This is a genomic window from Stenotrophomonas maltophilia group sp. Smal13 (assembly GCF_030236855.1).
Classification (GTDB): Bacteria; Pseudomonadota; Gammaproteobacteria; order Xanthomonadales; family Xanthomonadaceae; genus Stenotrophomonas; species Stenotrophomonas maltophilia_A.
Window position 1 is genome coordinate 1 of sequence record NZ_JASJSQ010000014.1, and the last position, 56,533, is coordinate 56,533.

General features: G+C 64.1%; 52 protein-coding genes (1 of these 52 cut by a window edge). 20 read left to right on the forward strand and 32 right to left on the reverse strand.

Features of this window, described 5'->3' with window-relative positions; all coding sequences use genetic code 11:
* The first annotated feature begins 125 nt into the window (after positions 1-125).
* On the forward strand, positions 126-521 hold the full coding sequence (locus QRO95_RS07020; protein WP_285302160.1) for a YciI family protein: 396 nt from the start codon (positions 126-128) through the stop codon (positions 519-521).
* Here QRO95_RS07020 and QRO95_RS07025 read toward each other — a convergent pair.
* Positions 499-2,580, reverse strand: coding sequence for a gluconolaconase (locus QRO95_RS07025; protein WP_285302101.1), 2,082 nt, complete (start codon positions 2,578-2,580; stop codon positions 499-501). The two genes, QRO95_RS07020 and QRO95_RS07025, sit on opposite strands and share 23 nt — an antisense overlap.
* A 165-nt stretch (positions 2,581-2,745) precedes the next feature.
* Between QRO95_RS07025 and QRO95_RS07030 the strand changes: the two genes are divergently transcribed.
* Complete coding sequence (locus QRO95_RS07030) at positions 2,746-4,266, forward strand: lipopolysaccharide assembly protein LapB (protein ID WP_285302103.1); 1,521 nt, start codon at positions 2,746-2,748, stop codon at positions 4,264-4,266.
* A 42-nt stretch (positions 4,267-4,308) separates the two neighbouring features.
* Here the strand turns inward: QRO95_RS07030 and QRO95_RS07035 are convergent, their stop codons facing one another.
* Together QRO95_RS07035 and cycA are read right to left on the reverse strand one after the other, a co-directional pair.
* Positions 4,309-5,085: a lytic transglycosylase domain-containing protein gene (locus tag QRO95_RS07035; RefSeq protein ID WP_125892404.1), complete on the reverse strand. Its 777-nt coding sequence runs from the start codon at positions 5,083-5,085 to the stop codon at positions 4,309-4,311.
* A 218-nt stretch (positions 5,086-5,303) separates the two neighbouring features.
* The gene (cycA, locus tag QRO95_RS07040; RefSeq protein ID WP_049399140.1) at positions 5,304-6,677 is read right to left on the reverse strand and encodes a D-serine/D-alanine/glycine transporter; all 1,374 of its coding nucleotides are present in this window, start codon (positions 6,675-6,677) and stop codon (positions 5,304-5,306) included.
* A gap of 228 nt (positions 6,678-6,905) precedes the next feature.
* On the opposite strand from cycA, the gene QRO95_RS07045 reads away from it, so the two are divergent.
* A complete protein-coding gene (locus QRO95_RS07045) occupies positions 6,906-8,522 on the forward strand; it encodes an EAL domain-containing protein (RefSeq protein WP_032130444.1) in 1,617 nt (538 codons plus the stop codon).
* Between the two features lie 324 nt (positions 8,523-8,846).
* Here QRO95_RS07045 and QRO95_RS07050 read toward each other — a convergent pair whose 3' ends face one another.
* Together QRO95_RS07050 and QRO95_RS07055 are read right to left on the reverse strand one after the other, a co-directional pair.
* Entirely contained in the window at positions 8,847-10,031 is a 1,185-nt protein-coding gene (locus QRO95_RS07050) for an MFS transporter (protein ID WP_285302108.1), read from the reverse strand.
* A complete protein-coding gene (locus tag QRO95_RS07055) occupies positions 10,028-11,206 on the reverse strand; it encodes a serine hydrolase (protein ID WP_285302110.1) in 1,179 nt (392 codons plus the stop codon). The genes QRO95_RS07050 and QRO95_RS07055 overlap by 4 nt, the downstream gene beginning before the upstream one ends.
* A 228-nt stretch (positions 11,207-11,434) precedes the next feature.
* Here QRO95_RS07055 and QRO95_RS07060 point away from each other — a divergent pair, with 228 nt between their 5' ends.
* Entirely contained in the window at positions 11,435-12,334 is a 900-nt protein-coding gene (locus QRO95_RS07060) for a LysR family transcriptional regulator (RefSeq protein ID WP_285302111.1), read from the forward strand.
* Between the two features lie 306 nt (positions 12,335-12,640).
* Entirely contained in the window at positions 12,641-14,248 is a 1,608-nt protein-coding gene (locus tag QRO95_RS07065; RefSeq protein ID WP_285302112.1) for an ABC-F family ATP-binding cassette domain-containing protein, read from the forward strand.
* Between the two features lie 72 nt (positions 14,249-14,320).
* On the opposite strand, the gene QRO95_RS07070 is transcribed toward QRO95_RS07065, so the two are convergent.
* Positions 14,321-15,646: a GTP-binding protein gene (locus QRO95_RS07070; RefSeq protein ID WP_100433956.1), complete on the reverse strand. Its 1,326-nt coding sequence runs from the start codon at positions 15,644-15,646 to the stop codon at positions 14,321-14,323.
* Positions 15,647-15,715: 69 nt separating this feature from the next.
* On the opposite strand from QRO95_RS07070, the gene QRO95_RS07075 reads away from it, so the two are divergent.
* Positions 15,716-16,087, forward strand: a complete 372-nt coding sequence (locus tag QRO95_RS07075) for a MerC domain-containing protein (protein ID WP_094000564.1) — start codon at positions 15,716-15,718, stop codon at positions 16,085-16,087.
* Positions 16,088-16,260: 173 nt separating this feature from the next.
* Here QRO95_RS07075 and QRO95_RS07080 read toward each other — a convergent pair whose 3' ends face one another.
* Positions 16,261-16,545, reverse strand: coding sequence for a metal-sensing transcriptional repressor (locus tag QRO95_RS07080; RefSeq protein ID WP_032130410.1), 285 nt, complete (start codon positions 16,543-16,545; stop codon positions 16,261-16,263).
* Positions 16,546-16,593: 48 nt separating this feature from the next.
* On the opposite strand from QRO95_RS07080, the gene dmeF reads away from it, so the two are divergent.
* Positions 16,594-17,565: a CDF family Co(II)/Ni(II) efflux transporter DmeF gene (gene dmeF, locus QRO95_RS07085; protein WP_285302116.1), complete on the forward strand. Its 972-nt coding sequence runs from the start codon at positions 16,594-16,596 to the stop codon at positions 17,563-17,565.
* Positions 17,566-17,684: 119 nt separating this feature from the next.
* Here dmeF and QRO95_RS07090 read toward each other — a convergent pair whose 3' ends face one another.
* Complete coding sequence (locus QRO95_RS07090) at positions 17,685-17,969, reverse strand: hypothetical protein (protein WP_132809020.1); 285 nt, start codon at positions 17,967-17,969, stop codon at positions 17,685-17,687.
* Between the two features lie 90 nt (positions 17,970-18,059).
* On the opposite strand from QRO95_RS07090, the gene QRO95_RS07095 reads away from it, so the two are divergent.
* The 3 genes from QRO95_RS07095 (at position 18,060) to QRO95_RS07105 (ending at position 19,839) form a co-directional block, all read left to right on the forward strand.
* Positions 18,060-18,476: a hypothetical protein gene (locus tag QRO95_RS07095; protein ID WP_285302117.1), complete on the forward strand. Its 417-nt coding sequence runs from the start codon at positions 18,060-18,062 to the stop codon at positions 18,474-18,476.
* Positions 18,477-18,545: 69 nt separating this feature from the next.
* On the forward strand, positions 18,546-18,869 hold the full coding sequence (locus QRO95_RS07100) for a hypothetical protein (protein WP_049399132.1): 324 nt from the start codon (positions 18,546-18,548) through the stop codon (positions 18,867-18,869).
* A 127-nt stretch (positions 18,870-18,996) separates the two neighbouring features.
* Positions 18,997-19,839 (forward strand): MnmC family methyltransferase, encoded by an 843-nt coding sequence (locus tag QRO95_RS07105; protein WP_285302120.1) that lies wholly within the window; start codon positions 18,997-18,999, stop codon positions 19,837-19,839.
* A gap of 3 nt (positions 19,840-19,842) precedes the next feature.
* Here QRO95_RS07105 and QRO95_RS07110 read toward each other — a convergent pair whose 3' ends face one another.
* Together QRO95_RS07110 and QRO95_RS07115 are read right to left on the reverse strand one after the other, a co-directional pair.
* Positions 19,843-20,811 (reverse strand): polysaccharide deacetylase family protein, encoded by a 969-nt coding sequence (locus QRO95_RS07110; RefSeq protein ID WP_100437751.1) that lies wholly within the window; start codon positions 20,809-20,811, stop codon positions 19,843-19,845.
* A gap of 70 nt (positions 20,812-20,881) precedes the next feature.
* Complete coding sequence (locus QRO95_RS07115; RefSeq protein WP_182267155.1) at positions 20,882-21,541, reverse strand: hypothetical protein; 660 nt, start codon at positions 21,539-21,541, stop codon at positions 20,882-20,884.
* Positions 21,542-21,674: 133 nt separating this feature from the next.
* On the opposite strand from QRO95_RS07115, the gene QRO95_RS07120 reads away from it, so the two are divergent.
* Positions 21,675-22,355, forward strand: a complete 681-nt coding sequence (locus tag QRO95_RS07120) for a hypothetical protein (protein ID WP_182267154.1) — start codon at positions 21,675-21,677, stop codon at positions 22,353-22,355.
* A gap of 91 nt (positions 22,356-22,446) precedes the next feature.
* Here the strand turns inward: QRO95_RS07120 and QRO95_RS07125 are convergent, their stop codons facing one another.
* Together QRO95_RS07125 and QRO95_RS07130 are read right to left on the reverse strand one after the other, a co-directional pair.
* Entirely contained in the window at positions 22,447-22,620 is a 174-nt protein-coding gene (locus QRO95_RS07125; protein ID WP_097048477.1) for a hypothetical protein, read from the reverse strand.
* 9 nt (positions 22,621-22,629) lie between these two features.
* On the reverse strand, positions 22,630-23,442 hold the full coding sequence (locus tag QRO95_RS07130) for an alpha/beta fold hydrolase (RefSeq protein WP_132809008.1): 813 nt from the start codon (positions 23,440-23,442) through the stop codon (positions 22,630-22,632).
* Positions 23,443-23,663: 221 nt separating this feature from the next.
* On the opposite strand from QRO95_RS07130, the gene QRO95_RS07135 reads away from it, so the two are divergent.
* Positions 23,664-24,146: a nuclear transport factor 2 family protein gene (locus tag QRO95_RS07135; RefSeq protein WP_285302122.1), complete on the forward strand. Its 483-nt coding sequence runs from the start codon at positions 23,664-23,666 to the stop codon at positions 24,144-24,146.
* A gap of 40 nt (positions 24,147-24,186) precedes the next feature.
* Here the strand turns inward: QRO95_RS07135 and QRO95_RS07140 are convergent, their stop codons facing one another.
* The 4 genes from QRO95_RS07140 to QRO95_RS07155 all read right to left on the reverse strand — a co-directional run bounded on the left by QRO95_RS07140 (position 24,187) and on the right by QRO95_RS07155 (position 28,500).
* Entirely contained in the window at positions 24,187-25,206 is a 1,020-nt protein-coding gene (locus QRO95_RS07140; RefSeq protein ID WP_285302123.1) for a YafY family protein, read from the reverse strand.
* Between the two features lie 70 nt (positions 25,207-25,276).
* Positions 25,277-26,302 carry a hypothetical protein gene (locus tag QRO95_RS07145; protein ID WP_285302125.1) on the reverse strand — a complete coding sequence of 342 codons (1,026 nt, stop codon included), beginning with the start codon at positions 26,300-26,302 and terminating at the stop codon, positions 25,277-25,279.
* 12 nt (positions 26,303-26,314) lie between these two features.
* Positions 26,315-26,869, reverse strand: coding sequence for a hypothetical protein (locus QRO95_RS07150; protein WP_285302126.1), 555 nt, complete (start codon positions 26,867-26,869; stop codon positions 26,315-26,317).
* A gap of 86 nt (positions 26,870-26,955) precedes the next feature.
* A complete protein-coding gene (locus QRO95_RS07155) occupies positions 26,956-28,500 on the reverse strand; it encodes a hypothetical protein (RefSeq protein ID WP_285302128.1) in 1,545 nt (514 codons plus the stop codon).
* A gap of 517 nt (positions 28,501-29,017) precedes the next feature.
* Here QRO95_RS07155 and QRO95_RS07160 point away from each other — a divergent pair.
* Positions 29,018-30,109, forward strand: coding sequence for a hypothetical protein (locus QRO95_RS07160; protein WP_285302129.1), 1,092 nt, complete (start codon positions 29,018-29,020; stop codon positions 30,107-30,109).
* A 56-nt stretch (positions 30,110-30,165) separates the two neighbouring features.
* On the opposite strand, the gene QRO95_RS07165 is transcribed toward QRO95_RS07160, so the two are convergent.
* From QRO95_RS07165 to QRO95_RS07180, 4 genes are all read right to left on the reverse strand, one after another.
* On the reverse strand, positions 30,166-31,311 hold the full coding sequence (locus tag QRO95_RS07165; protein ID WP_285302131.1) for a YncE family protein: 1,146 nt from the start codon (positions 31,309-31,311) through the stop codon (positions 30,166-30,168).
* Between the two features lie 186 nt (positions 31,312-31,497).
* The gene (locus QRO95_RS07170) at positions 31,498-32,511 is read right to left on the reverse strand and encodes an XVIPCD domain-containing protein (protein WP_285302132.1); all 1,014 of its coding nucleotides are present in this window, start codon (positions 32,509-32,511) and stop codon (positions 31,498-31,500) included.
* Between the two features lie 2 nt (positions 32,512-32,513).
* Positions 32,514-33,149, reverse strand: a complete 636-nt coding sequence (locus tag QRO95_RS07175; RefSeq protein ID WP_049399106.1) for a hypothetical protein — start codon at positions 33,147-33,149, stop codon at positions 32,514-32,516.
* A complete protein-coding gene (locus QRO95_RS07180; protein ID WP_099479146.1) occupies positions 33,146-34,072 on the reverse strand; it encodes an XVIPCD domain-containing protein in 927 nt (308 codons plus the stop codon). The genes QRO95_RS07175 and QRO95_RS07180 overlap by 4 nt, the downstream gene beginning before the upstream one ends.
* Positions 34,073-34,499: 427 nt before the next feature.
* Here QRO95_RS07180 and QRO95_RS07185 point away from each other — a divergent pair, with 427 nt between their 5' ends.
* Positions 34,500-34,997 carry a hypothetical protein gene (locus tag QRO95_RS07185; protein WP_285302134.1) on the forward strand — a complete coding sequence of 166 codons (498 nt, stop codon included), beginning with the start codon at positions 34,500-34,502 and terminating at the stop codon, positions 34,995-34,997.
* 183 nt (positions 34,998-35,180) lie between these two features.
* Here the strand turns inward: QRO95_RS07185 and QRO95_RS07190 are convergent, their stop codons facing one another.
* The 3 genes from QRO95_RS07190 to QRO95_RS07200 all read right to left on the reverse strand — a co-directional run bounded on the left by QRO95_RS07190 (position 35,181) and on the right by QRO95_RS07200 (position 39,771).
* Positions 35,181-38,525: an XVIPCD domain-containing protein gene (locus QRO95_RS07190; RefSeq protein WP_285302135.1), complete on the reverse strand. Its 3,345-nt coding sequence runs from the start codon at positions 38,523-38,525 to the stop codon at positions 35,181-35,183.
* Positions 38,526-38,559: 34 nt separating this feature from the next.
* Positions 38,560-39,204 carry a DUF1629 domain-containing protein gene (locus tag QRO95_RS07195; RefSeq protein ID WP_285302161.1) on the reverse strand — a complete coding sequence of 215 codons (645 nt, stop codon included), beginning with the start codon at positions 39,202-39,204 and terminating at the stop codon, positions 38,560-38,562.
* A 189-nt stretch (positions 39,205-39,393) separates the two neighbouring features.
* Positions 39,394-39,771, reverse strand: coding sequence for a hypothetical protein (locus QRO95_RS07200; RefSeq protein WP_285302136.1), 378 nt, complete (start codon positions 39,769-39,771; stop codon positions 39,394-39,396).
* A gap of 167 nt (positions 39,772-39,938) precedes the next feature.
* Between QRO95_RS07200 and QRO95_RS07205 the strand changes: the two genes are divergently transcribed.
* The 3 genes from QRO95_RS07205 to QRO95_RS07215 all read left to right on the forward strand — a co-directional run bounded on the left by QRO95_RS07205 (position 39,939) and on the right by QRO95_RS07215 (position 41,488).
* Positions 39,939-40,148: a hypothetical protein gene (locus tag QRO95_RS07205; RefSeq protein ID WP_285302137.1), complete on the forward strand. Its 210-nt coding sequence runs from the start codon at positions 39,939-39,941 to the stop codon at positions 40,146-40,148.
* Positions 40,149-40,239: 91 nt separating this feature from the next.
* Positions 40,240-40,665, forward strand: coding sequence for an energy transducer TonB (locus tag QRO95_RS07210; protein WP_285302138.1), 426 nt, complete (start codon positions 40,240-40,242; stop codon positions 40,663-40,665).
* 454 nt (positions 40,666-41,119) lie between these two features.
* Positions 41,120-41,488: a hypothetical protein gene (locus QRO95_RS07215; RefSeq protein WP_285302139.1), complete on the forward strand. Its 369-nt coding sequence runs from the start codon at positions 41,120-41,122 to the stop codon at positions 41,486-41,488.
* 30 nt (positions 41,489-41,518) lie between these two features.
* On the opposite strand, the gene QRO95_RS07220 is transcribed toward QRO95_RS07215, so the two are convergent.
* The 6 genes from QRO95_RS07220 to aceE all read right to left on the reverse strand — a co-directional run bounded on the left by QRO95_RS07220 (position 41,519) and on the right by aceE (position 51,499).
* Positions 41,519-42,856: an McrC family protein gene (locus QRO95_RS07220; protein WP_285302140.1), complete on the reverse strand. Its 1,338-nt coding sequence runs from the start codon at positions 42,854-42,856 to the stop codon at positions 41,519-41,521.
* A gap of 3 nt (positions 42,857-42,859) precedes the next feature.
* Positions 42,860-45,529: an AAA family ATPase gene (locus QRO95_RS07225; protein ID WP_285302141.1), complete on the reverse strand. Its 2,670-nt coding sequence runs from the start codon at positions 45,527-45,529 to the stop codon at positions 42,860-42,862.
* Between the two features lie 418 nt (positions 45,530-45,947).
* Positions 45,948-46,589 (reverse strand): hypothetical protein, encoded by a 642-nt coding sequence (locus QRO95_RS07230; protein ID WP_285302142.1) that lies wholly within the window; start codon positions 46,587-46,589, stop codon positions 45,948-45,950.
* Between the two features lie 87 nt (positions 46,590-46,676).
* Positions 46,677-47,735, reverse strand: a complete 1,059-nt coding sequence (locus QRO95_RS07235) for a hypothetical protein (protein WP_285302143.1) — start codon at positions 47,733-47,735, stop codon at positions 46,677-46,679.
* Complete coding sequence (locus QRO95_RS07240) at positions 47,735-48,733, reverse strand: hypothetical protein (protein ID WP_285302144.1); 999 nt, start codon at positions 48,731-48,733, stop codon at positions 47,735-47,737. Before QRO95_RS07240 ends, QRO95_RS07235 begins: the two co-directional genes overlap by 1 nt.
* Positions 48,734-48,811: 78 nt before the next feature.
* Positions 48,812-51,499 (reverse strand): pyruvate dehydrogenase (acetyl-transferring), homodimeric type, encoded by a 2,688-nt coding sequence (gene aceE / locus QRO95_RS07245; RefSeq protein WP_046984452.1) that lies wholly within the window; start codon positions 51,497-51,499, stop codon positions 48,812-48,814.
* Positions 51,500-52,066: 567 nt separating this feature from the next.
* Between aceE and QRO95_RS07250 the strand changes: the two genes are divergently transcribed.
* Entirely contained in the window at positions 52,067-52,627 is a 561-nt protein-coding gene (locus QRO95_RS07250) for a PadR family transcriptional regulator (RefSeq protein WP_100467709.1), read from the forward strand.
* Positions 52,628-52,686: 59 nt separating this feature from the next.
* Positions 52,687-53,484, forward strand: coding sequence for a siderophore-interacting protein (locus tag QRO95_RS07255; protein WP_285302147.1), 798 nt, complete (start codon positions 52,687-52,689; stop codon positions 53,482-53,484).
* Positions 53,485-53,578: 94 nt separating this feature from the next.
* On the opposite strand, the gene QRO95_RS07260 is transcribed toward QRO95_RS07255, so the two are convergent.
* Positions 53,579-54,412: a hypothetical protein gene (locus QRO95_RS07260; protein WP_285302148.1), complete on the reverse strand. Its 834-nt coding sequence runs from the start codon at positions 54,410-54,412 to the stop codon at positions 53,579-53,581.
* A gap of 210 nt (positions 54,413-54,622) precedes the next feature.
* On the opposite strand from QRO95_RS07260, the gene QRO95_RS07265 reads away from it, so the two are divergent.
* On the forward strand, positions 54,623-55,024 hold the full coding sequence (locus QRO95_RS07265) for a hypothetical protein (RefSeq protein ID WP_049462943.1): 402 nt from the start codon (positions 54,623-54,625) through the stop codon (positions 55,022-55,024).
* 220 nt (positions 55,025-55,244) lie between these two features.
* On the opposite strand, the gene QRO95_RS07270 is transcribed toward QRO95_RS07265, so the two are convergent.
* Positions 55,245-55,952: a YceI family protein gene (locus QRO95_RS07270; protein WP_080291836.1), complete on the reverse strand. Its 708-nt coding sequence runs from the start codon at positions 55,950-55,952 to the stop codon at positions 55,245-55,247.
* Positions 55,953-56,038: 86 nt separating this feature from the next.
* A protein-coding gene (locus QRO95_RS07275; RefSeq protein WP_279914024.1) for a malonic semialdehyde reductase crosses the window boundary here: on the reverse strand, positions 56,039-56,533 show its 3' portion. Its footprint extends 96 nt past the window's final position; the window shows 495 of its 591 coding nt (coding positions 97-591); the start codon falls outside the window, past its right edge; the stop codon is at positions 56,039-56,041.

Here is a 56,533-nt window from a genome sequence, read left to right on the forward strand (position 1 = left end):
GCTCCGCCGTTCGCCGATCGCCCGCCGCAGGCGGCCTTTCGCGCTGCAGCATGCCGGCAGGCAAACCTGCGCCATCATGGACACCCCGCCCCCGCCCCCGCCAGGACCGTGCCAGGCAGCAGGACCTGCTTCTGATCTACATCGAGCCTGCCCTGCTGCAGGCCCTGCCCACCGAAGAATTCAACACGCTGATGCGCGACTGCCTCGCCCACGCCGACAAACTGCAGGCGGAAGGCACGCTGCTGGCCGCGCAGAAGCTGCAGCCGGTCGACACCGCGCAGACCCTGCGCGTGCGTGATGGCCACAGCCGTGTATTGGATGGCCCGTTCGCGGAAACCCGCGAACTGCTGGCCGGCTTCAACCTGATCGTCGCCCGCGACCGCGACGAAGCCATGCGCATCGCCCGCGATTTCCCGTGGGCACGCTTCGGCAGCATCGAGGTGCGGCCGCTGGAAGACATGGACGCCGAGCGCGAACGCTGCGGCGCCCCGGCTGCGGCTATGGCAGCAACCGTACCTTGATCTCGCGCGGGCCCACGCCTTCGTTGCCGCTGTAGTCGCGCACGCTGGCGCGCACGGTGTACTCGCCCGGAGGCAATGCCGCCGGCTGCCAGCGCCCGGTTTCCATCAGGCCGTCACGCACGGTGTTGGTGGCGAGGTAGCGGAAGCGGGTCACCGCACTGCCATGCACGGTGATGCCGCTGTCCGGTGCATAGGCCACGCGCACCGCTTCGGTCTGCGGCGGCATGCGGTTGAACACGATGTTCCAGCGCGGCTGCTCATAGCCCTGCAGCGGCTGCCCGGCAGCATCGAGGATCTGGTAGCCCACCTGGTACATGCCCAGCCGGCGCCGCGGCAGGTTGTTATCAACCTGGTCCCAGGCCTCGACCACGATCTGCACGCCACGTCCCTGCCGCGCCAGCATCACCACGCCGTCGCTGCCCGCCGCCAGTGGCTGGTCGTTGTCGTCCAGCAGCGCCACATCGGTGATGCGCGGTGCGAAGTGGTCGGCGTAGTTATGGAAACCCAGCGCCACGGCGTTGGTTTCGAAGCCGCCGGTGCCCACCGCCAGGTGCACGTGCGCCTGGTTGTTGATGCTGCCCAGGCGATCGCCGACGTGGATGCGCGTGCCGCGACGCACCCGCATCCGCTCCAGCTTGCCCTGTTCGTCGTACAGCGCCTGCCAGCGCGCATCGAACGGCTGGTCGCGCGGTGTGCGGCCGACCCGCATGTGGATGTACTTGAGGCGGTCCACGGCCAGGCCCTCGGCCTGCCCACCCAGGCTCCACGCCGCTACCGGGCTGCTGATCTTGCCATCGGCGATCGCCAGCACGGTCTGGCCGACATCGCCGCGCACATCGAAACCGCCGTGCAGGTGGTGGCGGCTCTCGCCCTTGAAGTTGCCGCGCACCTCGCCCAGCGTGCCGACCACTTCATGCCAGCCATCCTGGGGTGCCAATGGCCAGCGCCCACCGGTGTCCGGCAATGCTGCATCGGCAGCGGGCCCGACCAGCGCCGGTGCCGGCAGGTCACCCACCGGCAGCGGGCGCAGGCGGTGCAGGCGATAGCTGGCGGAATCGGCGACCAGCACGCTGCCATCGGTATCCATCGCCAACCCACTGGGGCGGGCCAGGCGTGGCAGGCGGCCGTTGCCCACCAGCGCGATCTGGTGGCCCTGCGGTGTTACCTGCACGATGCGTCCATCAAGGTCACCCACGTACAGCACGCCGTCGTGCGTGGTGGCCAGCGACAGCGGCCCATTGATCACGCCGCCATCGCCCAGCAGCGTGCTGACCATGCCGTCGGCACCGACCCGACGCACCGCGTTGTTGAACAGGTCGGCCACCAGCAGCGCGCCGTGCGCATCGAAGGCCAGTGCCACCGGTGTATCGAAGCGTGCATCACCCGCCAGGCCATCGGCCAGCCCCGGGCGCTCGCCGCCGGCCAGGGTACGCACGTTGCCATCGGTACCGATCACCCGGATGCGGTCGTTGAAGGTGTCGGCCACATAGACCTGGCCCTGCGCGTCCACCGCGATGCCCATCGGTGCATCGAAGCGCGCCTGCGCGGCAGGGCCATCGGCGTAGCCCTGTTCGCCACCGGCCAGCGTGGTCACCTGGCCATCGGTGCCGATACGGCGGATCGCGTGGTTGCCGGTGTCGGCCACATACAGGTTGCCCTGCGCGTCGGCGGCGATGCCCGAGGGCGTATTGAAACTGGCCTGCAGTGCCGGGCCATCGATACGCCCCTCGCCTTGCCCGGCCACCGTTTCAACGCGGCCATCGGGAAGTCGACGACGGATCCGGTTGTTGTCACCGGCATCGGTGAAATAGACGCTGCCATCGGCACTGCGCAGCAACGCGTACGGATCGGCGAAACGCGCCTGCGCGGACGCGCCATCGCGGTCACCCGGGTGGCCATCGCCGGCCAGCGGCTCGATCTGCGCGGTCCACGCCAGCGGCGTTGGAACCGGACCTGCCGGTTCAGCCGGCGTATGCAGCGGCGTCTCCCACCAGGTCGCGGCCAGTGCCACTACGGTCGCCAACGCTACGCCTGCCGCCATCCATTGCCACCGTGCCATCGTGCTGTGCTGCCTGCCTGCTGTCTGAAGAGGCACCGACAATAGACGCTGAACGCAGGATCCGCCAAGGCCAAACGTACTGCCGGATGCCAGAGTTCCATGCGTCGCGCTTGTTCTCCCTGGCTACAGCGGGTTCAATGCTCTTCCCACGGATGGAGATCCTCCATGCCCCGCATCTTCCCTCTCGCCGCCCTGCTGGTGGCCGCACTGGCCAGCACGCCGGCCTCCGCCTCGATCTCGGTGGCACCACAGAAGCCGTCAGTCACCGCCGATGCGATGCACCAGGCCTATGCCACGCGATGGGATGAGGCGATCCAGCAGTCACGCAGTGGCAACACGCTGGGCGCACTCATCGCGATGGAACGGCTGATGGAAGATCCGATGCTGGATGACTTCGATGCTGAACATCGCGGCCGCGCCGCGCAGGTGGCCGGCTGGACCGCGATGGTGCAGAAGAAGCCGGACCAGGCTCGCCGCTATCTGCAGCGCGCGCAGGAGGCACTGCCGGACGATGCGCAGATCCTGCTGACCCTGGTCTCGGTGGAACTGTCCGAGAACCAACCGGCGCCTGCCACCAAGCACCTGGTGCAGGCGCTGAAGCATGCCGACGCGCCGTTGCCGGTGGACCACCACGCGATCAACTACCTGCAGTTCCGCCTGCGGGATCAGCCGCAGCAGCGTATGGAACTGCTGCAGGCACTGTTCGACAACGGCTGGAAGAGCGGCGGCCTGGAACCCACCGGACTGTGGCTGGCACTGGCCACGCTGCAGGCCGACAACGGCCGTGGCGAGGCCATCCCCGCGACCCTGGCCCGCATCTCCGCGCCCGCCGAAATCATCCGGCTGCGCAGTGACAAGCGCTTCGATCCCTATGTCGACCGCGCCAACCCGCGCTTTGATCCCGTGCAGGCTGCACAGAAGCACCTCGACGAACTGCGGGTTTCCGGCCTGCTCGACCGGGCGCTGGACGCGCGCATGGCCGAGTTCAGCAGCACGCTGCTGATGCTGGACCGCAACGAGGAAGTGCTGGCGCTGACCGATGGCATGGCCGCTGCGGCCGCCGAAGGCGAGGCGCCTTCGGCGGCAGAAGCCGAATGGGTGGCATGGCTGCTCAACAGCCGGCTCACCGCGCTGCGCCGGCTGGGTCGCAACGAGGATGCGCTGGCGGCAGCCAAGCTGGCCGCACGCATCGGTGGACTGGGCCCCGATGGTGCCGAGCACCAGTTCAACGTCGGCTTCGTGTTCAGTTCGCTGGGCCGCATGCAGGATGCCGCCACGGCAGTGAATGACATGCCGGGCCTGGCCGGTTACGGCAAGGCGGCCCAGGCACTGCTGCAGTTCGTTGCCGCCCGTGAACGTGGCGATGCCAAGGCCGAACAGGCCGCGCGTGCAGCGATCCTGGCCCAGGGCGATGACGCGCGCCTGTTCCAGCGCGAAATGCTGCTGGACGAGGGCAATCTCGACGGCGCAGCTGCCGTGCTGATCGAACAGTTGCGCTCACCCGTTGAACGCGGTGAAACGTTGGCCAGCCTGCAGGACATGCGCACCTATCCGTCGCTGCCCGGTGACGTGAAGATCGATGCGGCCTGGCGTGCGCTGAAGCAGCGCGCCGACGTGCAGGCCGAGGTTGCCCGCCTGGGCCGCATCGAACGCTACGAACTGGTCAGCACCTCCACCTCGCGCTGAGCAAGCTCCCATGTAGAACCACGTGCGTGCAGCACCACCCGCCTAGCGCGCCGGCACCTCGGTACGGATGCCCATCGCCTCGCGGTAGCGTGCGTACAGGGCCATCACCTTGTCCACGTAGGCCAGGGTTTCGGCATAGGGCGGCACGCCCTTGTAGCGGGTGACCGCGCCGATGCCGGCATTGTAGGCGGCCGCTGCCAGCGGCCGATCACCGTTGTAGCGACGCAGCAACGCGCGCATGTAGCGGGCGCCGCCATCGATCGACTGCTGCGGCGAGAACGGATCATTCACCCCGTACTCCTGCGCGGTGTCCGGCATCAACTGCATCACGCCCTGTGCGCCCTTGCTGGACACCGCCAGTGCATCGAAGTTGCTTTCGGCATGGGCGATCGCGCGCAGCCACGCGTCATCCACGCCGGTGGCCTTGGCGGCGGCCTTGAACTGTTTGGCATGCTGCGCCAGCTGCGGCTTGCCCACCTTGCCCAGGCCTTCGTGGGCAGGTTCACCCGGCGGCGTGGCCATGGTGAACTTCAGGAACACCCGCGAGCCGGGCAGGTTGCGGGTGGAGTAGACCAGCGCGCCATCCTGCTCGCGCTCGTACAGCACGCCACTGAACACGCCCATGTTGCCCCACAGATTCGGGGTCTGGATGGCGTTGTCGTCGATTTCCTTCGGGGTGCAGCGTGAACCGGGTTCCGGCGCGGTGGCCAGGCTGACGGTGTTGCCCTGCACGCAGCGGTAGACGGTGCGCGCGGCGGCCAGCCCGGGCCACAGGCTGGGCAGCAGCAACAGCGCAAGCAGGAGAGGGCGACGGAACATGGCGGCCGGATCATCCGGCCGCGCCCGCTAATGCTGGGTGAATGGGGGTCGGCAGGGCTGCGCCCTGCACCCGTGGTAGTGCCGGCCGCTGGCCGGCAACCTCAACAGCAACGGCAACGGCCGATTTCCTGCGGGGGTCGGATCCCGTTGCTGCGCAACGGTCTCTGACCCCACTCCAGAGAGATCTCTGGATCAATCGATGGAACGCAAACGCTGGGTTACTTCGCGGTCCTCCGCCGCACCCAATACCCCACGCCCAACAGCACGAACCACACCGGGCTGGCGACCAGCGCCTGGCGGGTGTCGGCCTGCAGGCTCAGCAGCACCAGCACGGCGGCGAAGAACACCAGGCAGGCCCAGCACATGGCGACGCCACCGGGCATCTTGAAGATCGAGGCGGCGTGGCGTTCCGGGTAGCGGCGGCGGTAGGCCATGTAGGCCACCAGGATCAGCGACCAGACGAAGATGAAGAGCACGGTGGCCAGCGTCGTCACCAGGGTGAAGGCGGTCACCAGGTTGGGGATCAGGTAGATCAGCAGCGTGCCGCCCAGCAGGCACAGGCACGAGAACAGCAGGCCACGGGCGGGCACTGCGGCGCGCGACAACTTCGACAACCCGCGCGGTGCGTGGCCCTCTTCGGCCAGACCGTACAGCATGCGGCTGGTGGAGAAGATGCCGCTGTTGGCCGAGGACGTGGCCGAGGTCAGCACCACGAAGTTGATCAGGCTGGCCGCGGCGGGAATGCCGGCCAGCACGAACAGCTGCACGAACGGGCTCTTGTCCGGCACCACCTGGCGCCACGGGGTGACCGCCATGATCGCGATCAGCGCCAGCACGTAGAAGATGATGATGCGCACCGGGATCGAGTTGATCGCCTTCGGCAGGTTGCGCTCGGGGTCTGCGGTTTCAGCGGCAGTTGTACCCACCAGCTCGATGCCGACGAAAGCGAACACCGCGATCTGGAAACCGGCGAAGAAACCGACCAGGCCCATCGGGAACATGCCGCCGTCATTCCACAGGTTCGACAACGACGCGGTGTGGCCACTGGGCGAGGTGAAGCCCCACGCCACCAGCCCGGCGCCGGTGATGATCAGCGCACAGATCGCCACGATCTTGATCAGCGCGAACCAGAATTCCATCTCGCCGAACAGCTTCACCGTCACCAGGTTCAGTGCCAGCAACAGCAGCACGCAGGCCAGTGCCGGTATCCAGGCATCCAGCCCAGGGAACCAGAACTGCGCGTAGGCGGCAATCGCGATCACGTCGGCGATGGCGGTGACGATCCAGCAGAACCAGTACGTCCATCCACAGAAGAAGCCGGCCCAGGGACCGAGCAGATCGGTGGAGAAATCGATGAAGGATTTGTACTGCAGGTTGGACAGCAGCAGCTCGCCCATCGCGCGCATCACGAAGAACAGCATCGCGCCGATGATCAGGTAGACGAAGACGATGGACGGGCCGGCCAGGCTGATGGTCTTGCCCGAGCCCATGAACAGGCCGGTGCCGATGGCACCACCGATGGCGATCAGCTGCAGGTGGCGGTTGGACAGGCTGCGGCGCAGGTGCTCGGGGGGCGTTGCGGGCTCGGTCATGGGCGTGCACTGGGGCGGGCGAAGCGTTCGACGTTAGTCCTCCCCGGCCCGGAGCGCCAGCGCCGGATGGCCCGATTGCGTCAATCATGGTCGCTTTCATCACATTGTGACCGAATACCGGATTCGTCCCATTCCGCCCGGCCCGGCGTCATGCTCAGATAGCCGCACCTGCCCAAGGATCGGCCTGACCATGTGCCCTGCCCTGCCCGCCCCGCTGGAGCTCCGGCCTTGAGTCGGCTACGCGTGATCATTGGTGGCACCGCGCTGGCGCTGCTGGCCGCGGCCGTGCCGATCGCGGTGATGGCCTATGCCACCTGGGACCGTGCAGTCAGCGTCGAGCAGCAGCGGCTGCGCGACATCGCCGGTCGCGCCCTGCGCCGCGCCGACCAGTCCTACCAGGAAGCGCTGGCGGCACTGCAGTCGGCCGAGGTCGGCGCCCACGACGCCTGCGGGCCCGACCATATCCGGCGCATGCAGACGCTGGTGATGACCTCGCCGTCGGTCGACCAGATGGGCTACTTCGAGGGTGGCAAGCTGCGCTGTACGTCGTGGGGGCCGTTCCTGTCCGACGTCAACCAGCCCAAGGCCGACCACGTCACCAGTGATGGCGCCGGCATCGCCGTGGATGTGCGCCCCGAGGCCAGCGGACGGCGCCAGGTCCTGTCGATCCTGTACGGCAACTACGACGTGCTGGTCGATCCGCGCCGCTTCGTCGATGTCATCGCCGACCCGAACGTGCGCCTTGCCCTGGCCAGCCCCGATGGGCGTCTCCTGGCCAGGCAGGACGGCATGGATCCGGCATTGCTGGAGACCCTGCTGCGCGCCCCCGATGAAGGCCTGGACCACCACACCCTGTATGCCACCGCCCGCAACGAAGAGTGGTTGGCGATCGCGACCATGCCGCGTACCGCGCTTGCCGCGACCTTCCGCCAGCAGGCGTGGCTGTTCGTGCCGATCGGCGTTCTGCTGGCCGCTGCCGGTGCCGGCCTGGTGATCTGGCTGTCGCGCCGCCGCCTGTCCCTGCGCGGCGAGCTGGCCACAGCGATCCGCCGCCGCGAGCTGTACCTGCACTACCAGCCGATCATCGAGCTGGATACCGGCATCTGCGTCGGCGCCGAAGCGCTGGTGCGCTGGCAGCGCCCGGATGGCACCCAGGTGCGGCCGGACCTGTTCATTCCGCTGGCCGAAGAGGCCGGCATGATCGGCGCGGTCACCGATCTGGTGATCGAGAACGTGGTGCGCGACATGCGTGAACTGCTGGTGGCCGACCGCAGCGCGCACATCGCGATCAACCTGGCCGCCGAAGATATCAGCAGCGGCCGTGCGCTGAAGATGATCTCCAAGCACATGGCCGGCAGCGGCATCCTGCCGCAGCAGATCTGGATGGAGGCCACCGAGCGCGGCTTCCTGGATCTGGACCGCGCCCGCACGATGCTGGCGCAGGCGCGTCGGGCCGGGCACAGCGTGGCCATTGACGATTTCGGCGTCGGCTTCTCCAGCCTGCAGTACCTGGAACAGCTGCCACTGGACGCGTTGAAGATCGACAAATCATTCATCGATGCGATCGACACCGAGAGCGCCACCAGCCCGGTAACCCCGCACATCATCGACATGGCCAAGGAGCTGGGCCTGTGGGTGGTGGCCGAGGGCGTGGAGACCGAGGCACAGCTGGCGTATCTGCATACCCGGAAGGTCGAGTTCGCGCAGGGTTGGCTGTTCTCGCGGCCGCTGCCGCGGGATGAGTTCGTGGTGTTCCATCACAAGCGGCAGCAGCGCTATGGCGCGGCGCGGGAGCACATGCAGAATCCGCGCAGCGTGCCGATCGAGCGTGAGGGGATCGAGTAGGACGGCCAACGGCGGAGCCCCTCGTGGTGGGTCGCGTACAGTGGATCCATCAGTTGGGGCCGGGTGGATGGGTCGCGCAGGGGGCGCTGCAAGTACGTCCATGTAAGCTCGGTCGCCGCATCCATGCGGCTCACGCCCCTGCGCAACCCACCCACCCGGCCACGGACACATTGCGGCGGCGTCCCACCACGGAATCAACAGAAGAAAGCAAAAGCAAAAGCAAACGCGGGTCGCTGCGCTCGGCAGATCCACGCCATGCGTGGATGGCGTGGACCACGGTAGTGCCGGCCGCTGGCCGGCACCTCGGCAACGTCTGGTCTGCGCCTACGCCCAGGCCTTCGGCCGTGCCAGCAGCCACACCGCGCTCACCGCCAGCAACAGCAACGGCAACCAGCCCAGCTGGCTCGGGCCGCTGACCTGCAACAGCACACCGCCTGCTACGCCACCGGCGGCAATCGCCAGGTTCCAGCCGGTCACCAGCATCGACTGCGCCAGGTCGGCGGCAGCACCGGCACGGCGTGCGAGCGCGGTCTGGAACAGGGTCGCAACCGACCCGAACGCCACGCCCCACAGGATCGTTGCCAGCAGCAGCGGTGTGGCCTGTCCTGGCCACAACAGCAGGGCCAACACCGGAAGAATGAAACCGATCACGGCCGCCCACACCAGCGTGCGCAGATGACGGTCCACGCCCCAACCGGCAATGCCGATACCAACGATGGCAGCCACGCCGAAGGCCAGCAGCAGGCGGTCCAGCCACGGACCGGCGCCGGCCTCCACCGCCAGCGGTTCGATGTAGGTGTACAGCACGTTGTGCGCCAGCACGTACAGCACCATCACCGCCAGCGCGCTGCGCACGCCGGGCATGCGCCACACCATGCCCAGTGACATGCGCTGGCCGGCACCGGCGGCGGGCAACGCCGGCAGTGTCCAGCGCGCGTACGCCAGCAGCCCGACACCCAGTACGCTCATCAACGCGAACGCCCAGCGCCAGCCGATCTGCTGGCCCAGCAACGTGCCCGCCGGTACGCCCAGCGACAGCGCCAACGGCGATCCAACCATCGCCACCGCGATTGCCCGGCCCTGCAGCGACGGCACCACCATGCGCGCCGCGTAGCCGGCCACCAGCGACCACAGCAGGCCACCACTCACACCGGCCAGGAAACGCGCGGCAAGGATCAGCGGATAGCTGCTGCTCACGGCGGTCAGCGTGTTGACCACCACGAAGCCGGCAATGGCGGCCAGCAACAAGGGGCGTCGCGGCAGGCGCTGGGTCAACGCGGTCATCGGCAGTGCGGCCATCACCGATCCCAGCGCGTACACGCTGACCAGCTGGCCCACCGCCGCATCACTCACGCCCAGGCTTTCGCCCATCGGCCGCAGTACACCGGCCGGCAAGGTTTCGGTCAGCAGGGTGATGAAGCCGCCGCCGGCCAGCGCCAGCAGCCCCGCCCACGGCAGGCGCGTGGCTTCACCGGCCGGGCTGGCCGCATCAATGGCATGGCCGCTCATCGCGCAGCCTCCAGATCGGCGTAGACCGCGTCACGCAGCTCATCAACGAAGGCACCGTCCATGCCTTCGTACAGGGTGTTGGTCAGCGCCACCACGCTCAGCCCACGCGCAGGATCGACAAACCAGCTATGGCCGTAGGCACCGCCCCAGCGCCAGGTGCCTTCGCTCTGTGGCGTGCCACTGGCGGCGGCATCGCGCAGCACCGCAAAGCCCAGCCCGAAGCCCCAGCCGGCCGGTTCCGGCGGCCCCTGCTCGCCCACCTGCGGGGTGGCCATCGCCGCCACCAGCGCGGGCGGCAACAGATTCGAAGCTTGCACATCGCGCAAGGCCTCCAACACCGCCATCACCTCGTCGGCGCTGCCAATCAATCCAGCACCGGCCGAAGGGAAACGGCTGGCATCGGTAGCACGGGCGAGGCTGTACTCGATGCCGACGGTACCCTCGAATGGAGCGACCACCTCGCCTTCCTGCAGGCGATGCGGCTGCGGCGCGTCGGTGACATAGGGCGTGGCCAGCCGTGCGGCATCGTCGATGGCAAACGCGGTATCGCGCAGGCCCAGCGGCGTGGCCAACAGGCGTGCGAACAATGCCTGCAGCGTTTCACCAGTCGCGGCTTCAGCCACGGCGCCCGCGACGTCCACGCCCAACGAGTACAACCATTGGCTGCCCGGCGCGAACAGCAGCGGCGCCTGCGCGATGCGATGCACGTTGTCGGTCAGCGTCAGCGGATTCGCATCCATGCCATCGCTGACGCCGGCCTGTGCGTACGGGCCATCCGCATCGGCTTCGAGGAAGCGGTAACCCAGCCCGCTGCTATGGCTGAGCAGTTGGCGCAGGCTGATCGGCGGCGTGCTGCCATCGGCCAACGCCGGGCGGAAGTCCGGCAACCAGCGCTGTACCGGCGTATCCAGGTCCAGCACGCCTTCGGCTACCAGGCGCAGGATCACCGTGGTCAACAGCGGCTTGCTGACCGATGCCAGCCGGAACAACTGGTCGCGCTGCATCGGCGTGGCCGACTCGCGATCGGCCAGCCCGGTCGCGCTGGCGTGGCGCAGCACACCGTGCTCGCGCACCAGCACCACCGTACCGACCAGACGCTGTGGGTGGACCTGCTGCAGCAGCCGCTGCACCGACGGCAGCGTCGGCGCAGGTGCAAGGGAAGGAACAGCGTTCATCGCGGTGATCCGTGGGGAGAGGCCCGCCACGTTAGGCACCACGCCCTCGTGCAAAAAGCCGGTTGCCGCTCCGGGCATCATGGACCGTGCAGTCCGCAATCGGCATGATGGCCGGAACTGCAAGGCCGCAACGGGCTCCACACCACTTCGCACCACAGTGTTGCGATGGCGGAGCCGTCCGCTACAGCCGCGCCGACCTACCCTGCCGCTTTCATTGCCCGCACGCCCATGTCAGTCCTGGACAACCTCGCCAATCTGCAGACCTTCGTGCACGCGGCCGACACCCGCAGCTTCGTCGAGACCGGGCGCCTGCAGGGCATCTCGGCCTCGGCCGCCGGCAAATGCGTTGCCCGGCTGGAACAGGCACTGGGCGTGCGCCTGTTCCACCGCAGCACGCGCAGCATCACCCTCACCGCCGAGGGTCAGCTGTTCCTGGCACGCTGCCGGCGCATCCTCGACGAGCGCGATGCCGCGCGCACCGAGCTGGCACAACCACACGCCACGCCACGCGGCACACTGCGCATCGGCCTGCCGCTGGTGGGTGACCTGACCCTGCCGCTGATGGCCGAGTTCATGGCCGCGTATCCGGACATCCGTCTGGACCTGGATTTCAGCGACCGGCTGGTCGATGTCATCGAGGAAGGCTTCGACGCTGTGCTACGCGTCGGCGAACCCAGCGACTCACGCATGAACGCCCGACGCCTGGGCGTGTTCCCGCGCCGCATCGTTGCCTCGCCGGCGTACCTGCAGCGCCGCGGCGTTCCGCGTGCGCCGGCCGACCTGCTCCAACACACCCTGCTGCACTACCGCTTCCCCAGCACCGGCAAGCTGGAGCTGTGGCCGATCCAGTGGCCCGGCAAGGAAGCACCGCAGGAACTACCCGTGCACATGGTGGCCAACACCATCGAAGCGCGCGTGGCGCTGGCACTGCGCGATATCGGACTGGCCTTCGTGCCGGTGCACTCGGTGCGCGATGCACTGGCCGATGGACGCCTGCTGACCGTGCTCGACGAGCATGTGCACTCCTGCGGCATTTTCCACCTGCTGTGGCCGTCGGGCCGCCACGTGCTTCCGAAGCTGCGGGTATTCATCGACTTCGTCAGCGCGCGCCTGGAAACCGTGCCGTAGGCCGGTAGATCCGCGCCATGCGTGGATGCCCTTGTAGAGTCGAGCCATGCTCGACTCAGCGTCTGCCAGGCGAAGCGCAGCCGAGCATGGGCTCGGCTCTACAACGGAACCACTCGAACACTGGTAGCGCCGGGCCATGCCAGCGGCCGCCGCACCCGACCATTCAGCCAACCCCGCTATACTGGCCGCTCATTCCTCCCAGAGGCTCGCGACCAATGCGCCATTGATGCCGCCGTCTTCCCACTAGACGGCCTGACTCTTCCCGCCCCTGCGCGCAGGGGAGAACCCGGCATCCATGGAGGTCGCATGACCCCGTATCCCCTCACGCTCGATCGCGTTTCGTATCGATTGGCCGACGGCCGTGTGCTGTTTTCCGATCTGTCGTTTTCCTTCGAACCGGTCGCCACCGGCCTTGTCGGTGCCAATGGCACCGGCAAAAGCGTGCTCGCACGCCTGCTGGCCGGGCGGCTGTCGCCCGACAGTGGCCAGGTGCGTGGCAGTGGCCGCGTGTTCCTGTTGCCCACACCGGGCTATCCACCTACCGGTACCGTCGGTGAGTTGGCCGGTGTGGGTGAAGCCCTGTCCGCGCTCGCACGCATCGAAGCCGGCAGCGTCGATGAGGCCGACTTCACCTGCATAGGCGACCGCTGGGATCTGCGTGAACGCCTGCAGCAGCAGTGGCAGGCGCTGGGCTTGCCCGATGATCTCGATCACGCCCAGCCTGCTGCGCGCCTCAGTGGCGGCCAGGCCATGCAGGTGGCGCTGTCCGGCGCCTGGGCCAGCAGTGCCGGCTGGCTGATCCTGGACGAACCCAGTAACCACCTCGACGCACGCCATCGCCAACAGCTGTACGAACAGTTGCAGCAGTGGCGCGGTGGCCTGCTGGTGATCAGTCATGATCGCGAGTTGCTGGGCCGAATGCAGCAGATTGTCGAACTCGATGGGCGTGGCCTGCATCGCTATGGCGGCGCATGGCAGCACTACGCCGACACACGCGCCGCCGAACGTGAAGCCGCCACCGCCCAGCTTGACCATGCACGTGCGCAGCATCGGCAACAGCAACGCAGCGCTCGCGAACAACACGAACGTCAGCAGCAACGCCAGGCACGCGGCAATCGCGATGCGAAGCAGGCCAACCAGGCACCGATCCTGCTTGGCCGGCAGAAGCAGCGCGCCGAAGCCAGTCATGGGCGCGCGCAGCAGGTGCAGTCCGAACGCCTGCAGGCCAGCGCAGAGCAACTGCGCGCAGCGGCCTCGGCGGTTCACACCGCGCCGGAACTGGCGCTGTTTGCCGGTGCGGGGGAACGTGGCAGCACGCGCCTGCTGCAGGCGCAGGATCTGGTCCTCCCACATGGCTGCAGCGCCCCGTTGCAGCTGGAGATCCGCCGCGGCCAGCGCATTGCCGTGGTCGGTGACAACGGCAGCGGCAAGTCGACACTGCTGCGGGTGCTGGCGGGTCAGCTGCCCGCGCGCGATGGGACCGTGCAACGTCACACACCGCTGGCGCTGCTCGATCAGCAGCTGCTGGGGCTGTCCGGCGAATGCAGCATCCTCGACAGCGTGCAGGCCGCCAACCCGAGTGCCGACCCCGGGGAGCTGCGCACGCGCCTGGCCCTGTTGGGTCTGGACGCACAGCGCATCCAGCGCGCCGCCAGCAGCCTCAGCGATGGCGAGCGGGTGAAGGGTGCGCTGGCCAGCGTGCTGTATGCCGATCCCGCGCCCCAACTGTTGCTGCTGGACGAGCCCGGCAATGCACTGGACCTCAGTGCATTACAGGCGCTGGAAGAACTGCTTGCGGCATGGCCGGGCGCACTGGTGATGGTCAGCCACGACCGGCACCTGCTGCAGGCGTTGCGGCCGACCCAGGTGCTGCACGTGAGCACCGAGGGCTGGCAGTGGCATGACGCCTTGTAGATCCACGCATGGCGTATCGACCCGGGGTAGTGCCGGCCGCTGGCCGGCAACCCATGGAGCCTCAATGCACCGTCAGCGCTTCCACACCGGGAACGCCTGTGGCATCTGCTGCCACAGCAGTGGCCCCGCCCGCAGCTCCTGGTCATTGAGCAGGCACGCATCCAGCTCCGCGCGCACCGCACGCTCATCCATGTGCACACCAATCACCACCAGCTCCTGGCGGCGATCACCCCACAAGGGGTGCCACAGCCGCTGCATCGCCGTGTGCGCGGCTGCATCCGGAAACTCTTCCAGCCCCGGCAACGGTGCGCTCCAGCAATCGGCCTGCTGCCGCGCCCAGCCGAGGTCGCTGTAGGGCAGCGGTGTCGGCGGCAACAACGGTGCGGTGTCTTCCAGGCCGGCACGCACGCGGTCGCGCGCGGCATACCAGAAACCCGCCGCCTGCGTCCGCGTCGCGGCGCCCACCGTGTTCAACTCGCCGACCCAATCCATGCGGTTGGCCAGCCAGAACCAGCCCTTGCTGCGGATCACGCCGGGCATGCCGGACTGCAGCGCGCGGGCGAATCGCGCGGGGTGGAACGGACGCCGCGAACGGTAGACGAAGCTGCCGATGCCGTACTCTTCGGTTTCCGGTGTGTGCTCGCCCCGCAGTTCCTTCACCCAGCCAGGCGCACGTTGCGCACGCTCCATGTCGAAGCGGCCGGTATCCAGCAGCTCGGCCAACGGCACATCACCGAAGCTGGACAGCAGCAGCTTCGCATCCCGATTCAAGCCACGCAGTACCGCCAGCGTGTCCTGCAGCACCTCGTCATCCACCTGGTCGACCTTGCTGACCACGATCACGTCGGCGAACTCCACCTGCTCGCACAGCAGATCGACCACACCGCGATCATCGTCCGGCCCGGCCTGCTGGCCGCGTTCGGCCAGGCGCAGGGTCGAGCCGAAGTCGGCAAGGAACGCGCTGCCGTCGACCACCGTCACCATCGTGTCCAGCCGCGCGATATCACTCAGGCTGAAGCCGTGCTCGTCGCGCACCGCGAACGTGGCCGCCACCGGCATCGGTTCACCGATGCCCGTCGATTCGATCAGCAGGTAGTCGTAGCGACCCGCATCAGCCAGGCGCCGCACTTCCTGCAGCAGGTCATCGCGCAGCGTGCAGCAGATGCAGCCGTTGCTGAACTCCACCAGCGTCTCTTCGGTGCGGCGCAGCTCGGCGCCACCTTCGCGCACCAGCTGCGCATCGATGTTGACCTCACTCATGTCGTTGACGATGACTGCCACGCGCAGGCCCTCGCGGTTGCGCAGGATCTGGTTCAGCAGGGTGGTCTTGCCGGCCCCAAGGAAGCCGGACAGCACGGTGACCGGAAGGCGACGGTCGGCGCGGGAAACAGTGTTCATGTCGGAGCGGGTTGGCTGCGGAACGGAAATGTTACTGTATAACAATTGCCGCGCAAGGAACCTCCCCCGATGAAGTCGCCTTCTGCCGCCCTGCTTGATGCCGGCGCGGTCGCCCTGTCCAGCCTGTGCCTGCTGCACTGCCTGGCGCTGCCCCTGCTGGCCGCCGCGCTGCCGCTGTTCGGCACCTGGGCCGAAGCGGAATGGGTGCACCTGCTGTTCGTGGCCATCGCCCTGCCGCTGACCGGCTACGCGCTGTGGCGGGCCGAGCGCCGTCACCCGTTGCCGGTGCTGGCCTGGGCCACCGCCGGCGTCGGTCTGGGCCTGTTGCTGGCCGGCGCGCTGGCCTTGCCCTCACATGACTGGGAAACACCGATGACGGTCACCGGCAGCCTGCTGCTGGCCGCAACGCATATCTGGAACGCGCGGCACCGGCACGGGTAGTGCCGGCCGCTGGCCGGCAACCACATGAGCTTCGGACGCCGCGGGTAGTGCCGGCCGCTGGCCGGCAACCGCATGAGCTTCGGACGCCACGGGTAGTGCCGGCCGCCGGCCGGCAACCGCATGAGCTTCGGACGCAACCTGCAGTTGCCGGCCAACGGCCGGCACTACCCCTGCTATTTGCCGTAGCGGCGAAGAAGCTCCACCAGCACCGCAGCCTCGTCCGCCCGCTGCTGCGGGTCATCGGCACCCACCACATGTTCCTGCAGGTGCTCGTGCAGCAGCTCCATCAGCAGGCTGTGGGCGGCACCGCGCACCGCGGCGACCTGCACCAGCACGCCCGCGCAGTCCCCCGCTTCCCCCTCGGGCTTGTCCAGCGCCTGCTCCAACGCCGCCACCTGACCCGCGATGCGGCGCACCCGGGTCAGCAGCTGCTTTCGATTCTTGTGTACATGGGCCATGGCGGGATCATATACCCTATGGGGGTATCAACTCCAGCTCCCGCCGCCATGCACTTGGACGCCCTCGCCGCCGCCCGTCGCCACGAACACCGCTTCGACGACGGCAACCCGCTGGCCGAACGCAATACCCGCCGCGCCCTGTGGCTCACCGTCGCCATGATGCTGGTGGAGATCGTCGGCGGCTGGTGGTTCAACTCCATGGCCGTGCTCGCCGACGGCTGGCACATGAGTTCGCACGCGCTGGCGCTGGGCCTCTCGGTGTTCGCCTACCGCTGCGCGCGGCGCTACGCGCACGATCCGCGCTTCGCCTTCGGCACCTGGAAGATCGAGATCCTGGCCGGCTATACCAGCGCCATCGCCCTGCTCGGCGTCGCCGCGCTGATGGCCGTGCAATCGCTGGAACGGCTGTGGGTGCCGGCACCGATCCATTACGACGAAGCCATCGCCATTGCAGCGGTGGGCCTGGGCGTGAATCTGCTCTGCGCCTGGTGGCTGCACGACAGCCCGGGCCACGCGCATCACCATCATGGGCATGGGCATGGGCATGACCATCATCACGGGCACGACCACGATCACGGCCATGCGCACGGTCACGACCTCAACCTGCGCTCGGCCTACGTGCACGTGCTGGCCGACGCCGCCACCTCGGTGCTGGCCATCGTCGCCCTGCTTGGCGGCAAGCTGCTGGGCCTGACCTGGCTGGACCCGGTGATGGGCCTGGTCGGCGCCGTGCTGGTGACGGTCTGGGCGATCGGCCTGCTGCGCGACAGTGGCCGCATCCTGCTCGACGCGCAGATGGATGCGCCGGTGGTGGCCGAAGTGCGCGAGGTAATCGAACAGGGCCCGTGGCCGGCACGCCTGGCCGACCTGCACGTCTGGCAGGTGGGTCGCGGCAAGTACGCGGTCAGCGCCAGCGTGGTCACCAGCGACGTCAGTCTGGATGCCGATACCGTGCGCAACGCGCTGGCGATTCATGAGGAACTGGTGCACGTGACGGTGGAGATTCACCGCAGCGCATGATCCACGCCGGGTAGTGCCGGCCGCTGGCCGGCATGGCATGCTCCGGCCGCCGCTGACCAGTAGAGCCAGGCCATGCCTGGCTGCGTTGCCCACAAGTCGAGCATGGCTCGACTCTACAACTACAGCTTCAACATCATCCGCAGCAGGTACATCAGCAGCGGCAGCGCACTCAGCACCGCACCACCGATGCCGATCCACGGCCAGCGCTCGCCGCGCACGCGCGAAGCCACCGCCAGACCGCAGCCCACCAGCGCCGCGCCCAGCACCCCCACGCCCAATCCCGCAGCCATGCCATTGCCGCCTGCGGCCACCGCCGCCTGCGCAGCCAACGTGCCCGCGCCCCAACCCACAGCGATCCCCAGCCAACTGGCCACGCCGCACCACGGTGCCTTGCCCTTCGCCATCCGAAAACCCCTGTGTCCTTGCCGAATTTCTGTACGGACCACGCCCGTGTGCTGCCTACACTAGCCGCACCTGCCCCGTCGGGACATCCCATGCGCACGCTCCGCCTGCTGCTGCCCGGTGCCCTCCTGCTGCTCACCGCCTGCAGTGGTGATGCCGGGCTTCCTTTCAGCGCCGACCCGTTGCAGGGCTGCTTCGCCACCGGCGCGCGCAAACCGGCCGATTTCCGCATCGACAAGGAAGGCGGCCAGTACTTCGTCTCCTTCAGCCGTGGCGAGCAGTGGCAGCGCGAACCCAACGCCCTGCACAAAGCCACCCGCAGCGAGATCAGCCGCTACTTCCGCGATGACGCCGAGCAGATCGACAACGCGTTGATCCGCATGGCCGGTGGCTTCGGCATCTTCCACTTCAACAAGGGCGCGACGCTGAAGGGCAAGGCCAGTGATAGTGACTACATGGCGCTGATGCTGATCGGGGCTGGGCCGGTGTATGCGGTCAAGTGCCCGTAAGACGCAATGATTCTGATGGCGGCTCAGGGCAATATGGGCACATCCTGTCTTCTTTGAGGAGCGATGCCAATGCTGCTGTTTCTGCTGCTTGCGGTAAGCGCGCCGAAGACCCAGGGTGCCTATGACGAAGTCCGGCAGCTGCCCGATGGCCAGACCCTGATCATGCGCACCCTGGACTGGGATCTCGGTGATGGTCGCCATGAGCGCGTTACCGTGCATTGGCTGATGCAGGAAGACGGCAGCCTGCGCTACGACTTTGATCGGCAGCCACCGGAAACCCAGGAGGTCCATCGTCGGTCGTGCGCGCGAGTAGGCATGCAGCCGTCGCGTGGCGTCGGCGTGATTTCAGGGGAAGGAACCACACACGGCTACAGCTGCACCAGCCAGCGGTAGCGCCGAGCCCACGCTCGGCTCCTCCCGTCTACATCCACGCATGGCGTGGATCTACTGCAGCAGCCACGCGTGGCCACGGCAACAGCTGCGGTACCATGCCCTCCCCCGAACCGCCCCGGTACCCGCCGTGCCCCATTACACCGGCCCCCTGCTGACCCGCGACAGCGCTGACACCCTGCGCCGTGCCCATGACAAGGGCGCTGCTGAATGGCAGGGCTCGCTCGACCTGGGCCGGAGCCAGGACAGCGTGGCCCTGAACGAAGACGGCTTCCACTTCCGTGGCCAGGCCTACCCGTGGCCGGGCAAGCTGAAGGACCGCACGCTGTACTACTGGGATGGCGAGGACTTCGCACCTATCTCGCGCTACAGCAGCTCGCTGATCAAGCTGGTGCCGACCGAATGGGGCGCACCGACCTTCGAGATCGACGGCATCAAGATGCTGCCGACCTCCAAGCTGTCACCGTTCGAGGATGCGCGCCGCAAGGTCGAGCTGGTCGCCCCGGCCGGCAAGGTCATCCTCGATACCTGCGGCGGCCTGGGCTACTTCGCCGCCTGCGCGCTGGAAGCCGGTGTCGGCCACATCCGCTCGTTCGAGAAGAACGCCGATGTGATGTGGCTGCGCACGCTCAACCCGTGGTCGCCGGATCCGGACTCGGCCGCCGCCGGGGGCCGCCTGCAATTCAGCCACGGTGACGTCTCACAGCAGATCGAACAGGTGGCCAGCAACAGTGTCGACGCGATCCTGCACGACCCGCCGCGCTTCGGCATCGCCGGCGAACTGTACTCGCAGGTGTTCTACGACCACCTCGCCCGCGTCATCCGCAAGGGAGGGCGCCTGTTCCACTACACCGGCGCGCCGAACAAGCTGACCAGCGGCCGCGACGTGCCGCGCGAAGTGGCCAAGCGCCTGGAAAAGGCCGGTTTCAAGGCCGAGCTGGCGCTGGACGGTGTGCTGGCCGTCAAGCGCTGAGCTTCATTCCGAGTCAACCTTCGCCAGCTTCATCACCCACTTCGGCACTTCCGGTTCACCGGCGTAGAAGTCTTTCGGCTTCTTCTCGGCCATTGCCCAGCGGTGCAGCCAGCTCGGGCCATAGCGACCGCTGTAGCCCTCGGCGCCACGCGCGTAAGCAGGATCGCGCATCGCCTCATCCAGTGAAATGAAGCGATAGCCGCGCCGCTTCGTCGCTGCCACCAGTTCGGCGAAGGTGGCTGCATTGAGTTCGTTGGCATGCATCAGCCACACCTGCGGCAGCGCGTAGCCCAGCAGCGCCTGCGACTGCTTCTCGTAGTAGTCCAGCTTGTTCAGCATGTAGGGCACATAGCCCTTGCGCAGCTGCGCCAGCATCGCCTCGCGCGCCGGGGAATCAGGCTGCTCGTTCATCACGTTGGCATAGGCGAAGGCCCATACCCACTCCCCGTTGTCGACCGTCACCGGCGCCACGCGGTAGCCATGCTGCTTGAAGAACACGTCCATCTCCGCGCGTTCTTCCGGTGTGCGTCCGGCACGCAGATAGGGATGGCGCATCCACTGCGGTTTCAGTCCGCGCTCGGCCAGCAGCGGCCGCAGCACCGTTTCACCACGCAGAAAATCCTGCTGGAACGCAGGCACACCCCTGGCGTTCAGATCCATGTGCGAATACGTGTGGTTGCCCAGCACATACCCGGCGTCCAGCCAGTCGCGCAGCATCTGCACCCGCGCGGGCTGCACGTGTCCGTTGATCTCAAGCTTGTTCTCGTTGACGAAGCCGACCACCGGCACACCCGCCTGACGAAGCTGGGCCATCAGCGCTTCGTGCCGCGACTGCAGGTCCGGCGGAACGATCTCGTCCACCCGCGCCCACGGCAGGTCGTCGATGGTCATCGCGATCCGGCGATCCACCTCGGCGGCGTGTACCGCCAACGAACACAGCAGCAATGGCACAGCACGCAGCAACCAACGCATCAGCACATCCTTGCAGGGGCGAAGTGCTGACTCTAGCGCGATTGCGGGCGCGCGGCCGGTCCCACACCCGCTATGGGCCGGGCGACTGCACCTGACGTTCGCGCACGATCGCCCGCCACAACATGAATCCCGCAGCCATCGCCATCAGCATCAACGCGACCAGCACCAGGGCAAGATCATCGGGATTGCGCAGCAGCGGTGCATGCTCATGGGTGAGGATCTCGAACACCACCTGCTGCGCCTGTGCCAGCGGCAACCGGCCCTGCTCGCCCAGCTCCACCAGGCACGCCGCTGGGGACAGCTTGGCCACGCCAGTCCATGCCAGGTCGTACAGGTGCAATGCCCTGAGGGCCAGCGCCAGGATCGCGGCGTGCAGCGCCATCAGCCCCCAGTTGGCACGTCGCAGGCGTTCCGACAGGCGGCCCAGCCGGTAGACGCTGATCGACATCGCGCCCAGCAGCGCCAGTACCACGCCCGCCATCGGAATCCACTGCAAGGGTTGCCACGGTGCAAGCGCAGTGGACCGCGCCAGCAGTTGTTCGGCCACCTGCATGCGCGCGACAGGGTCGGGCCCACCGCATGCGTCATCCACCGGCTCCAGCAGCAGTCCCACACGGTAGTGGAAGAAGCCGACTGCAAGGGCTACCGCCAGCAGCGCCACCACCTGCAGTGCCAGCAGGATCGGGCCAGGACCACAGATACGACAGAAGCGGGTAGCAGCAGAGACCATCGGTTCATCCATGACAACAAAGGACCATCCTAACCAAGCGCCCTGTGCTTGTCGGCTGGCGGATACGACAACCGGCGCGCGGTCCCGGTAGGATGTGGATGAGCATGGATGGTCGTATGTAGAGGTGTTGTGGATGGTCACGCTGTATCTGTGGGTGCGAACGCTGCTTCCGCTGCTGGCGTTCGTGATCGCCTGGATGCTGCTGTCGCGCCTGATCAAGGCCCGCGTGGCGCGCCTTCCACGGGTTCCCTTGAACCTGCCCGAGCACAGCAGCAGCCCGCGCAGGAAGGACCGGCGCATCTACGCGCGCAAGCTGCGGCGAAAGCCAGGTCTGCGTACCGCAACTCGCCCGGCCTCCGCGCCGCGCAGCTGGAACCTCGCAGCGGTGTTCGTTTCGCTCTTCACGTTGATCGCCACCGTGCTGGTCGTGCCGGATGGCGCGCGCTTCCAGGTCATGGTCGAGAGCATCACCGGCTACCCGGCTACGATTGCTGAAGTACATGTTCCCGCTGCCGGGCAGCCCCTCGTACTACAGGCGTGGCAGCCAGCACTGGCGCAGCTGTCGCGGCCGGTAACGATGCGCTACCCGATCGGTCGCACCGGCGGCGAGCATGAAGCGCACGCCACGCTACCGGTGCAGGTGAGGCATCAGGGGGATCGCCTGCAGGTGGCTACGGCAGTGCCGGTGGATGCCGAGCTGCTGCGTGCAGAGCTTGCGCGCTTGGCGGGGCTGCCGACGGAGGCAATCACCGTCCGCCAGCGCGAGATCTCACCCTGGCTGGAACCCGGCTGGAAGCCGCTGGTCGACCTGTAGAGTCGAGCCCATGCTCGGCTGCTGTTGCAGTAGATCCACGCCATGCATGGATGGATGCAGAGCGGAGTCGAGCATGGCTCGATTCTACAGATCACGATCCGCGCGGCAGCTTCGCGGCCCACATGTTGTCCACCAGATTGGGATAACGCCGCCCGTTCTCTTCCGCACGCTGCCGGGCTGCCTCCTTCTGCGCAGGCGACAACGGCTGCGACGTCTGGCCCTTGGGATTGGGCTTCTTCCACGGGGGCGTCTTCGGTTCACGCATGGCCGCAGCTTACTGCTTCAGGAAGTTCAACAGCGCCAGATTGAAGTGATCAGCATGACTGGTGTTGCAGCCATGCGGCGCGCCTTCAAGGATCACCACTTCGCTGCCCGGAATGGCTCGGTGCGTGCGCTGGCCAGAACCTTCAAACGGCACGATGGCATCGCTGTCACCGTGCAGGATCAAGGTCGGCACCGTGATCTTCTTCAGGTCTTCGCGGAAGTCGGTGGTAGCAAACGCCTTCATGCACCCCAGCGCTGCGTTCTGGTCGGATTGATGGCACAACGCGATCGCCGCCTGACGCGTCTCTTCGGTCACCATCAACTGGCCATGGGCGCTGAAGAAATCGCGGGTGAAGCCATCGAAGAACGCCTCACGATCCTTCTCCAGACCGCTGCGCATTTCATCGGCCTTTTCCTGGGTGAGCGGGCCTTCCGGGTTGTCATCACTGCGCAGCAGGAACGGCGGCACCGCCGCTGCAAACACCACGCTGTGCAGACGGTCCTGCCCATGATTGCTCACATAGCGCGCCACCTCACCGCCGCCCATCGAGAAGCCGACCAGGGTGACGTCGTGCAGGTCACGCTCCTCGATCACCCCGGCCAGGTCCGCTGCCAGCGTGTCGTAGTCATAGCCCTCGGCCGGCTTGTCGGAACGGCCGAAGCCGCGCCGGTCGTAACTGATCACCCGATGCTGCGCATCGCGCAGGATCGACACCTGTTGTTTCCAGGCATCGGCAGACAGCGGCCAGCCGTGGATCAGAATGACCGGGCGGCCGTCACCACCGGTGTCTTCAACGTGCAGGCGGATGCGGGAAGCAGGCATGGGAGCTCCTGTGGAAGGGGAGGCTTTCAGGCTATTGACCGCTGCCTATCGCGACCGTGATGGAATCGCCGGTCGCCATGACATCGCCTGCACAGACGACGACGCCTCGGCCGGGCCGCCAATGCGGGCATTCGCTCCGTGGAAAACCCGTTTCATCGGAAGCCGGCTGCAACGGCCCAAACGCCATGCGAGCCTGCGTGAACCACCCTTGGAGCCTCGCCATGTTGCTGCCTACCTTGCCCCTGCTGGCTGCCGGCCTCGTCGCCACAGCGCCGTCCACCGACGACCTGCGCCAACAGATCCGCCAGGCCGACACCCAGCTCTTTGCTGTGGCCTTCGAGGCCTGCGATGCCGACAGGGCCGCCGCGATGACCACCGAAGACATGGAGTTCTTCCATGACAAGGACGGCAAGTCGGCCAGCAGCCGCGAGGACTTCCGCCGCAGCGTGGCCAACATGTGCAGCAATGCGCGCAAGGGCGGCTGGAGCCTGCGCCGTGAGCTGGTGGAACCTTCGCTGCAGGTGTTCCCCTTGCACGACGAGCGGGCGCTGGAGATCGGCGACCACCGCTTCCATGAACGCGGCAAGGACGGCGTGGAGCGCTGGGTGGGCCAGGCCCGCTTCATCCAGGTCTGGCGCCGCGTGGACAGGCGCTGGTTGGCCGAGCGGGTGATCAGCTACGACCATCGGCCGGCAGCGAAATGAACCCGTCGGTCAGTGCTCACTCACCCCGACCAGGGGCATTTCAGCCCAAGGCCTCCTCCAGATCGCGGGCATAGTAGCTCGCTGCCTGGGCCAACTCCGCGCCGATAGCGTCGCACAGGTGCGATGGGGACTCGACCCGCACGTTGCTTCCGAAGCCCATCAGCCACCACCGCAGGGTCTGGTCGTCCTCCACCGTAGCGCGCAGCCGGATCCACCCATCGCCCAGGTCACTGATTCCCTGATCGTCCGACAGGGGCGTCTCCCTGAGATGCTCCGCAGCCTTCGCCCGGAAACGCGCCTCCAGCACAATGCGCCCTTGCCCCTGGAACGCGGTGGCGGTGGTCGTCGCATAGCGCTGGAAGTCGAAGTCCGGCAGGCTTCTTGCCTCAGTTTCCAGAACCCGGGTTCCGCTCAGGCGATGCAACGCCAGGTGGCGGATGTCCGTATAGTCCCGCAGCATGCAGACAAGGTACTGCGCGGAACCGCGCATCAGCAGCCCAAGAGGATGCATGATCATCTCCTTCGGCTCGTCCTTGCCTTTGCTGCGATACCAGCCTGATAGACAGCGCCGGGATGCCAATGCCCTGTGGACATCCACCTGCACCGCCGTTTCCACTTCGGGGGCAAGCAGGTTCAGCCCCGTTGGCAGAATCGCCGTCCTGCTCGTCCACTCCCCCCAACCCGACGTCGAGACCTCCGCCCGCGCCATGTCGAATACAGGCATCAGCTCATTCATGGCCGTTGCCGGGAGCAGCTGACGCAGATGTGCATGCGAAAGCAGCAGTGCAACACTCTGCGAAATCGACAACCTGGGAGTGAAGGCAAAGTTCGCTTCTCTTGACCAACTCCAGCCAAAGGGCTTTTCACTGTCATCGGCAATGAGCTGGAACCGCGCGGACAGATTCTGGAGGTCCCGCTCAATGGTGCGGCTGCTTGTTCTGAAGCCCAGCGGCTCCAGATTCTCGAGTATCTGCCTGACCGATATCCTGCGCGGGGCGCGCGGGATCATACGCAGCATCTCCCACTGCCGCATCAGTGTGTCGTTCGAACGGATCTTCATATCAATCTTCCCTTCCAGAGCCGACAGGCAGCAAGAGCCCCACCAGAACGGCGTGGGGCTCCGCCCATCGTCAAGCCGCCTTGGCGGGCTGCTCACCCTTCATCACCACCATCGCCGTATCCACATCGGCCACGGTCTTCTCGGTCGAAAGCACCAGGGCGCCTTCGTCATCCAGGATCGGCGTATCGATCATCACCTTGATCAGCTGGGCAACCTTCACGGCACGGAAAACCCGCTCCCGCGCCTGCTGGGGGAAACTACTGAAATCGCAGCCGTGCTCCCGGATCACATCACGGATGTCGGCTACACCACGACGCAGCGACATGCACAGCTTGGAGAACGTCCTGTTTGCGAGTGTTGTCACTGCCTCGACCGCTGCCAACTGTTCGGCGGCCAACACGGCCTCGTCGTAATGAGTTCGAGCAACCTCCTTGTAACGGCGGGCATCAGCCAGCGCGGCTTCAGCCTTGCTGCCCACGACGTAGCCAAAGATCGCAAGCGCCGGACCGGCAACCAGACCACCCAGCACCAGGGTGCCACCGGCCATTCCGAATCCACCAGCAGCCAACGAGCCGCCGCCCAGCCACGCCAGGGTTGCGTTGGTTGCGGCAACACCACTGAGGGTTGAAATGGCGGTACCGGTGCTGGCACTGGCCAGCAGCATGGTCCCGTTGTACGCACCAAACGCCAGCGCGGCGCCACTTCCCAGCCCAGCGCCCAGGCCCAGGCCCGAGTCCATAAGCAACTGGTAGTCCCGCTTCAGGCCTTCCAGCGACGCCGTGCTGAAATCGCCCTGCACCAGCTTGTCCAGTTCGGGAGAGCCGATCCCCTCAACGTTCTTGAGCTGGCCGAATGCATCGATGAAGTCCGCAATCCCTCCATTGAAAGCGCGCAGCTTGCGTGCACCATAGTCCTCAAGCACCGTGTTGGTACGCTTTCGCTGCGTCTCCAGCAGCGACGACCCCTTCTCGATCAGCCCTTTGGCATCGGCGTTGGCGATGCCGGCATCCTTGTGATCGACCACGGCCTTGCCGCCCTTGTAGATGCCGTACAGCGCGCTGGCCGCCATGGCGGCCCCGATTACGATTGGAATCATGGGTAACTCCCTTTACTCAAGAATGATGGCAACGGTACGGCTGGCCTCGCGATTGATACTTTCCGCGCGCTCAAGCAGGTCGTTGTAGATGTAGTCGTCAATACCAAAGATGTCGGCCAGGCGACGCAACTGCGCTTCCTCGACACTCGACACTTCACCGTCGGCCAGTGCAAGCAGCATCAGTTCATACAGCATCACCTTCGGTACGGCCGGCTGTACGACTTCGACCATGGCCTGGTCGATCAACGAATCGAGCACCTCGCACGCCACACGCGCCCGCTCTACCGGGTCGCTCTGGCGCACCAGCGGCATCGTCTGCAGGCGCGCCAACAGTTCCTTCGTCACCCCATCGGACCGATATACCTTGCCGCACTCACGGGAAAAGCTGTCGAAGATCGCGCGTTCGTGCTCGGATTCATCCAGCGAAACCTTGCTCAGGTTGGTATCGCCAGTCACTTCCTGGTGGGTCTTTCCATCCCACAGCATCGGGTTGTCACTCACGCTCAGCAGGCGCGCAACCTTCAGGAAGGTTGCCTGCTCGGCGTCTGGAAGCAGGTAAAGGAACATCGTATCTCCAAGGTCTTGGGATCACACACGGAAGCCGGTGTGGCCAACCTGCCCGGAAGGCCACGACCAGAAATGGGTTTGATTCATCAGAGCCGAAGTGGCTCGTCACCCGTCATGAATGCATCAAATTCCTGCAACGAATCAAACTGCAGGCGGCTGCCCAGCAGAAGGGAAAATCGGTTGATTGCAGCCGCAAAGTCGTCGGCGTCAATCTCTGGCTGGGTGGTGTCGAGTGCACACAGCAGCTGGGCCGTCTCGTCATTCAGCACTGGAAGCTCGTCCGCAATGAACTGTCCAAAGGCCAGGCGCTGTGCCAGGATTTCCTCACGGGCCGCTTCATTGAGCTCGATTGCCAGGGCCAGCCTCTCTGCGGCCAGACCGGCACTCCTGACCGCCTCCAGCGTTTCCCGATAGAAGATCGACGAAAGCGTGCAGCCAATCATCCCGCCGATGGCGGCGCCAACTACCGGAACCGGAATGGCGATCTGGCCCAATGCCGCCATCATGGCCGAAGCCATCATGCCGGAACCCTTCTCACCGACCTCATCCAGGAACTGGACGCCGTCGATCTCACCCTTGGCGTAACGACGTATGCAGCTGGTCATGGTCACGCAGACGTCGACCACCATGGCCGGCGCGGCGGTACGGGAAAGCACCTGCAGGCTCTGCCGGCCCGACTGCTGCATCACTGCGGTCAACGCGGCGCCGGACGCAGCCGTTGCGTAGCCCATGCCGGCAGAAACGGCACCATCCACCAGGACAGCGCAGCCCGCATCCAGCATCCGCTTGCGTTCGGTTGCAACCGCATACGCATTGGTCGCCACGCTGATCGCCGCGCCAATCATGAACGCGCCGCGCGCGCCTTCAAGGCCTGCCCTGTGGCTGGTATGCGCGATGTCGCGCACCGTCGCCATCCGCGGATGGGTGCGGTAGAACTTCGCATCGTCACTGGTCAGCCCCGCATCCAGAAGGTTGCCGGCCAGCTGCTCGTAGTTGTCGGCCTTCGCACGGAGATGCAGTGCTACCTCAGGCTTGCCCCTCGAGTCGACCACGTCCGCCTGGCGGCGCAGATCTGCAGCCTGCGCCCGGCAATATGCCTCGGCATCGATGTACTGTTCCGACGGCAGCTCCAACTTCAGCCCACGATAGCGCGAGAACTCGCCATCGGGCGCAGCGATCTTCTCAAGGAGCCGGTCACGGTTGCCCACGAACTTCATCTGGGACTGGCTGCCTTCAATGATCTGGCCATCCAGCACCCTTACCCGGTCAACGCGATCATCGTTTCGCCGGTACTGGGGATGATCATCACTGCGCACCGTGCGAACGGGTGACCCACTGATGATGGCCTCGGCATTGTCACGACTGGTCGCTGCCACCTCAGCCGCATAGCCAGCCTGCTGCGCAATGCTGTTCTCGGGACGTACCGGATCAAGCTTGTACCTGGAGATCTTCTCCAGGCCATGGGTAAATGTCTGCCCGGTCAGCGCATCTGTTCCGGTATACCCCTTGATGTACTCGGCATTTGCATTGCCATAGCGCTGGACAGTCTCCAGCGTTGACATCGTCGACGCTGCGTCCAGGATCTGCCTGCCCGACATTTCGCGGGCATTGTCATCTGCATTGGGTTCCATTGCGCTTTCCTCCGTGACGCAAAGCATCCAGCTGTGGGCCAATACCCGGGCATGCTTCGCCCTAAGGTTTGGCTGGGAGATCCATCTTCGGCGTATATAGCGACAAACCATGTCGTAACGCCTGATCCCCCCGGATCATCGACAGCACATCCGAAAACTTTAGGCCTATTGCGAACTTTTCGTGGCCGATTACGACGACACATCGCACTGCGACACAGATTGTCGGAGGGATCCGCATATTCCTCTCCGGGGAGACCATGTCAGTGCTGGGCCTCCCTTCCTTCAATCACCTGACGAGGAACGCCATGTTCAGAATCATCGGTGCCACCGTGGTGTACGGGCTCGCGCTGTATGGCCTGGGATGCTGGGTACGCGACAGCAACGAAGTACGTGACACCAGATAGACGTTTACTACTGAGGAAACCCGGACGACCTCAGCGGTCGACAGCAGGCAATCCCCTCACCGGACAGCGAGGGAAAACAGATCAGGATGATGGAACCCCCAGAAGGGAGATTGATGAACAAGCGTCATTCCGAGCTCGTGATCTTCATTGACAATGTCGTCGCAGAACTTCGCCCGGTGCTGGCCTGGATCGAGCGCCATCCGGTTCTTATTGCGTCGATTGCCGTACTTCTGCCCAGCGCAGGCATCCTCTACTACGCCGTCAGGGAAGAGCTGCCTCTCAGCCTGCTTTCGTCCGATGCCGTTTCCGCACTCCCCATGATGCTTGCGGTGACCGGGCTGCGCGTCCTTGCCCTGGCCGTCATGTTCCTTTCCCCCATCGTACTGTCACCCAATCGGTTCTCGTATATCCCAGGCCAGGGAATCAAACTGCTGCCGGACGATCCGGCGAGCCGGAACAGGACGCTCTGGCGCTGGAGCCTTGCGCTGATCACTCCGGGCGTACTGCATTTCAGCGGAATCTATGTCGCATCCTTCTACACCGAGATTTCAGATGCAGCACTGTGGTTCAGTACGATTGGCTGCCTGCTGATCTTCGTTCTATTTTCCCGCTGGGCGAAGCCCGATGACAGGAAGCAGAAATGGCTTTCCTTGGATAGCTACTTCCTGCTGGGCATGGGGCTCATGCAACTGCTGTCCATCAACACGATCATGCGGCTCATGCTCGGCCTGGTCTCCAGGGAAAGTGATCTGGTGATTGGCATGTGCCTGCTCACGGCCGCAGTAGCATTGGGCATATTCCAGTCCATCGTCATCAGAGTGGTCGATGAACTGAGTGGACGATACGGCGTTGGTGTACTTGCACTCTCGTTCGCCTCGATCATGGTCACCGTGGCCATGCTCTTCCCTTCGACCGGTGCATACCTGGCCTCGCAGGTTGTCAATCCGCCAAGCGGAAAATCCCGTGGCTGCATGATGCTGGACCTGCGATCGCGTGACGGCGCATCGCACAGGCTCCTGATCGGTGATGGTACTGCTACCCATCCGATCAACGTTGTGTACTCGACAAGTTCCGTGCTGCTTGTACGCATCAAGGATGACGACAGCAGAACCGTCCATCGCGTCCCCATGGACCAGGTTGCCGAGTTCATATCGTGCCCGCGGGAAGCAGACACGAAGAAGTCACCAGCAACACAGGGCACTTGATGCCCTGAGCCGAGCAGGGCCGCCCATGCCGGACGCACGGGCGGCCCCGTAGCCGGTTACAGCTGAATCCGCGCCACGCTCTCGTCGGCGCCCTTGTCATCCTTCTCGCCGTTCTTGATGCTCACGAACAACACGTTGTTCTTCGCATCCAGCGCCAGGCTGTTCGGGTGGGTCGGCACCGTGTAGGTGGCCACCTTCTGGTAGCTGTCACTGTTGTAGGCGGTCACCGTACCGGCTTCGCGGTTGGTCACGTACAGGCGCTTGCGCGGTGCGTCCAGCAGGATGCCCAGCGGGCCGGCATCGGTCGGGATGCTGGCCAGTTCCTTGCCGGTGCTGCGGTCGAGCACCAGCACGCGCTGGCCCGGGTGCTTGCTGACCAGGCCGCTGCTCTTGGCCTGGTAGCCACGCAGGAATTCCGAGCCCTGGTCGGTCACGAACAGGCGCTTGCCGGCCGGGTCCAGCGCGATGTTCATCGGCTGCTCGGCGGCGATCTTGTGCTGCGCCACCACCTTGTTCGAATCGGTGCCCACCACCACCAGATCGGCCAGCAGGTTGCTGGTGTAGACGCGCTTGTTGGCCGCATCCAGTGCCAGGCCCGGCGCCTTGGCATTGCCCAGGCCGTCGATGGTGTTGATCACCTTCAGCGTGGTGGTATCGATCACGAACAGCACGCTGCTCACCTCCGGCTGGCTGCTGTGGCCGGTCACGTATAGGCGGTTGGCCGCGCTGTCGACCACCAGCTCGCGCAGGTCATGGGTGTAGGCGGCCTTGCCGTCCTTGCCAGTCTTCTTCTCCATCAGCTGGATGGTGCCGACAGCCTTGTTCTGCGCGGTGTCGACCACCGTCACCGACAGGTCCACGGTGTTACCCACGTACAGGCGGTTGTGGGCGTCATCCAGCACCACGCCGAAGGCCTTGCGCTCCAGCGGGATACGGGTTTCCACTGCCAGCGTGGTCGGATTCAGGCGCAGTACCTGGGCCGGGCCGGCGTCATCGCCGAAGCCGCCAGAGGAGGCCACGAACACGGCGTCCTGCTTCGGGCTGTAGGCCAGCTCGTACAGGCCCTTGGCCACCGCCTGGCGCTGCACGGCGGTGGTGGCGCTGGCGGCGGGTGCGTTGTCGGCGAACGCGGAGGGCGCGCCGAGGCTGAGCGAAACGGCAACGGCCAGCGCGGCCGAGCGGAAAAGAGGATTACGGAACATGCGAGCGTCCTTGAATGGGCACGGGAAGGTGTCCTGGCTCGCTGGGCCGTACTGCGACGGCCCGCCCCGCATCTGTCTGCGCAGGGTGGGCTGGCTGGGGTTGCGGGGGAATGGTAGCAGGTGGGGGGCGTGGCGTGCGTCTGCCTGAGCGTGGCAGACGTTCGACCTTGGAACCGCGTCCGCCGGCTATGCCATCCGTGGGCCGTGGCTCTGTTGCAGTTGCTGCTCTTCCTGCAGGCGCTGCACATCGCGCTGCGGCGGGTTCTGCTGCAACTGCGCGACCCGTTCGAACGAGGCCTCCACCGGTGCCTGCGCTGCAACCTCCGCGGGCATGCTGGCGCGCTGGTGTGCCGGGTCACTGGGGTCCCCCTGCACGATGAACAGCTTCGGTGCGGTATCACCGCGCTGCTCGCCCAGCACCACTTCGTCCACGCGCGAGAACTGCTGCTCCTTCGACAGCGCGAGCAGGCTGGCACTGACATTGCCGTTGCGTGCACCGAAAGCGCCGAGGTCGGCCACCTGCTGGTGGATCTGGTTGAGGCGGGCATGATCGTCGTGCGCCGGGTCTGCGGGCGTGCCGCTTGCCGCGAGTGCACTGTTGCCGCGCCACTGCTCGCCGTTCTCGGTGAACATCCACTCGCGGAACGTCTGCTTCGGCATCGGGTTCCACTGCACCCTGTCCAGCTCGCTGCCCTTCACCTGCTGCGGAATGGCGTTGACCGCGCGGATGTTGTCCAGGACCTTGGTGGCGCCCTCGTAGTTGGTGATCTCCCCGGCCAGCCCGACCGGTCGCAGGCCTGCGTGGTTCAGGGCACCCCATGCGAAATCGGTGCAGGCGTTGGCGAAGAAGTCGTAGTTCATGTCGAAGCCGTGCTTCTTCGGGTCCGCCGAGAACTCGAGGATGCGGTCGTACTGCTCCTTGCTGATCTCGATCGTGCGCTCGAAGCGGGGCTTGTCGTAGACCGACACGTCCATGTCATCGACTTTGCCCCTGTTCGGCTCGTCCTTGGTGCCTGCGTGGGTGAAACCAATGCTCTCCGGCAAGGGTTCACCCGAACGGCGCAGCGACAGGAACATGTGCCCCGCGAACGAAGGCTCCAGCAGGAACCTGTTTCCCTCGGCATCACGGCCGTAGCGCGGCGTGCCGGGGGCCGCCAGATGGATGGTTACGCTGTAGCGTTCGGCATCGTCCTTGTGCATGTCTACTTTCCTAGTGATTGGTAGCCAATGATCAATTCTGCTTTCAGGCCATCCAGCTGGGGTCGATCCTCCACAAGGTCGACCAGCAGAACGTAGCGCCCGGGTGCAATGCCTCCGACCTGCGCCAGCTGCAGCGTGCGATAGAGCACGTCTTCAGAGTACAACCCGGCCTCGGCCAAGCTGTTGATGTCCACACTCCCCGTCGTCAGGTCTGTGACCACGCCATCATCGGCGATCTTCTGCGAGTCGCGTCCATCGCGGGTACGCTGCCAGAGCTGTACATGACGAGCCGAGCTGCCATCAATCCGCTCCAGGCGCAGCCGCGCTGGCAAACGTCCGAGAGTGATCTTCTCCGAAGCATCCAGCAGCCGCCGCGCGTCGGTATCCTGCAGCCGCAACCCGATGTTCAGAATCGGAATGGCCGGCTTCTGGGGTGCCGGCAAATCAAACGTGACCTCGGCAATCCGACCGGCCTTCTGCAACTGCACGGCCCGCGTGATCGGCACAACCGTGCGGGACTCGGCCTGTGCGCGCGTCAGCAGGGGCGGCGCAACCTCAGGCGCTGGTGACGCACGGCATGCCGCCAGCGCGCCCAGCACCGCCAGTACCACCGCCCCCCGCCGCTGTGGCCGCGTCATTGCTCCTTCAACCGCAGCGAATCGGCCACATCCGTCTTGGCCGCCACTTCAGTGGCGATGCTGGCGCGGCGGTGCCCGGGGTCGTTGCGGTCGCCCTGCACGATGAAGATGCTCTCTGCCGCATGGCTGCTCTTGGTCGGCTGGCTGAGCAGCACGTGGTCCACGCGCGAGAGATTGTTCTGCTTGGCCAGCACCAGCAGGCTGGCGCTGATGCGCTGGCTGGCCGCATCGAACGGGCGGCCATGCGCGGCATCCAGTTCGGCCACTTTCTGGATCAGCTGCGAGAACAGGCGATGGTCGGGATGAGAAGGGTCCAGCAGCGTGCCGGCCACTTCAATCGGCGTCGGCGGCGGCTCATCGCTGGCGCGGTCACCCTGGCGATGGTGCTCGGCCTCGCGCTCGGGCATCGCATGATGGGTTTCGGCATTCAGATCGCTGCCCGGGAACGGCGCGGCAATGCACTGGATTTCCGGCAGGTTGAACAACACCGCGAACTCGCCCAGGTTGCTGCCGCCATCCAGCGGCGCCGGCAGCGGATGCAGGCCGGCGTAGTGCAGCGCCGCCCAGACGAAATCGCTGCAGCGATTGATGGTGGCCGGGCGATCCACATCAAATTCGAACTCGGCCGGCTCCTCGGCGAAATCACGCAGGCAGCCGTAATGCTCCTCGGTGATTTCCAGGGTGCGGCTGTAGTACGGGTCCAGATGCTCGTCCGCATCATCGTGGCGAACCTGCGCGTACTGCACGCCGGAGCGGGTTTCGCCCGGCACTTGGCGCGGTGGTGCGAAGCCATAGCTGTGGGCCTCGTCGCCCGCGGCCACCTGCAGATACATATGGCCGCGCGGCGAAATGCCCCCACTTCTTAGCGGAGTGCCGGGGGCGGCCAGGTACAGCGTTGCGGTGTAGCGTGTTGCCTGCTCCATGCCTGTTCAGCCTTGATGGGTGCTGCGGTCCTGGCCGGATGATGGCATAGGTGGGATGGGCGGCAGGTGGAGGACAAAGTTGGGGCCACGACTGGCATGCTGAATGTGTGAACCAGCCAGCAAACGTGGGCGATCAATACCCCGCCGGTAGAGTCAGTCGGGGTCAGCCCCTTATAGTGACCTCTCCACTGCAAGGGACTTGCCGATGGGCACCGCAATCCAAGGGGCGCCAGCCTCGCTTCCCGCGATCTCGGCTTGGCGGCCTCTACTGCTTCCGCGTCATATGATGTCGCATCTAGCTCGCGCTGGCGTAATTTCCGGACTATCGGCCATGCTTACTCTGACGTCTGCATGTGCGCGATCGCCGGATACGTCTGCCCTCAATGAACGTCCCGCTGCCGCAGATACGCCCCCTGCCCGCATCTCCATGACCGAGCTGCAGAAGCGGATTGTGGCCTACGCGGATTCGCTCAGGTCAAGGGCGGACATCAGTCCGGAAAAGTTGGGCACGGCGATCGGTGTCTCACTCGTGCCAGACGAAAAGGTCAGCATCAGGCACATCGCAAAGGACCTGGCAACGACGGACGGCTATAACTATGGGGTGACTTATCTATCGGTTGAGTCGGCGCGTGAGTTCCCCAGCCAAGAGGTGATCTTCTATCAGTTGGGCAAGCAGCCAGTGACGGATGCTCCGAATGCCGTGTGCTACTGGGAAGCCGAAAGTGCCGGACGAGCCCTCGAAGCCCTCGGATACAGGACCGGAGGAGAAGTGCCATTTCAGAGAGGGGGCATCAGGCAGTACCGGCGCCCCATCACCGGTGGTAGCCAGGGTATGGATACCAGCCTGTTGACTTATCGTTCCAATGAAGGTGATACCGCGAGAACCTGCGTCTACGCGGTCCAGTTTGGAGGGGGAGACAGATGAATACGATCCCCCTCTATCGGAAGATTGTCGCGCCGCTTTGCCCGTTACACTCGGCGTGCCGGCAGTGGCGAGGCTGCCTTATTTGGGCCTGCGCAAGTAGGCAACCCGCGGTTCCGGCGCTTTCCATGTGGCGTCATCTTCAGTCCTTCCTGCAGGTCGCCAGTGCAGCGCGTGCCTTGCTCATCACATGCTCGCCGCACGAATCTGGATGTCGTGCTGCACCCGCTGATCTTCCAGCTGCTGGTCCATCTGATTGGCAAGCGCACGCTGATGCGCTTCACGGCTGACAGAGTCGAACTGCTGCAGTGACTCCTCCACCGATGTCTGCGCCGCCATCTCGGTCGGCATCGCAGCGCGCTGATGGGCCGGATTGCTTGGCTCACCCTGCACCACGAACAGCGTGTGCCCAGCTGGGTGTTCGCGCGTAGCGTTGCTCACCAGCACATGGTCCACCCGCTCCAGGTCGTTGTCCTTGGCCAGTACCAGAAGGCTGGCTGTCATGCGTTCGCTGACTTCATCGAAGCTTCGGCCGTGCTTGGCGTCCAGCGCTTCCACGCCCTCACGGATCTGCTGATACAGCGCGTGATCGGGGTGGCCGGGCTGCGTGGGGTCCTGCAGCGCCCGGTTCGGGCCCGATGCCTCATCCGGTGCGGGCGCGGCCGGTTCAGGGCCTGGCGCTGTCGTGGGCTCGGCAGGAACAGTGATAGCCGCAGTGACGGGCTGGAGGTCATACAACGGAGCCGGTTCGGGCTCTGGCACGTGTTGTGCCGCTTCCTGCTCCAAAGGCCATGGATCGCGCGCGGGCTCAGCAGGCAGCGGCTCCTTGAAGGGCACCGGTTCCACCTCCTGCACTGCCATGTCCTGCTTTGGAGTGGGGGCAACCGCAGGCACCGGGGCCATCTTCTCCGGTTCCGCTGCCTGCTCTGTGCGCTGCGTTGGCACCGTCTGCGTTGCCGCTGCCAGAGGCGCGGCAGACTGTGGCGTCGCACGCTCGGATTCGGCTGGGGGCGCCTGCATCGGCCCAGCGGGCTCCGGCCTCTGTGAGGCGGTACGGTTTTCGGTGGGCGCCTCGCTGTTTGGATGGGGCTGAGGTTGGAGCTCCGCCTCACGCCGCGGCGGATCGCGCTGCTCGGCGTACCGCGGTGGCTCGGGCTTATACTGCGCCGCGGGCGTAGGTGGTGGTGCGACCGTTATCGCTGGCGACGCTGCCGCAACCGTCGCAGGCGCGATGGACTGCGCAGTCGCCGGCTCTTCGGGCCGCACTTCCACGTTTCCATCCTGCTCGGATGGCTTGTCGCCATGTGCCACCTGCGCGGCTGTTCGTGCAGCCTGCCCTGCATCCACCTGCGCAGCACCCTGTCGATTGGCCTCCTGCAGTGCCTGCCGGTACGCCTCCTGCTCACCCGCCGACAGCGCGGCAATGCGCAGCTCGGGTGAGTCCGGCACCGGCGCCTGCTCATTGGCACGCGCGCGCACCTCATTCCATGCGGCCTGCAGCTCCTGCGTACTGGTGGTCGCGACGGCGCGCGCCACGCCATCCTGGCCCACTTGGTAATGGGTGATGGGCCGGGACGCGCCCGCGTTGCCCTCGGCTACAGGCCCCAGTTCCTGCAGCGTGGGACCCGTGATGCCGTGCCGCTCGCGCGTGCGCGCCGTGGCCAGGGCAATGGCCTGCTCCCACGCTGGGGTCAGCGCAACGCCCGCAGCGTAGTAGCTGTGGCGCAGCTCGTTCTGGTTCACTTCCGCCGCAGACGGCAATGGCCGCGCGTCCAACGCGGCAATGGTCTCGTTGAACTGATCGAGCGATGGCTGCTGGATGGTGCGGGTCAGCTCCAACTCCAGCGCCATGTTGCCCTGCGCGATCTGGCCAGCATGGTGCCATTGCCCTGCTTCGTCGCGCTGGTAGAGCTGGTTGTCCGAGCCCTGGATGGCGTCGGGCTTGGCACGGGCCTGCTCCACTGCTTCCGGCACCAGCGGCACGAAGTCACTTGCGCGTGTAGCAGCACGGGTCTCCAGGTAGCTGGCGGCAATCGCGGCCTTGCCGTTGGCGATGTTGTTCTCGATGCGCTGCACCGCCTCGCGGTTCAACTCGCTGGCGCGCTCGGGGCTGGCGATCTGCGTCTCATACACGCCCCGGTCGTTGGCGCCGGACACGCCAATCCTGACCTGCCGCGTCCACTGTTCGGTCTGCGCATCGCGGTGCCAGTTGGGATTGTCCAGACGGCCCTCGCCGTCCTTCGCCGGGATGCTGAAAGGATCCTGCGGCGGCGGCGCCTTGCCCAGCGCCAGCTCTACCGCTTTTACATGGGCGTACGCGCCCAGCTCGCGGGCCTTCTCGTAACTGGCGCCCACACTGCGCTCAGCCGGATTGCCCCGGCCGTCGCCTGTGCTGTCCATAACCGCCTGGCGCTGCCAGTTGCGGCCATCGAACTGCCATGTGACATCGGCCTTGTCGGTCTGCCGGTGGACGGCGCGGTTGTCGAGCAGATCGGCGCCCTTGTCGAACGCCTTGCTCATCAGCAGCGCATCGCCCGCGACGATGGCCGCAGGGACGAAGCTGGACGTGCCGATCACCGATGCCGTGGCCATGCCACCGATCCAGCCACCGCCGTTGCGTGCCAGAGCGTGGGTGAGCTCGGATTGGGCGGCGGTGCCGTTGCCCGCTTCCAGCAGCTGCGAGGTGCGACGGGCGGTGATGACGGCGTCGGCGCCGGAGGCGAGCAGGCCGCCGGAGCGGATCAGTTGGCTGGTGGAGGCTTCGCCGAGGAGCAGGTCCATAGTGATGCCGCCTTGCTGCAAGCGAGGCGCACGAATGCGATAGGCAGCCTCCTCACCCAGCACTCGCTCCACTTTCAGGATGCCCGGCTCCGACATGACAATCCGACCAGATTGTTGCGCATCGGAGATTGCCGCCGACAAGCTGTTCCTCTGAAGCTCAAGATCACTTCCTTTAGTCAGCTTGGTGCCGAACTGATCATGGACATCCAGCAAGGCCACAATGCGCGATTCAGTTCTGGTCACTAGAAGATGCATTCGCTCGTCTGGACGCATGCCAGTCAACGCGCCGTACTGCGAAGAGTGGACCTGCGCGTAGCGATCGACATTCCCGAAGAATGCCTGCGTTCGCGGCCTGATGGCATCTGAATCCATGCCAAGAGGGGCGTTCGTGTAAAGATCACCGTTGACTAGGCCAATCGTCATCGTGTCGCGAAGGCCGTTGACCTGAGCTGCCACGCGCTGCATCGCAGCCACGTCACCGCGAAGCGCAGCTTGGCCGTCTGGTGATGCCTCGATCATCTCCAGAGAAAAGGTGATTCCGTTTTGATAGTCCTTGATCGGCCCCCCGCCATGAGGGGAAACACCCATGGCAGCAGCGAGCCTCTTGTCTGCCGGCATGTAGAGCAGGTTCTCGAACACATCCTTCTCAACGAGCTCTGCATCCACCAATACCTGCAGAAAATCGTTGTTATTGAAGGTTTGTTGCTCAAGCACATGGTGCTTCTGAAGAATCGGACTGTTGCGCGGCATAGAGCGACCTCTTCCTTGAGTTCAATCAGCGGACTCAGATATCAGCTGCGTCCGTAAACGATAGTCCTCGCGACTCGCCCCTACCACCCATGCCGGCGGCCAGAACCGCATCGCGCAAAGCGCTGTCACAGAAAACCAGGTTCCCTGAGTACGGCGTTCGGAATATGTGCGCCTGGTTGATGACATCCTTTCGGAACGCCAGGGAACTTCCACCCCTGAGGTCGTAAAACTTGCCTCCGGGATAGCCCTCGTCGCGGACAACGCGGAGCTTTGACGCAGCTTCATCGACCGCATCGATCACTCGGGTCACATCGCAGAGGAAGTAGCGCGGCCCTTCAGATCCATTAGCGAGGCGGTACTCGCTCTCCGCAAACTCGAATCCGTTGGGATCGACAGAGACGAACGCGTTGCGCAAGCGCTCCGACACGAGCCAGTAACCGCTCATCCCTCCTTCAAGATCTTCAGGAAGCCCCCCCTTCTTGGGTGAGTGAACCAACAGTGGTTTCTCTGCCAAAGGTGGAAATCCACCCCCTTCGGGACGTAAGATCAGCCGTGGAGGCGTGCGAAGTTTCTTCACATTCTCGAACACTACCCCGTGACCCTTTCCCCCGCGAGTGGTGTCCGGCATCAAGAGGAAGAATTCTCCGCGTCTGGGCTGAGTTGACTCCATTTGCTCCATGATATTCATCCCTTACAAAGTCCTAATTGCTAGCCTCGGGCCAACCTGAAAGAGGGGGAGGCGACCTCCTTTCATTTACGTGAAAGCTGGCACCACGCCTACCGCACTTTACCCCGGCGTGATCTGGCTGTCGTACATTCCCAACGCACCCGAAGCTCCAAGAGCTGGCACTTCCCAATTTCAGCTCCGCTAGCCCAACACCAGATCCCCATTGATCAGCGCCACCTTCACCGTGTCCTGCAGCATCCTCACGGCCTCCACTGCCCGAACGGTAGAACCTAGGTCGCCTTCAAGCGCCCCCTGCCCATCTGGCGAGGCCTCGATGGCAGCCAACTGCTGCAACATGCCCTGTGAGTAGGCATCAATCGGCTCCTGCACATAGCGCGCGCATCCCAGCTCATCTGCGAACGCCTGCTCAATGGGCAGGTACAGCCAATTGGGTGCAGAGTTGATGTCGAACTCGCCCGCCGCCTGCAGATGGCGAAGTAGGTTGCTTCCCGCAACGATCGTGGGACCGATGATCAACTGAGAATCGAACAGCGCGTCATTGTCTTCGATGGCAGCCATGGGTCTCCTTTCCTATGGATGTTGTGATGGGTAACCACGGTCCCCTTTTACTCTGGCATGCATTGGTGCGCAATCGGACCACAATGAAATTTTGCGGAGCGCTGACGGCGCGTCCCGCCGTGTGAGACCCATCGCAGCCACACTCCTCTTCTCACTGGAGGAAGACCGTGACCAGGATCGAACCCACATGGCTGGAAGCCTTCGACAAAGAGCTCCTCCACCTGTTCGTCATCGACCATCGCGATGCCGGCATGGATGAATACCTGCTGGGCTGCTACGCGGACCTTCCTCCACGCGAGGCCGCACTGGCGTTCGGCAGCGACTACGACCTGGAGCGCGACGATGCGCTGTGGCCACGGCCAAGCGCGCCTATGTAATCCGCGCAGCAGTCCCGCATGCCGGCATTCAAGGCAAGCGATGCCAGGGGATGGCCGCTATGCTGGCAGCGCACCGGAATGGAAACCACGTATGCCCCGTTTGAACACCGCCCTGGCACTGAACCTCGTTTTGATGCTGCTGGGCGCTACACCTGCCATGGCCATGGCGGCAGACCCCCAGGTTTCCACTGAAGTGTTCGTAGAGGCCGGTGACAACCCTACCTTCAAGCTGCAGCAGGCGCCCGCCGTTGTGTATTCAACGGCCCTCGCCACGCCGCCCGATATCTTCCTGCAGGCTCCCATGGCGGTGCTGCTGGTTGCTCAATTGGATGAGCTGGGCCACGTTTCCAACGTGATGGTGGCGCGGTCCAGCGGACTGCGGGAGCTTGATCGTGCGGCCCTTTCCGCAGTGGACCAATGGCGCTTCGATCCGGTCGTGGTTGAGGGCGTCGCGCTGCATGCGCGGGTACGGGTGCGTCTGACCTTCGCGCCCACGGCCGAGGCGCCGCCCGGCTGAACCGCTGGTCCAATCTGTCGCGATTGACTCTACGCCATCGCGCTGGCTCCGGGCGCTCATGCGGTTGGGGCCAATAGCGCCAAGCCCTTCAAGAGCGTTGCCGCGCAATCGCTTGCTGGCTTAACACCGTGTGCGACAATGCCGAAAGCGTCAGGACCGGCGATCATCAGTCCTGTGGTTTCTTGGCATTTGGTTGCGGCACGGGTATCTCTTGGCGTGCCACCGGAAAAGGGTGGCGCGGGGTTCGAAAGCCCGCTCAGTAACCTTGTGTTTTGCGCTTGTCAGCCGGCGTCACCTTGTGTGACGCCGGCTGGCAATCCGTTCGCGTTCCATGGCGGGCGGTGCGTGGGGGTCTTCGGACCCACCGGCATGGTTACTGTCCGGCTTTCGAACCACGCATCGTCCGCCGCCTTTATCTGGTGGCGCTGCTATCTGTCCTGTACGGAGCATTGCCATGACCACATCGGACTTCCGTTCCCTGCACGCGCAGTACGATCCGGACAACGCTGAAGCCGAGCGCGAATCGTACGTCGATCCCAATGCCTTCGTCGCCACGCTGCACCGCATCGGAACCGGTGCAGCTGCGGATGGCCAGCCTTGGCCGGAACGGCATCAACTGCCTGGGCGCTGCCTTCAGCTGGCGGATGCGGATTGTGCGTTGGCGGGGCTGCGCGTGGTGGCGGAACTGATGCTGGCTGCGGAGCGTACGCGGCAGAACGGCGCGCCCGAGGAGTACTTGGGGGATCGGGTGATGGAAGGGTTGAAGATGGCGTGTGTGGCGTTGACTGCGCAGGTGGCTGAGAGGTTGCAGGTTAGGGAGTAGCACGTGTGCATGAGCGGCCGGCTCAGATAGTTAAGGGAACCCAGCTACTGAGCTCGCTGCTATGCGCAGCGGTGGGTTCACTTGAGGAGGGACGTTGCCGTCCGGCCGCCAGTGTTCTGGCATCACCAGCAATCCACGCTCTAGATCAAAAGGCAGCACCCAAAGCTGCAGTTCGGCGCTGAAATCAAATGCGGGAAGGGGCTGCGCTAATCCCGCGTGCTGCGGATAGACCAGCGCCATTTGCCCTACTCCACCCAGGTAGCGCTGCCCGTAGGCAAACATTTGATAGAAGTCGGATTGTTTGAGCCCGTACTTCTCACGCGCGTCGCTGGCCGTTGCATCCAGCACTTTCCACTTCGTATCAAGTACGCGAAGCTCATCGCCTCGTCGCAGCAGAAAATCTGGAATCAGATTGAACCAGCTTGCCCCGCCATGGCTGCACAGGTACTCCGACGCTGCACCGCCAACCCGCCACTCCGGCGCGAACTGGCGCGCTAGGCAAGCGCCCACGTAGCGCTCAAACAGCCGCTCCATGGGGAACATCATGCTTGGGCTGCGCCAATCGCCCGCCAATGCCAAGGGGCTCTGGCCCGACAAGATCAGCTCGCATAGCGGACGGACTTCACGATAGTGGGCCATCAGCCGGTCGCTGCCCCAAGCGCGCAGATCGTTAGCCACCTGGGTACTTCGTGGCACGCTGGCCATACGCGTAGACAACTCCTGGGCAAGTCTCCAGGTTCCCGCGTTGCGCGTACGTGCACACACGCGATCCAGGGCGACGCGCAGTAGCCGGTTCTCAGGCCTGTCCTCGCTAAACACATCGTGCTCGATATTGAAGACGTGGGCACGAGTGGGCGACTGACGTAGCTGACGCGACATATCCAGGCGACCACGCAGGAATAACTGCTCCTCGCGGACCCGTGTGTAGTCGAAGCGAAGTCCGCGCTTTAGTAGTTCATCCAGCGCGCCGATGAACCGCCCCATGACCCATTCATTTAATGGGGTATCGAACAGAGCCACGTCGGTAGGACTACCTTCCCTCGGTGAGATGTCTAGCGCGGTGCAGAGCATGCGGCGCAGCAACCGCCTCGCGCCAAGCACATCATCTACATGTGCAACGTGCTTCGGCAGCACCTCCAATGTGGTGCCGTCGGGACATTCCACTACACCTACATACTGGTCCAGACGCAGCCAGCGTGCGCCATCGCGCTGCATGAGCGCCGCTCCGCCCGCGCGCAAGCGCTCGAACTCACCACAGAGCCAGTCAAAGGACGCCTGCGGCAAGAAGGCGGCGTCCAGCCCCTCCTGCCGCGGACCGCCTTCTGAAACGCCGATCCGCGCATACTCGCGCACAGTCAGCACAGCCATCGGTCAGTCTGCCTGGCCGACGAGAATTCCCCTGTAACTGGCTGCCTGCTCGAACGCTGACTCATGGATATACCAATTGGCGGTGTCAGGTGCGAGCTGTGCCTCCGGGACAAGCAGGCGGTTCAACTGCAGCTCGCGCTGGCGCAAGAAGCGCTCACCCTGCGGCTTAGCATCATCGTTCAGCACCCAAGCGATACGACGCCAGTCTTCGAAGAAGTACTCCTGCAGCAACGGTAGAATGCGCAGGCGGAACGCCTCAGCCAACCCAGGCAGATCCTTGGCGCCCATCAAGTAAGCATGGCCGATGAGGTGGTCCCGGCCGAGCAGAACTTCGATGCGACTGTTTAGGGTGCTTAACAGTTCACCCATGCGAATACCGTCGACGTCCCAATCAAGCAGCTCCGGCCGGGGCGGCATTTCGATGAACCGGAAGCGTCGCCGCAGTGCTACGTCCATCGCGGCCAGCGAGCGGTCCGCAGTGTTCATTGTGCCAATGATGTGCAAGTTGGCTGGCACCGCAAAATCTTGCTTGGAGTACGGCAAGCGAACGGACAACGCTTCATCCATGCCCTGCCGCTTGCTGGGCTCAATGAGGGTAATGAGCTCGCCGAAGATGCGGGCGATGTTGCCCCGGTTGATCTCATCAATGATGAGCACGTATGGCAAGTCACTGTGTTGCGCATCGATGCAGAGTTCGAGGAAGACCCCGCTCTCAACTCCATATTCGAGCGCACCACTTGCACCTGCGCGAGCCTTCAGGCCCTCCACAAAGTCCTCATAAGCGAAGCTCTGGTGGAAGGTGACGAAACGGATGCGTCCTTCTTCATGCAGAGCGTCGAAGCGTTGCTTGAGCACGGCTCGCGCGCCAGCCCCCTGGCCCTTGGTGGCGGCCAGCAACTCCGGATCGAGGATCTCCAGAGCCTTATCCACCACACCATAGGTCTTGCCGGTACCGGGTGGGCCATAGAGGATGGTGTTGGAGGGAGCGTGCATCACCTGCATGTCGTCATCCTGTTCCACAGCTTCATCTTCTTGCTCCTCACCTTCTGCACCGTCGCCCCGCTCATAGGCGATGGCCACCCAGAGGAATGACTGCACGTCGATCATGTCTGCGGGTGGCCAGCCGTCTTCCGACAGCCGATCTGCGAGGCGGCGCGATAGCGCACCAATACGCTCCCACTCTTCACTGGTCATTCCGCCCTTGCGGAAGTCGAAGGTCGGATCGAGCAGTCCCAGGGCGTGGCGCATCTGCCCCGTCTTGATGAAGAAGTAGCGTTTGGAGTCTTCGAGCGTAAGCAGGAGGCTTGAGAGCGACCGCTGGCCAGCAGCCCGTAGCGGCGGACTCAGGTTGGACAAAGACTCGTTGAAGGCCTCCAGCGCGGCGTCGCCGCGTTGGCCTGCAAGCAGTGAAAGAACGGCGCTGCCCAGCGCTACTCGGTCGTCCTCCGACAACTCGGCCAACTGCGCGACGATTCTCCAACCGACGACGTTCTGAGGCTGCGGATTCTCAGCACCGACACGCACACGCAGTAGCTTTATCAGTGCAGACCACACTTCGACTGGTTGTCTGCCATCTAGGGCAGGAAGCATGATCGCCTGATACTGCTCTACCAACTGGCGCTTGTAACTGGTCTCCCGCAGCAAACGCTGATCTTTAGAGAAGCCGGTGAAACCGGGGAAACGTGCGAGGAAGCGCTCGCGCAGGCGTACGTAGCCGAGATCAAATGTGTCTCGACTGCCCTTGCGCACCTCAACTCGGTACTGCCCGTTTGCTTCTTGAATGATGAGCAGCGAATCGCCAGCCGCTACCCCAAGACGTCTAAAGGCGCGCGCAACACGTGCGCGGATGCGAGCTGAGCCTGGTCCATTGGCTCGCAGGTCGGAGGTGATCTGAAAGCCATCCGGGAACGTAAAGGTAGCTTCTCTTCCTGACGCTACGTCAGGACGGCCCAACATGGCTGCATCGAAGCCTGACCAACTGGGGTCAACCGAGATGTAGCCGTTGCGTATGGCGCCATCGGTGAGCACGACTTCCCAGATCAGCGGGCCACTCGCCACAGCGGGCGTAGGAGTAGCGAAGGAATTTGCGATTGCTGGCGGCAGGATCTTTCCGTCACCCTTCAGTCGGACCTGGCGCGCAGAGAACTCGGTTGGGGAGACGCTAGGGCGCCACTGGAGGATCTCGGTCAGGCTGTCGCCATGACCGGTTCCAATGTCGACCGCATCGAACAGGCACGTGACAGGGTGCTCCCCGTCCATCGCCACGAAGTCGAGCTTTCCGCAGTAGACGAATGGGACCGCATAGGAGGCGCCGCGGACCTTCGCTCTCATCCGAGCGAATAGATAGGTGGGCGAGCCGCCTGAGATCCTGCGGATTATCGGGGAGCTCTGGCTGTTGCGGTTCTGACTTTCCCAGTAGAAGTCTGTGCCGTCGAAGACGTCGAGGTAGCTGGCTTCCCCCTCCTTTTCGAGGGTAACGAACAGCAACACGGCGTTTTCTAGTTCTAGAATTCCGTCTGCCCACGCAGTGCCATAGACTTCCGTCGGGACAGGTAAGCCGCCCACTTTTGCCACCTCGTGACGAGTGTACTCAGAGCCGATACGAAAGCCGCCAAGTTCTATCGGCGAGTTAATACGCCCCATGCTTTCCTCGTCGATCATCGTCTGGGTCATGATCTTAGTTCAACGAGTCGATTCCGTCATCTTTAGACGCTTTTGACTTCGGAGCTTCTAGGCATTGCACGCATGTGGGACTTGACACGTACGCGTTTTGAAAGGATGGAAACATCGTTCAAAACTAAAGCAGTGGTAAGACAACGACTGATCTCCTACCTATCTCGCTGTCACTGCTGTTGTACGGGTTAACATCGATGAACCAACAGCCTCCCGCGTTCCGACGTTCAAGACCAACCCTCAAACCTGGTAGCTGGCCTAGAAAAACTGAGGGCATCGAGAATTACCTAATATTTAAAATCACCGACGAGCTAACGAGGGAGCATTAATTCATCACTAAATCGCAACGCATCATATCGATCCAAATATTTTGCCCGACCCTGTCTTCCCAGGAGAAATTGTGTGCGAGCGAAGTCACCTAGCAAATGAATGCCGCCTCTATCTCCTCGAGCATGAATCCCGACAACTTCCCAGAGAGGCAGCACCTACCCTGTGAGCTCACAGCTATGCCGCCAACGACACCCACTTTGCTCACTTCAAACTTCGCGCTGGTCAAAACGAAATCAGGCGGAAGTCTATCTCTGACCACCGACATCTCGAATCCGTACTTTGAAGAAATTTCTACGCGCGAGGAAACACCGGTAGCTGGCTCAGCACCGTTGACTTTAATGGCGATCAACTTTGCAGAATCAATAGCAATTCGCCCACCAGCCCCCCCGTCCATCAAAGCAGCGATTAGTGGACGCAGATCTACTGGCTCGATGTAAAAACCAAACCCGAGCCCTCGAGCAACAAAGGAGACTAAGGATGAAAACATCCTATGACTATCTTCAACCCTCACAATCACGAATTGATTGCTGGATACAGCTGCAATAGCTATAGACCTCACCACTGCCAAGGCGCTAGGCGATATCTCCCCGGCGTCACTCATCTGCTCTAAATATATCGAGCTTTGCTGAACGAATCGACCTTCGATTAATTCAAATGATGAATTTGAAATTTCGAGCCACTGCCCATCATTCACTTCATCTGCAACTTTACTAAAGTCAGACAATGACACTGTGCCACTAGCGCTTCCAACTCTGAACCACCTGTATGCGTTCATACATCCCCCGACTATGTTTGATCCTTGGCATAACGCACCATTTCAACCTTGCGCGAGAGGTTTAAGCAAGGCCAACTGCGACATTAACGACCTAGCTCGCTGCTCAATACCTATAGAAACAGCAATAGCTTCAGAACGCGTCGGCGTTCGCCTACGCTTGTAGGTTAGTTGCGTAGTAAGCTCCTGCACGCCAACTGCCAAGTACGAAAAGTCGGAACAGCTCTCGGGATCTACAAAGAGTGATTCAATGGTGTAAAGGGCATTGCCATTACCCTTTTCCTTTGCCGTCCAGATAACTCTAACCACGTAGTAACCGTCAGTGGCAAGATCGGAGAAGATTTTCGTACTATTAACTGCATTGCCGCGAAGCGCGACTCTCTCGACCTCGGGCGCAGCCTCACCCTCCTTGCTCGATGGCCGATAGACATACATATCAGTCACGTCGACAAAACTAAATCCAGGGAGATCGGAATACAGGTCATGGAAGAATTTTGAGCGAACAGAGGCACTTATATGTCCGGAAAGAGTAATATCCTTTCTAACCAGGCCCGAGTCAGATTGACGCATGGCAAAGACAACTTCATCCCTGAATTTATCTACATAGTCATTTTGTGTACTTCTAACTTCTACGCCACCCTCAACTAGCGAAAAACTTAAATCCGCATCCCTAACCTGCACTTGATTGAACTCGCTCCTTCTATAGTCAACTCTGGAATACTGAAGTGAGACATTGAAGCCACTCGGCTTCTTATTGACCGCCACCAAGTCACCAGCTTGCCTATAGTTCTCAGCAACTGAGTCCACCGCTTTTCTTAACCCCGCCTCGTCGATTGCCGCCTCCACAACCAAAGCGGTCACGCGCTCCCGCCGCGAAGCGACACCGAGCACAGATGCGATTCTTTGATTGTCAAAATAATCATGCGTCAACTGAGAGAAATACCGTGACACATCGAGCCTTTTCTCGTTCGGACTAACGATTGTGTTCCGATAGGAGAGAAGTTCAGACATTATTTCCTCAGTCACTTTGTGCTCATTAAGAGCATCAAAGATATTTTTGTCTGTCACATAGTAGACAGAGGGGCCCATTGCTCCAGTTCCCATTAATCCCTCCATCCACAGTCGCCAGGATTATATGCAGATCTCAATTGCTGAATTCTGTCTATAAATATTGAACTCAGCTGGGCCTTTCGGGTTGAATCAAAACCCCATGCGCGCGCATATTTCTGAACTGCCCCATGGAAGTTCGACTTATAGTCATCATTAACGTCGTCACCAGCCATTCTGATGACGATTTTTGAGCATGACTCAAGGACCTGAAATCTCGATAGGCAGTCTATGAGATATTCAAATTCCTGCTGCGTCCCGCCAGCCCTGTTGTAATAGATAACGTACCCACCAGATACAACATCGGTTGAGGGATAACGAATAACGACAAACGGTCCTGCCAGAACCTCGACTGTCGCCTGCTGATCCCACATTCCGCCAGATCGACGCGCGAGCATCAGATCGGGATAATAAAATGTGTAGCCAGCACTCATTTCTCCATCAGCCATCAATAGCTTGATGTCGACTGCAATTCTGTAAAGCCTGCTGATATCATCCGGCCCAAAGTAATGAAGAGTAACGCCATCACGCATACTAAGCGTCCTGACATTTACCTTCTTCAATTCTTCAATGAATTTTTTCGCGTAGCCACCGTCATGGTTGTGAACAAAGAGCAATCCTCTCACATCATGGGATTCGCCCTGATCTATCGCAAATTTCGTCTTCCAGTCAGCGGAGTGCTGCGCACACTCAACGCTCATAGCCAAAGATTGAAGCGCTGATCGAATTTTTCCGTATTTTATTGAGTCGGCCTTGTAACTCTTCAAGTCAGTCAAGAGATATATTCTTCGATCTGCGTACGGGTCTTGATAGCTAAAAATGACGTCCGTAGGATGCAGCTTCTTCTCTTTGTCCTTTGACTTCCCACCCTTATGAGATGAATCAAGGCATTCGAAATTGTCATCCTGTCGCGGCTGTGCATGCCAGCCAAATCGGATGAAAATTTCTTTCGATATTTTAGATGCAACTTCCGCGATGTTCAGTGTTTCCGACATGCCCCCTCCCTTTTGTCGGCAAAAAGAAGGCGGCCTTATGGCCGCCTCCTTTTTTTTCATACAAGTCGATCCACCTAATCAAACCCCAACAGGATTAGCCTTCTCCGGATCAATCTTGTACTGCTTGATCGCCCGGGCCACATCCTTCGCGGTCATCTTCCCTTCCTTCGCCAGCGCCGCAATCGCGGCATGCGCGATGTAGTACCGGTCAACCTCAAAGAACCGGCGCAGGTTCGCACGGGTATCCGAACGGCCAAACCCATCGGTACCCAGCACGGTGTACGACATCGGCACGAACGCGCGGATCTGGTCCGCATACGCACGCACGTAGTCGGTGGCGGCAATCGCCGGGCCCTGGCGGCCTTCCAGCAGCTCGGTCACGTAGGCCTTGCGCTGCTCACCTTCCGGATGCAGGCGGTTGGCACGTTCCACGTCGAAACCATCGCGACGCAGTTCGTTGAAGCTCGGGCAGCTCCAGATGTCGGCGGTCACGCCGAAGTCCTTGTCCAGCAGCTCGGCAGCAGCAATGGCTTCGCGCAGGATGGTACCCGAACCCAGCAGCTGCACGCGCAGCTCGCCCTTCTTCGGCTTGCCGGCGTCGGTCAGCAGGTACATGCCCTTGACGATGCCTTCGGCCGCGCCTTCCGGCATTTCCGGGTGGGTGTAGTTCTCGTTCATCAGGGTGACGTAGTAATACTCGTCCACCTGGTCTTCCATCATGCGCTTGGTGCCGTGCTGCAGAACCACGGTCACTTCGAAGCCGAAGGTCGGGTCGTAGCTGCGCACGTTCGGGATGCCACCGGCCACCAGATGGCTGAAGCCATCTTCGTGCTGCAGGCCTTCACCGTTCAGCGTGGTGCGGCCGGCGGTGCCACCCAGCAGGAAGCCGCGGGTACGCATGTCGGCGGCCTGCCAGGCGATGTCGCCCACGCGCTGGAAGCCGAACATCGAGTAGTAGATGTAGAACGGCAGCATCGGCACGTTGCTGACCGAGTAGCTGGTACCGGCGGCCATCCACGAGCTGATCGCACCCGGCTCGCTGATGCCCTGCTGCAGCACCTGGCCGCTCTGGTCTTCGCGGTAGAACATCAGCTGGTCGGCGTCGACCGGCTTGTACTTCTGGCCGAACGGCGCGTAGATGCCGATCTGGCGGAACAGGCCTTCCATACCGAAGGTACGGGCTTCGTCGGCCACGATCGGCACGATGTGCGGGCCCAGTTCCTTGTCGCGCAGGGTGATGTTCAGGCTCTGCACGAAGGCCATGGTGGTGGAGTAGCTGCGCTCGCCGCTGCTCTTCAGCAGGCGGTCGTAGGCTTCCAGCTTCGGCGCCACGAAGGTCTTGTCGGCCTTGCGGCGGCGCTGCGGCAGGTAACCGCCCAGCGCGGCACGGCGTTCCTGCAGGTACTGCACTTCCGGCGAATCCGGGCCCGGGTGGTAGAACGGCACCTGGCCGTCGGCCAGCTGCGCGTCGGTCACCGGAATGTTGAAGCGGTCGCGGAAGTGGCGCACCGCTTCGTCGTCCAGCTTCTTGGTCTGGTGGGTCGGGTTCAGCGCTTCACCGGCGCTGCCCATGCCGTAACCCTTCACGGTCTTGGCCAGGATGACGGTCGGCATGCCCTTGGTGTTCACGGCCTGGTGGTAGGCGGCGTACACCTTGTGCGGGTCGTGGCCACCACGGTTCAGGCGCCAGATGTCGTCGTCGCTCAGGCCGGCGACCATCGCAGCGGTTTCCGGGTACTTGCCGAAGAAATGCTCGCGGGTATACGCGCCGCCGAAGGCCTTGCAGTTCTGGTACTCGCCGTCGACGGTTTCCATCATCAGCTTCTTCAGCACGCCGTCGCTGTCCTTGGCCAGCAGGGCATCCCAGTAGCCGCCCCACAGCAGCTTGATCACGTTCCAGCCGCCGCCACGGAACACGCCTTCCAGTTCCTGGATGATCTTGCCGTTGCCGCGCACCGGGCCGTCCAGGCGCTGCAGGTTGCAGTTCACCACGAAGATCAGGTTGTCCAGGCCTTCACGGCCGGCCAGGGCGATGGCACCCAGGGTTTCCGGCTCGTCGCTCTCGCCGTCGCCGATGAAGCACCACACCTTGCGGTCGGACTTCTCGATCAGGCCACGGTTTTCCAGGTAGCGCATGAACTGCGCCTGGTAGATGGCGGCCAGCGGGCCCAGACCCATCGACACGGTCGGGGTCTGCCAGTATTCCGGCATCAGCCACGGGTGCGGGTACGAGGACAGGCCACCGCCGTCCACTTCCATGCGGAACTTGTCCAGCTGCTCTTCGCTGATGCGGCCTTCCAGGAAGGAACGCGCGTAGATACCCGGGGCGCTGTGGCCCTGGATGAACAGCAGGTCGCCCGGGTGGTTTTCGCTCGGGGCGCGCCAGAAGTGGTTGAAGCCCACGTCGTACAGGGTGGCGCCGGAGGCGAACGAGGCGATGTGGCCACCCAGGTCACCCGGCTTGCGGTTGGCGCGCACCACGGTGGCCATCGCGTTCCAGCGGATGATCGAACGGATGCGCCATTCCAGCTCGGCATTGCCCGGGCTCTTGGCCTCGAGCTGCGGCTCGATGGTGTTGACGTACTCGGTGGTGGGAGAGAACGGCAGGTAGGCGCCCGAACGACGGGTCAGTTCCACCATGCCTTCCAGCAACTGATGCGCGCGCTCGGAGCCCTCGACATCAATAACGGCCTTCAACGACTCGATCCACTCCTGGGTTTCCACAGGATTCGGGTCGTTGTTCAGCACCTCGTTCAACCAGTTCATTAGCGCTCCCATAACCGCACGCACGCGCGCGACTGTTGTATAGATTTCTAGACCGCAAAGTGTAGCGCACCAAGGGCTTTCGTCACTTGGCTACGCAGGCGTATGGATGCAACCGGCCAGTGTCCGCAAGGGGCTTGCCGGGCCCGCTGAAGGCCCTGCGGCGGGCCTTGTTGGCTGCGCGGGCTGTCGCTTGCGGGCCGCTGCGCCCATGTGCAGGACGCAGTGTTACCGCTGCCGATGACGGTTGTAGGGCAGCGCCATGCCCACCTGTATCGGCTCCGCGTGCTGGCGCTGAACGGGCGACAACGTGTCGCACCTGCCTCTGGATCGCCCCCCGCCCTGCCCTCAGGGTAGGCCTCGAGTGTTGGCCTCGCCCGCTTCGGTCCGTCGTCTGGCCCTGCCTCACTCCCTTCCACAGTGTTGCCGGGGCGCCTCGCAAGGGGCGCCCCTTTTGCTGTGCGCGGGGCTGGCCGTGGCCCAAAACTGACCTGCTTGTGGCCGGATCGATGATTGTCGGCTTCGATATATCGATATATCGTTTGCACACTCGTTTACCGATATATCGAAATGAGCCGTACCGCTTCTCCCAGAGCCCGTTCCACCAATCCGGAAGTGCCACGCCGCAACGGCCAGCCGCGGGTGCTCAGCCGCGGCGACCTGCGCCTGCTGGTGCTGGCCCTGATCGGCGAGCAGCCGCGCCATGGCTACGAGCTGATGCAGCTGATCAGCAACCAGTTCATGCAGGCCTACACGCCCAGCGCCGGCACCATGTACCCGCTGCTGGCCAGCTTCGAGCAGGCCGGCTGGATCGAGGCCGAGGAAGTGGACGGCAAGCGAATCTTCCGCATCACCACCGCCGGCGAGTTCGAGCTGAAGGTGCAGCGCACCCAGGTGCGCCTGGCGCAGCGACGCGCCTTCGACCGTGCCCGCGAGATCACCAAGGCCTCGCTGCCGCCGCCGCTGGCCGGTGCCCTGCGCGAGTTCAAGCGGGCGCTGGTGCATCACCACGGCCGCTGGGCCGAGGGCGAGGCGGAAGAAGTAGCGGCGCTGCTGACGCGGGCATCCGCGCTGCTCAACGGTACGGCCGGTAGCGAGAGCCAATCCTTTTCAATGACCCAGCCAGACTGACTCCAGCCAGGTCGCCCCTACGCCGCGCGCCCCCGCGCGACACCTTTACAGGTAACCCCATGACCGAACACAACAACACGCGCCTGCGCCTGGATGTGCGCTTCCGTGAACTGACCGTGCTGCGCACCGAAGAGGTCACCCCGCACATGCGCCGCATCGTGCTGGGCGGCGCCGAGCTGGCCGGTTTCGATTCGCCCGGCGCCGACGACCACATCAAGCTGTTCTTCCCCAATGCCAGCGGCGAGATGGTGCTGCCGGTGGTCACTGCCGAAGGCCGCAGCTATCCGGCCGGCAAGGAGCCCTCACCGGCCCGCGACTACACGCCGCGCTGGTGGGACCACGAAACCGGCGAGCTGGCCATCGACTTCGTGCTGCACGACCAGGGCATTGCCGGGCCGTGGGCCGAGCAGGCCAAGGCTGGCGACACGCTGGTGATCGGCGGCCCGCGCGGCTCGTTCGTGGTGGCCGACAGCTACGACGCCTATGTGCTGATTGGCGATGAAACCGCGCTGCCGGCCATCGCCCGCTGGCTGGACGTGCTGCCGGAGGATGCCGAGGTGCAGGCCTTCATCGAAGTGAGCGATGAAGCCGAACGCCAGGACCTGCCGCAGTACGAGAACGTGCGTATCCACTGGCTGGAGCGCAATGGCTTCCCGGCGGCCACCAGCACGCTGCTGGAAGACATGCTGACCGACTTCGAAGCCCCGGAAGGTGATGTCTTCTACTGGATCGCCACCGAATCGCGCCGCGCACGGATGATGCGCAAGTTCATCGAAGGCCACCTGGGCGTGCCGCGCGACTGGATCCGTTCCACCGGCTACTGGAAGGCCCACCCGGACGAAACCGACGGCGATTGATCGGGCAGCCGGTGGGTGCGGACCCTGCTTGGTGGGTGCGGACCGTTGGTCCGCACGCCCTCCGATGGGTAGTGCCGGCCGCTGGCCGGCAACCTCATGAACCTTCGGCAGGAACCTGCAGCTGCCGGCCAGCGGCCGGCACTACCGCGCTGGACGCCACCTGCCACATCCACCCGAACCGCTGCGCGGCCCAGATCTCCAGCGCCACCAGCAGCGCGATGATCAACAACGGCAACAGCAGCCCGAAGTACACACCGGGCATCATGCCGTTGATCTGCGCCTTCACCAGCCGCAGCACGCCGCGGGTGTGCAGCAGCTCATCGACGTGCATGGTCAGCGCCTCTCGCACCACCTTGGGCTCCAGGCCAATCGTGCCGGCCTTGTCCACCAGCGTGTCTTCCACCATGCCGCGCAGCAGGCCTTCGCGCACCTTGCCGATCACCCAGCCGGTGCCGCGTGCCAACGGGCCGTTGCCAAGACGATCAAGGCCAGGCAACGGATGTTCGCTGAGGTAGGCCGAGGCGATGGTGTCTGCCACATCCCCCACCGTGCCCTGGCTGCGCAATACCTCGCGCATGCGCGGGTCGTCCAGCGAATCGGTGAAGCCTTCGCTCCAGCCTTCCACCAGGGTCTGCAGGTGCGGCTGGAAATGATCGAGCTGCTTGAACAGCGCGCGGTGCGCGCCAGCAGTAAAGCCCAGCTGCAGGCCGAAGAAGGCGGTGGCCAGCGGTAGCAGCACCACGTAGCTGGCCAGCAGCCAGTGATGCCAGCGCTTGCGCCGCTGCAGCCAACCGCGGCGGTGCAGCCAGCGCCAGGCAAAGATGCCCAGCACCAGGCCCAGCAGCGTGCCGAGCAGGCTGCCGCCCACCAGGTCGAGCACGCTCAGGCCCGTCCAGAATTCGTTCAACCAGTACTGCGTGTCCTGCATGGGTCTTCCTTCCGTGGATGCGGCTGCGCCTGAAATGCCAGCCAGGTAGAGTCGACTGTCAGTCGACTATCGCGCGCAGCGCGGAGGTTTCCGGCATCGCGCCAAGAGCAGTCGACTAACAGTCGACTCTACCAAAGCGAAAGCCTCCCGGCCCGGAGCACGCCAAGCAATGCGACAATCGCGCTCCTTTCCTGCAGCAACGAGGGCCACATGGCCAAACTGACCCTGGCCAGCGTGGATGCGCTGCGTACCCGCTTTGCCGATGACGCCGCCTGCGACGCGGCACTGGCCGCCTTCGCCGACACCGCTGCCCTGCGCGTACCGCTGCGTGAGCTGGTGGAAGCACAACACCGCTACCTGCAGGCCGAATTCGAAGTGGCGCAGGTGGCCGATGTGCTGCGCCGCGACCAGAAGTACGCGCCGGTGGGCCGGCCTTCGATCAACATCGTGCAGCTGCGCAAGCAGCAGGCCGCGACCAAGCAGGCCGCGCTGATCGCACGTCAGGTGGTGGCGCAGGCCGCGCAGACCTTCGTGCGCGTGAGCGGGCTGGCAGTGAAGGCCAAGCAGAGCCCGAGCGAAGCGTGCGTGGCATGGTTGGGCGCGCTGCGCTGAGGGATCGTGCGGACCAACGGTCCGCACCCACCAGATGCAGGTCCGCACCTACCAGATGCAGGTTGGCACCTACCGGGTAGTGCCGGCCGCTGGCCGGCAACCCCATCAGCATCGGGCACCTAGCATGCAGCCGGCCAGCGGCCGGCTCTACCAGAACCCAAAAAGAAGGCCCGCTTTTCAGCGGGCCTTCTGCCTTCTCACGACGAGTGAGCGGGGTGCATCAAGCGGCCGGCTTTTCGCCGGTGGCTTCGGTGGTGATGCGGATCTTCACTTCATCGCTGACGTTCGGGGCATACGCGCCGACGCCGAAATCGCTGCGCTTCAGGGTGGTGGTGGCATCGAAGCCGGCGGCCGGAACCTTGGCCATCGGGTGCTCGCCGCCGCCGTTGACGGTGACGTCCAGGGTGACCGGCTTGGTGATGCCCTTGATGGTCAGGTCGCCGGTGACGGTCAGCTTGTTGGTGCCAGCGGCTTCCACCTTGGTGCTCTTGAAGGTGGCATCGGCGAACTTGGAGGCGTCGAAGAAGTCGGCGCTCTTCAGGTGCTCGTCGAACTTGGCGGTGAAGCTGTTCAGGCCGCTCAGCGGCAGCTTCACTTCCACGGTGGACTTGGTCACGTCTTCGGCGTTGTACACCAGGGTGCCTTCAACGTTGCCGAAGTGCGCGCTCGGGTTGGAGAAGCCGAAGTGGCTCCACTGGGCCAGCACGTCGGTGTGGGTCGGGTCCAGCTTGTAGGTGCCCGAGGCGATCTGGATCGCTTCGGCGGCCGGCGCGGCGGCGGCAGCATCGGCAGCCGGGGTGGCAGCCTGTTCGGTGGTGGCCGGGGCGGCAGCGTCAGCAGCCGGGGCAGCGGTGTCGGCCGGCTTGGAGCAGGCGGCGATGGCCAGGGTCAGGGCCAGCGGCAGCAGCAGTTTACGGGTGGCGCTCATCTGAGGAACTCTCCGGATCGTAGGGTGGGTACACGGTGCAGCAAGAGCCTGCCACGGGACGGCAGGCCCGAAACCGATACAGCGACTTACGCGATGCGCGCCGCTTCGTCGAACGACAGGCGCGGCAGACGCGGGAACAGGCCCGCCGAGTCACCGTAACCCAGGTTGACCAGGAAATTCGACTTGATGGAGGTGCCGGCGAAGAAGGCTTCATCCACCTTGGCTGCATCGAAGCCCGACATCGGGCCGGCATCCAGGCCCAGCGCGCGCGCGGCCAGGATCAGGTAGGCGCCCTGCAGGCTGCCGTTGCGGATGGCGGCTTCGTGGCGGCCTTCCTGCGGGCCGTCGAACCAGGCCTTGGCATCGGTGTGCGGGAACAGGTACGGCAGCTTCTCGTGGAAGTCCAGGTCGAAGCCGATGATGACGGTGACCGGGGCGGCCATGGTCTTGTCGTGGTTGCCTTCGGACAGGGCCGGGGCCAGCTTGGCCTTCGCGTCCTTCGAGGTGACGAAGACGAAGCGGGCCGGCGTGGTGTTGGCGGCGGTCGGGCCCCACTTCACCAGGTCGTACAGTTCCTGCAG

Excerpts from the sequence above, each read along its gene's own strand:
- QRO95_RS07240 (WP_285302144.1), bottom strand. The coding sequence starts at position 48,733 with ATGTCGGAAACACTGAACATCGCGGAAGTTGCATCTAAAATATCGAAA.
- QRO95_RS07195 (WP_285302161.1), bottom strand. The coding sequence starts at position 39,204 with ATGGAGCAAATGGAGTCAACTCAGCCCAGACGCGGAGAATTCTTCCTC.
- QRO95_RS07265 (WP_049462943.1), top strand. The coding sequence starts at position 54,623 with ATGGCCAAACTGACCCTGGCCAGCGTGGATGCGCTGCGTACCCGCTTT.
- QRO95_RS07250 (WP_100467709.1), top strand. The coding sequence starts at position 52,067 with ATGAGCCGTACCGCTTCTCCCAGAGCCCGTTCCACCAATCCGGAAGTG.
- QRO95_RS07135 (WP_285302122.1), top strand. The coding sequence starts at position 23,664 with ATGTTGCTGCCTACCTTGCCCCTGCTGGCTGCCGGCCTCGTCGCCACA.
- QRO95_RS07150 (WP_285302126.1), bottom strand. The coding sequence starts at position 26,869 with ATGTTCCTTTACCTGCTTCCAGACGCCGAGCAGGCAACCTTCCTGAAG.
- QRO95_RS07145 (WP_285302125.1), bottom strand. The coding sequence starts at position 26,302 with ATGATTCCAATCGTAATCGGGGCCGCCATGGCGGCCAGCGCGCTGTAC.
- QRO95_RS07170 (WP_285302132.1), bottom strand. The coding sequence starts at position 32,511 with ATGCACAAGGACGATGCCGAACGCTACAGCGTAACCATCCATCTGGCG.
- QRO95_RS07255 (WP_285302147.1), top strand. The coding sequence starts at position 52,687 with ATGACCGAACACAACAACACGCGCCTGCGCCTGGATGTGCGCTTCCGT.
- QRO95_RS07120 (WP_182267154.1), top strand. The coding sequence starts at position 21,675 with ATGGTCACGCTGTATCTGTGGGTGCGAACGCTGCTTCCGCTGCTGGCG.
- QRO95_RS07070 (WP_100433956.1), bottom strand. The coding sequence starts at position 15,646 with ATGAACACTGTTTCCCGCGCCGACCGTCGCCTTCCGGTCACCGTGCTG.
- QRO95_RS07075 (WP_094000564.1), top strand. The coding sequence starts at position 15,716 with ATGAAGTCGCCTTCTGCCGCCCTGCTTGATGCCGGCGCGGTCGCCCTG.
- QRO95_RS07215 (WP_285302139.1), top strand. The coding sequence starts at position 41,120 with ATGACCACATCGGACTTCCGTTCCCTGCACGCGCAGTACGATCCGGAC.
- QRO95_RS07210 (WP_285302138.1), top strand. The coding sequence starts at position 40,240 with ATGCCCCGTTTGAACACCGCCCTGGCACTGAACCTCGTTTTGATGCTG.
- QRO95_RS07095 (WP_285302117.1), top strand. The coding sequence starts at position 18,060 with ATGCGCACGCTCCGCCTGCTGCTGCCCGGTGCCCTCCTGCTGCTCACC.
- QRO95_RS07035 (WP_125892404.1), bottom strand. The coding sequence starts at position 5,085 with ATGTTCCGTCGCCCTCTCCTGCTTGCGCTGTTGCTGCTGCCCAGCCTG.
- QRO95_RS07235 (WP_285302143.1), bottom strand. The coding sequence starts at position 47,735 with ATGGGAACTGGAGCAATGGGCCCCTCTGTCTACTATGTGACAGACAAA.
- QRO95_RS07110 (WP_100437751.1), bottom strand. The coding sequence starts at position 20,811 with ATGCGTTGGTTGCTGCGTGCTGTGCCATTGCTGCTGTGTTCGTTGGCG.
- QRO95_RS07160 (WP_285302129.1), top strand. The coding sequence starts at position 29,018 with ATGAACAAGCGTCATTCCGAGCTCGTGATCTTCATTGACAATGTCGTC.
- QRO95_RS07260 (WP_285302148.1), bottom strand. The coding sequence starts at position 54,412 with ATGCAGGACACGCAGTACTGGTTGAACGAATTCTGGACGGGCCTGAGC.
- QRO95_RS07190 (WP_285302135.1), bottom strand. The coding sequence starts at position 38,525 with ATGCCGCGCAACAGTCCGATTCTTCAGAAGCACCATGTGCTTGAGCAA.
- QRO95_RS07130 (WP_132809008.1), bottom strand. The coding sequence starts at position 23,442 with ATGCCTGCTTCCCGCATCCGCCTGCACGTTGAAGACACCGGTGGTGAC.
- QRO95_RS07030 (WP_285302103.1), top strand. The coding sequence starts at position 2,746 with ATGCCCCGCATCTTCCCTCTCGCCGCCCTGCTGGTGGCCGCACTGGCC.
- QRO95_RS07065 (WP_285302112.1), top strand. The coding sequence starts at position 12,641 with ATGACCCCGTATCCCCTCACGCTCGATCGCGTTTCGTATCGATTGGCC.
- QRO95_RS07155 (WP_285302128.1), bottom strand. The coding sequence starts at position 28,500 with ATGGAACCCAATGCAGATGACAATGCCCGCGAAATGTCGGGCAGGCAG.
- QRO95_RS07125 (WP_097048477.1), bottom strand. The coding sequence starts at position 22,620 with ATGCGTGAACCGAAGACGCCCCCGTGGAAGAAGCCCAATCCCAAGGGC.
- QRO95_RS07270 (WP_080291836.1), bottom strand. The coding sequence starts at position 55,952 with ATGAGCGCCACCCGTAAACTGCTGCTGCCGCTGGCCCTGACCCTGGCC.
- QRO95_RS07080 (WP_032130410.1), bottom strand. The coding sequence starts at position 16,545 with ATGGCCCATGTACACAAGAATCGAAAGCAGCTGCTGACCCGGGTGCGC.
- QRO95_RS07100 (WP_049399132.1), top strand. The coding sequence starts at position 18,546 with ATGCTGCTGTTTCTGCTGCTTGCGGTAAGCGCGCCGAAGACCCAGGGT.
- QRO95_RS07180 (WP_099479146.1), bottom strand. The coding sequence starts at position 34,072 with ATGGAGCAGGCAACACGCTACACCGCAACGCTGTACCTGGCCGCCCCC.
- dmeF (WP_285302116.1), top strand. The coding sequence starts at position 16,594 with ATGCACTTGGACGCCCTCGCCGCCGCCCGTCGCCACGAACACCGCTTC.
- cycA (WP_049399140.1), bottom strand. The coding sequence starts at position 6,677 with ATGACCGAGCCCGCAACGCCCCCCGAGCACCTGCGCCGCAGCCTGTCC.
- QRO95_RS07025 (WP_285302101.1), bottom strand. The coding sequence starts at position 2,580 with ATGGCACGGTGGCAATGGATGGCGGCAGGCGTAGCGTTGGCGACCGTA.
- QRO95_RS07200 (WP_285302136.1), bottom strand. The coding sequence starts at position 39,771 with ATGGCTGCCATCGAAGACAATGACGCGCTGTTCGATTCTCAGTTGATC.
- QRO95_RS07185 (WP_285302134.1), top strand. The coding sequence starts at position 34,500 with ATGACCGAGCTGCAGAAGCGGATTGTGGCCTACGCGGATTCGCTCAGG.
- QRO95_RS07050 (WP_285302108.1), bottom strand. The coding sequence starts at position 10,031 with ATGAGCGGCCATGCCATTGATGCGGCCAGCCCGGCCGGTGAAGCCACG.
- QRO95_RS07055 (WP_285302110.1), bottom strand. The coding sequence starts at position 11,206 with ATGAACGCTGTTCCTTCCCTTGCACCTGCGCCGACGCTGCCGTCGGTG.
- QRO95_RS07090 (WP_132809020.1), bottom strand. The coding sequence starts at position 17,969 with ATGGCGAAGGGCAAGGCACCGTGGTGCGGCGTGGCCAGTTGGCTGGGG.
- QRO95_RS07220 (WP_285302140.1), bottom strand. The coding sequence starts at position 42,856 with ATGGCTGTGCTGACTGTGCGCGAGTATGCGCGGATCGGCGTTTCAGAA.
- QRO95_RS07175 (WP_049399106.1), bottom strand. The coding sequence starts at position 33,149 with ATGACGCGGCCACAGCGGCGGGGGGCGGTGGTACTGGCGGTGCTGGGC.
- QRO95_RS07165 (WP_285302131.1), bottom strand. The coding sequence starts at position 31,311 with ATGTTCCGTAATCCTCTTTTCCGCTCGGCCGCGCTGGCCGTTGCCGTT.
- QRO95_RS07140 (WP_285302123.1), bottom strand. The coding sequence starts at position 25,206 with ATGAAGATCCGTTCGAACGACACACTGATGCGGCAGTGGGAGATGCTG.
- QRO95_RS07225 (WP_285302141.1), bottom strand. The coding sequence starts at position 45,529 with ATGACCCAGACGATGATCGACGAGGAAAGCATGGGGCGTATTAACTCG.
- QRO95_RS07060 (WP_285302111.1), top strand. The coding sequence starts at position 11,435 with ATGTCAGTCCTGGACAACCTCGCCAATCTGCAGACCTTCGTGCACGCG.
- QRO95_RS07115 (WP_182267155.1), bottom strand. The coding sequence starts at position 21,541 with ATGGTCTCTGCTGCTACCCGCTTCTGTCGTATCTGTGGTCCTGGCCCG.
- aceE (WP_046984452.1), bottom strand. The coding sequence starts at position 51,499 with ATGAACTGGTTGAACGAGGTGCTGAACAACGACCCGAATCCTGTGGAA.